Source organism: Pseudomonas guariconensis (assembly GCF_024127895.1).
GTDB lineage: Bacteria > Pseudomonadota > Gammaproteobacteria > Pseudomonadales > Pseudomonadaceae > Aquipseudomonas > Aquipseudomonas guariconensis_B.
Window position 1 is genome coordinate 280,584 of the sequence record NZ_JAMYBK010000002.1, and the last position, 57,671, is coordinate 338,254.

Below are 57,671 nucleotides of genomic sequence, written 5' to 3' on the forward strand. Positions count from 1 at the left end.
TGTTTTTTCATTGTGTTTCATACAGTTAGGCCTACGCCGTTCTGTAACAAAACCAACGTAAGTTAACCGCTCACGGCCCCAGGGAGTACGTGTGGAGATGAATGCAGCAAGTGAGTCGGTTTTGCCCCCCTCGGCAGTGAACCACCAATCGCTCAGGATCCTGACGCAGTGGTTGAAACAGCATGGAAGCCATCCGGTCAGGACGACCGACCCACGACGTCTGCTGGATGGGCGATACCCTCAAGGCCTGATCAGCGAAGCGGAGCTCGAGGCGCTGTTGGCTGACTGGCATTGACCCGGGCAGGAGCCCTGCAACGAAAAACGCCACCGCATGTCGCGGTGGCGTTTTTCGTTGCAGGGACTGCCACAGGGTCAGAAGCTGTAGGTCCCGGTGACCACCAGGCTGCGCGGCTCGCCCGGCTGGATCTGCGCCGCACTGGTCGCCGAGCTGTAGTAGGTCTTGTCGGTGATGTTGCTCAGCGCCGCACGCACATCCCAGTCATGGGTGCGGTAGCCGGCCAGGGCGTCCCAGCGTCCATAACCTGGCATCAGCGTGGTGTTCTGGTTGTCGGCATAGCGCTCGCCCACCAGGGTCAGGCCGGTCTCGGCGTACCAGCCCAGCTCCGGCTTCCAGGTGATGAACAGGCTGCCGTTACGCTTGGCCACGTTGTTGATGCGGTTGCCTTCCTGGCCGTTGTTGTCCTTGACGAGGGTCGCGTCCTGGATACCGATGCCGCCGCGTACGTACCAGTTGCCAACGATGTTGCCGGTGGCGGTCAGCTCGATGCCGCGCGAGCGCTGCAGGCCGCTGAGCAGGGTGATGGTGGGGTCGTTCGGGTCGCGGGTGCGGCGGTTGTACAGCTCCAGCTCGTAGAGGGCCAGGGTGGTGGTCAGGCGCTCGTCGAGCCAGTCGCTCTTGACGCCGATCTCTTTCTGCCGGGTGTGTTCCGGGCTGGTCTGGTTGGCATTGCCCGTCGCGCCCGGGGTGATGCCGATCAGCCCGCCACCGACCGGCGAGAAGGTCTTGCTCCAGGAGGCATAGAAGGAATGCTCGCGCCAGGGCGAATAGACCACGCCCAGGCGTGGGCTGGTGCTGGTGCTGTCCTGTTTCTCGGACAGGCCGTTCAGCCTGTTGGTGGTTTCCACCTCGAAGCGGTCGAAGCGCACGCCGGCGAGGATCTGCCACTGATCGTTCAGGCGGATCTGGTCCTGCAGGTACAGGCCACGGCTGTCGACCACGGTGTGGTTGTCGCTGGTCACCGTCATCGGCCCGTTGTGCTGCTGGCTGCGGTCGGGGTTGTCCAGGTCCACCCCTGGTACCGACGGGCCGGCGGAGCGCAGCAGCGGATCGCGGCGCTGGTTGCCGATCTCAACGCCGACCAGCAGCTTGTGTTCCAGGCCCCAGGTGGCGATGTCGCCTTCGGCTTCCAGGTTGTTGAACAGGTTGCGGGTGTTCAGGTCCTGCTGCCAGCGCTGGCGGGAGACCAGGTTGGTGCTGGGGGCGTAGCCGGTCAGGTAGGTATTGTCGAACTCACTGTCGAGCTTGAACAGGCCCAGGGTGTGGCGCAGTTGCCAGTTGTCGCTGAGCTGGTAGTTCAGCCGCGAACGCAGCGACTGGGCCTTGTCGTCGATGAAGTCGCGCTGGGTATCGCCGTAGGTGGTGTCGCGCCCGACATCCGCCGGGCGGCCGTCGACGCCAGGGATACCACGGTCCGGGGTACGGTTGTAGCGGCTGTACTCGTACTGCACCAGCCAGTTCAGCTCCGGGGTGAGTTGCCAGCTCATGGATGGGGCGAACAGCTGGCGGTTGCCGTCCACGCCGTCGCGGAAGCTGTTGCTGTCTTCGTTGCCCATGTTCAGGCGCAGGCTGAGGGTGTCGCTGGGGTCGGCGCTGAGGTCGGCATACAGGCTGCGCAGGTCTTCGCTGCCGCCACGGGCCTCGATGCTCGAGCGGCGGCCGTGCTCGGGTGCCTTGCTCACCCGGTTGACGATGCCGCCCTGGCTGCCACGGCCGTAGAGCACCGCTGCCGGGCCCTTGAGCACTTCGATCCGCTCGATGTTGTGCAGGTCGCGCACGTACTGGCTATCGTCGCGGATGCCGTCCAGGTAGAAGTCGTTGCTGGCATCGAAGCCGCGGATACGCACGCTGTCGAAGCGGGTGTCGGCCCCGCTGCTGACGTTGGGGATGCCTTCGAGGGCCTTGCCCAGGGTATTGCTGCCGTAGTCCAGGAGGTTGTCGGTCTTCACCGTGTCGATGGCCTGGGGTACGTAGCGCACCGGCGTGGAGGTACGGGTCGCGGTGCTGACTTCCTTGACCCTGGGGGTGTCGCGCTCACGGTCGCTGTCGGCGGTGACCGACAGCTCCGGCAGGGTAGTGGTGGCGGCATTGGCCAGCCCGGCGCTGAACAGCAGCGACAGGCCCAGCGTCAGGGGTGACAGGCGGCAGGGAACAAGCATGGACACATCCGAAAGGGCGGTAGGTGAAAAATGGATGCGGATGATAATGCTTGTTATTTGCTCTTGCTCGGGTATTTGTAAGCTCTTGTCTTTACATATGTATCACTTTGTTTCTACGACTTTAGTCGTAGATGTTTCGTACTTATGGCGACTCGAATACCGGCCCGTCAAACGGGCGTCTTGGGGCCGCTTCGCGCCCCCGGGTCCCGAGCCATGCGGGTAACCCGGGAGTCTCCTTCCACCCACTGGCCGGGGCAGTTGCCGACAAGAGGCAAATTGTCCAGAAGCTGGAGGGATATGGCCACGAACACACCTGCCAAACGCATGATCTTGGTTATAACCACCTGCATTTCACGATTTTTTGACATGCCGAAGCACAGGCGGCTAGGATTCGGCCAACGCCTGCTGGCCATGACTTGGCCATGCTGCTGCGAGGCCCGCTGCTGGCGGGCCTTTTCAGTTCGGATCCGCATAGCGTCGAACCTACGAAGGGGCGTTGGTTCCTGGCGTCATATTGCAGAGCGTTTTTGATTAAGAAATAAGGAAAACAACATGTTGAAAACCAGGATCAGCCTGGTCGCACTGGCGATGATCGCCGCGACTCAGGCCCAGGCCAACGAACAGGCCGAAAGCAAGGGCTTCATCGAAGACAGTAGCGCCAGCGTCCTGCTGCGCAACGCCTACATCAACCGCGACAAGAAGCACGGCACCAACGACCAGATCGAGTGGGGCCAAGGCTTCATCGGCACCTTCTCGTCGGGCTTCACCCAGGGCACCGTGGGCGTGGGCGTCGATGCCTTCGGCCTCTACGCCATCCGCCTAGACGGTGGCAAGGGCCACAACGGTGGCGCGGGCGTCGACTTCTTCAAGCCGAGCGACACCGAGCCATCCAACTCGCCGCACAACCTGGCCCGTGCTGGCGCCGCCATCAAGTTCCGTGTCTCCAACACCGTGCTCAAGTACGGTGACCAGATGCCAGCGCTGCCCGTGCTGCAGTACGACGACGCGCGCCTGCTGCCGGAAAGCTTCACCGGCACCATGATCACCTCCAAGGAGATCAAGGGCCTGGAGCTCAACGCCGGTCGCTTCACCCAGGAAGCGCGCAAGAGCGCCGAAGGTCGCGACAGTGGCGGCCTGAAGTCGATCAACGTGTTCGGCGGCAGCTATCAGTTCACCGACAACTTCACCGGCTCCCTGTACACCTCCGATGTCGAGGACGTGCTGAAGAAGCACTACCTGGGCCTGAACTACGTCCACGCGATCGCCGACGACCAGTCCCTGACCCTGGACTTCAACGGCTACAAGACCAGCATCGACAGCAAGTACGAGCGTGAAGCTGGCCTGACCGGCGACTCCAACACCATCTGGAGCCTGGCAGCCACCTACGCCTTCGGCCCTCACTCGGTGACCATCGCCCACCAGCGCAGCACCGGCGACACCGGCTACAACTACGGCTGGTACCAGAACCGTGGCGGCGTGGGTGACGGTGGTTCGACCATCTACCTGGCCAACTCCTACTGGTCCGACTTCAACGCCGAGGACGAGCGCTCCTGGCAGATCGGCTACGGTCTGGACTTCGGCGCCTTCGGCGTACCTGGCCTGACCTACAAGCTCGCCTACGTGCGTGGCGACAACATCAACACCCACGGTTTCGGCGAGGGCAAGGAGCGCGAACTGTTCAACCAGATCCGCTACGTCGTCCAGGAAGGCCCGGCCAAGGACCTGTCGGTCAAGGTGCGTAGCTCCATCGTGCGTACCAACACCGCAGTCCGCCAGAACGGCTACAACGACGACGGCAACGAAGTCCGCGTATTCGTCGAGTACCCAATCAGCATCTTCTGATCCTGATTCGGCGTTACCAGCAGCCCCGGCCTATGCCGGGGCTGTTTCTTTCCGGCGCACCGTGGCCATCGGTACGACCGCCTCGGTGTCACTGACCTGGGGTGCGAAGCTGTCGCTGCGGGCCATTCGCCACATCCGTGCATAGAACTCGCTGTCGATCGAGCCGCTGAGCAATTCGCCCGGTTTGAGGAAGTGGTGCAACTGGGAGAACAGGCTGATCTCGCTGGGGCTGATGCGCCGCGCCAGGTGCTTGGGCTTGAGCGCCGAAGGGTGTTCCAGGCCGGCGGCGGCGAGCATTTCTGCCAGGGCATGCAGCGTGTTGCGATGGAAGCTGGCAACCCGCTCGGCTTTTTCCGGCACCACCAGCGCGCGCTGGCGCAGCGGGTCCTGGGTGGCCACGCCGGTCGGGCACTTGTTGGTATGGCAGCTCTGGGACTGGATGCAGCCAATGGCGAACATGAAGCCACGGGCCGAGTTGACCCAGTCGGCGCCGAGGGCCAGCACGCTGGCGATATCGAAGGCGCTGACGAGCTTGCCCGCCGCCCCGATACGCACACGATCCCGCAGGTTCAGCCCCACCAGGGTGTTGTGCACGAACAGCAACCCCTCGCGCATGGGCACGCCCATGTTGTCGCTGAATTCGCGAGGCGCCGCGCCGGTACCGCCTTCCTTGCCGTCGACGACGATGAAGTCCGGGGTGATGCCCGTGGCCAGCATGGCCTTGGCGATCCCCATGAACTCCCACGGATGACCCAGGCAGAACTTGAAACCGACCGGTTTGCCGCCCGATAGCTCGCGCAGGCGGGCGATGAACTGCAACAGCTCCACCGGCGTGCGGAAGGCGCTGTGGGCTGCCGGCGAGATGCAGTCTTCACCGACCCGCACGCCACGGGTGGCGGCGATCTCCGGGCTGACCTTGTGCCCAGGCAGGATACCGCCATGGCCGGGCTTGGCGCCTTGGCTGAGCTTGATCTCGATCATCTTCACCTGCGCATCGCCAGCCTGTTCGGCGAAGCGCACCGGGTCGAAACGGCCATCTGCCGTCCGGCAGCCGAAGTAGCCGCTGCCGATCTCCCAGATCAGGTCGCCGCCATGCGCACGGTGGTAGGGGCTGATGCTGCCTTCGCCAGTGTCGTGGGCGAAATGGCCCAGGCGTGCGCCCTTGTTCAGCGCGGCGATGGCATTGGCGCTGAGGGCGCCGAAGCTCATGGCCGAGATGTTGAAGATCGAAGCGCAGTAGGGCTGTCGGCACTGCGGCCCGCCGATGTCGATGCGAAACGACGCCGGGTCGGGGGTCGCGGCTGGCAGCATCGAATGGCTGATGAACTCGAAGCCCGGCTTGTAGGCATCGTTGAGTGTACCGAAGGCTTTCTCGGCACTCTCGTTCTTGGCCCGGGCATACACCAGCGAACGCTGCGAACGGGAGAACGGCAGCTTGTCGTCGTCGCCCTCGATCAGGTACTGGCGGATCTCCGGGCGGATGGTCTCGATCAGGTAGCGGATGTTGCCCAGGATCGGATAGTTGCGCCGTACCGCATGATGGCGTTGGCGCAGGTCGTTGAGGCCGACCAGGCTGAGCAGGGCGGTGACCAGGGTGACGGGCCAGAGCCAGGCGTGCTGGGCAAGAAAGGGAAGGCTGGCGAAGGTGAACAGCAGGCAGGTGGCCAGGCAGGCGTAGCGGGTGGGAAGCGTGTGTTTCATGGGTCCATCGCAGGCAGGATGACCCGCACTAGGATAGGCAAAGGGCGCCCGCGGAAAACCAGGGGTTTTGGTAAAAGACTCTTACCCGAGGTGTGGATTGTGCCGATGTGCAGCGCTGCGCTGTGCCGAAGCCAACCCGGCGTGCTCCTGGCTGCCCAGCGGCTGCCCCTCGAACCAGCACCGGGCATGGCCCATGAGGGTTCCGGGTAAGCCACCTCATATTCGATGGCAATCGCTTCTTTAGTTTCCGAGCAGTTGGGTCACAGTGCACACCCTGTCATTTCCGAGTCACCTGACCGGCGCTGCCATCTCGCCAACGGGGTCAGGCAGGGATGGCCAGTGCCAGTGTCTTCCAGCTCGCCGTTCGCTTGCGTTCGACCAGCGTTGCCAGGGCCTTGGCGACGGGAGCGCCCTTGCTGGTGAACTTCACCGGCGCCAGCATCAACAGGGTGACACGCTCCTCCTTCGGTATGGCTTGCGCGGCAGGCTCCTCGTTCCAGAGCTTGTCCACCACCAGCATGGCATCCACGGCCTCTGGCCAGGGCAGGTCCGCATATCCCGGGTCGCTGCGCTGAATCAACATACCCTCGCAGAGCGGCCCGTGCTCCAAGGTCTGTCGGGCGAGGCGTGCCAGCAACTGCACCGGGAAGTTCCAGGCACCGTGCTGCGGCAGTCTGGCCTGGGGCAGGGCCCAGTCGCCCGGTAGGCAGATGAAGAGTTCGGTCATCGGTACGGCCTGGTACAGGCCGACAGTGAACAGCAGCTTGAAGTCGCTTTTGCCATCCAGCAGGCTGACATGCAGTGTGGTGCGAGGATCCTCGCTGGGCGGGCTGAAGACGTTCGGCAAGACCCACCCAGCGGTGTTGTGCACGAAGGTGACAATGGCCTGCTCCGCACCTTCGGCATCATCCGCTTCCACCTCAAGGGTGCTACGTGCCCCATGGGATAGCAGCAAGTCGGCGGTGTGTGGATGATCCCATGCCCGGGCGGCATCGAGCGCGCTGTCGTTGAAGCGCAGATGCAGGCGATTGACCTCGGCACCACGCGCCAGGAGCAGTGCGACCACCTCTCGGTGGCCTGACTGGGCGGCTGCATACAGGGGAGGGCAGACACTCAGTGGCAGACCATCGACCCAGGCACCGGCATCGAGCAGGCATGCGCAGGTCTCCAGGTGCCCTTCGCTTGCGGCCTGTGCGAGAGCAGTGCCATGCCCTTCGTCAACGAACGGCTGGTTCGGATCCAGGCCCAGCTCGAGCAGCAGGCCGCAGATCTTGGTTTGCCCAGCCCTGGCAGCCATATGCAGCAGGCCTTCTTCACCGGCCTCGCCATAGCGTGGCAGGGCCAGCAGGTCTGGGTACTTCTGGGCAAATGTGCGCACTCGCTCCAGCTTGCCCTCTTCGATGTCGTCGTAAAGGCGGTCCAGCTTGGTTTCGTGCTTTTCGTAGAGTCGTTGCCGGTCGGTCATCGGATGAAAGTACTTGGTTTGAAGGCCAGGTCCATCGCTGCCGTTATCTTTGTGGTGTGGTGCCGAATCACGGAATCGGCCGATCAGGAAAGTAATGCTCGATAGGCAGGCCGCTGTTTTCGAACTCGTACATCACTCGCCAGGTGAATGTGCTCATCCAGGCATTGATGATGCGCTGGGCGTGATGACGGTCCTCCGTCGATTGGGTCCGGGACAGCAGGGCCGTTCGTTTCTTGCCTTTGAGTATCGAGATGGAAACCTGATATTCGATGGGCGAGATCTCCTCGTCACCCAAGGGGCTGCACCAGACATCGAGGGTGGCAGTGACAGGCAAGCCGCTGTCGAATGTTCGCTCGCTGGAGGCCATGAAGATGTCGTCGGCGAAAAAGTTCTTTGCGGCGAGAAAGCGGGCATGCTCGTCGGTGATGCCGGTGAGCAGGACGGGTGAGGCATCGATGAAATTATTCTTCGATACCTGCCAGCCGGTAGGTACCAGCAGTTCTGCGAGAGGATGGGCCAAGGCGATTTCTTGAATGATGTTCATTTTTGCGACTTCAGGTAGGTCATATAGTCAGCCTGGGAAATGGGGTGTCCATGGAATTCAGGCATTGGTGTATCGGTTACTTCTACCCGGACATACTGGGTCGGTTTGCCGTTATTGAATCCGATGGGTTTCCCTGCATCGTGAATGTAGTAGGAGGAGCCCTTGTTGCCCAGATCGATTTCGGTACCGTGCCGCAGCGCGTCTTTCTCCACTTGGTTACGGAACGCTGTGACTTGTTTGGCTGTAGCGTTTTCCGGCAAATCCTTGCCCCAGTATTGAGCCGCTCCTCCACGCGACGACAAGCTTTGAGCCTGTGATTGCGTCTTGGCCTGGGTATGTTTCGTATAGGTGGCCGAACGTGAGTGATGGCGATTCCTGCGTGCCAGCTTCGGACAGCCGGCGGTGAGCCCGAGCGGGTCTATCCAGCCGAGCGGGTTTGGACTGTAGAGATAGAGATTCCAGCCCCCAGCCAGTCCGAGGGGGTCTGGTTGGGTGAAGCGTCCAATATCCGGGTCATAAAACCGGAATGTGTTGTAGTGCAGGCCCGTCTCGCGATCCAGGTACTGCCCCTGGAACCTGAGATTCTGTTCCTCATCATGACCTGGGGCACGCCATTCTCCGATACTGTTGCCCCATACCTCGTAACGGGTTTCCCACCTGGTATCGCCATCCTCTGACGTCAGTCGTAGTGGCAGCCCATTGAGGTGATTGTGGAAATGCAGCACTTGTTGATGGGCGCCTGCGCTGTCGATGCGTGCCAGTGGTTCATGACCGGCATCGGTATAAACGTACAGGCTGCTTCGTCCGTTGCGACGCTCCTCCAGCAAACGCAGGCCGTCCCAGGTGAACTCGGTCCTGCCGACAAGCAACCCTTGCGGGGTACGCTCCTCCTTGGCGATGCGTCGTCCCAAGGGGTCGTAGTGCATGGACACTACAGTTTCGCGCCCGGCGCACAGGTTACGGACCTCAATCAGCCGATGTTCGGCATCGTAGCGAAACCGTTGAATGCCTCGCCTGTTGCTGCGCTTTTCGACCAGTCGGCCGAAACCGTCGTAGCGGTAGTGCTTGTCCTGATAGCACAGCAGGCGGTTATGACGGATAGGTGGCTTCCCAGACCTGTCGAGCAGGTTGGCTGCTGCATCGTAGTGGAAGTGTTCGTACTGGCCTGCGAGTGGGTCGTGGCGCACGAGTATTCGGCCTGTCGCGTCATAGCCTAAAGACTCTAGGGTGTTGCCCTGGGTTTTCAGGGCCTGGACTTCGACCAGGTTGTTGCCGCCATCGTAGGCGAAGTGCTGTCGCGCCACCGACAAGGGGTTAATTGTCTGGTCGGCTGCATGGCTACCACGGCTGCGCAAACGCCCCACCGGATCGTACTCGCTGCGGCACAGCAGCCGCCCTTGAGTGCGCGTGACCTCACGGTGCAAGCGGTCGCGTTCGAAATCCGCAATGACATGTCCATTGAGGTTCAACTGATGCAGATGCCCGGAGCCATACATCAATCTATTCAACTGGCGACCGTCACCAAGACGTATCCCAGTCAGGTTACCCAGCTCGTCGTAGCTGTATGACAGGCTCCCCCGTGCTGTCCGTTCCTGCAGCAATTGACCGAGCCTGTCATAAGTGAAGTCCAATGTTTGCCGAATACCGTCAGGGCTTGTGGATTCCACTGAGGTCAACTGGTCCAGTGCGTCGTAGTGATAGTCGGTGCGACCATCGGACGTGATCTTGGCAACCAGCCTGCCTGCGGCATCGCGTTCGAGTGTATGGACGATGGGCACCTCGGGGCTGCCAGGTTCGGGGTGAAAGACCAATCGGACCAAATTACCCAGGCTGTCATAGGTGTATTGCTTGCAGGTGTCGTCGAGGTCTCGTTGCTCTACGAGGCGATCATCGGCATCCCAAGAGAATCGATAGCTTTCTCCATTCTCGTTTCTCAACCGCACAAGCCGGCCTTGGGCGTCATACTCGAAACCAACCTGGCGACCAGCGGCATCCACTTGGCGACTGACCTGTCCACGTCGGTTGTACTCGTAGCGGGTGACATGCCCGGCCGCATTGGCATGAGCGAGCAGCAATCCTTCCGTCGAGCGTTGGTATTGCTCGCGATTGCCATCTGGACGTTCCAGGCACAGTAGCCAGCCCCGCGCATCATGGGTGTATCGAGTAGTGCGACTCTCGGCATCGATCACCTGGCTCAGGTGGCCCCGATGGTCATAGGCGTAGCGGGTTGGAAAGCCCGAGCAATCAACCTCTTCGACGAGCAACCCCAGGCGGTTCCAGCGGCGGGTCGTCGATTGGCCGGCGGCGTTGGTAACCGCCACGACCTGCCCATGTACATCATAGCGATAGCGGGTAACGTTACCCTGCGGGTCACATTCCCGAACGCAGTTGCCGCGTTGGTCGTAGTGGTAGTGCCAGCGATTGCCCATTGGGTCCAGATGGGTCCGGGGCAATGCCCAGTGTTCGAGCCACTGTGTCGATTCGCTTCGCCCCAAGGGGTCGATGGTTTGTGAAAGATTGCCTGACTCGTCGTAGAAATATTGCCAGCGCCCACCTTGCGGGTCGGTGGCAGCCAGCAGTTGACGCTCATCGTTCCACTCGAAGCACCAGGCCTGCGCCATTGCGTCGATATACTCAGTGATCTGGTACTGGGCGTTCCACCGACGAATGCTGACACGCTGCAAATTATCGGTGATGCGGGTCAGGCCAGCGCTAATGTCGTAGTTGAAGCAATACTCGTCACCTGCGCAGGTCCAGTGTCGGGAAACCCGGCGTTCGCCTTCGATGTCCTGCCATTCGTAGTAACACCGAAGCCCGGACGCTGTCTGGTGCTCGATCATGTGCCGATGGTCGTCATAGGCGAAGCGGCGCCGTAGGCGACCTTTCTCGTCAAGCACCTCGCAGAGGTCGCCCTGTTCGTCGTAGCGATAACTGGCCAGTGTCTCCAGGCTCCCATCGTCATGAACGCGCTCGATGGTACTGACCCGAGAGGGCCACTGTGGGCTGTAGTGCAGCTGTATGCGTACCAGGTCGAACGTGTCGCGCAGGCCCGACAGACGTCCACGCTCGTCATAGTGCAGGTAGAGCCGATTGTCGTTGCGGTCTCCCAGTTGGCTCAAACGCAGGTGTGCGGGTTTTTCGGGGCTGGGCTCGAAGAGGCGGTAAAGGCCTTCGATGTCCTCGATGAGCAGTTCGCCATTCAAGGCCCGGCGTACGCTCAGGCCTTCGCCGGGGCTGAACACAGCATCGCCGGGCGGGATGTGACCCATGTCTATCACCCGTGCCTGCTCGTCCGTGTACAACAGGTGCTCACCGCCTTCTGGGTCGGCCTCGATGCGTACGAAGACTTCGTAGGACACGCTCCAGCCGGCACCAAACAAGCCGTCGCGCCGCTCGTCCCTACTACTGTAGAAGCGTTGCCACTCCAGTGGTATCAGGGCCGCGAGCCTGAAATCCTGCTCGTCCTCGCCACCCAGGACTTTCGCACCCGTGGCAGCGTGCACGGGGTTCGGTGAGCCAGTGATCGCACGAGTCAGCGCACCGGTCACCTGTCCGCTGACGAAACTGGTGGCGCCACCGACTAGCATGCAGCCGAGCTTGCTGTAGAACTTGCCCCCGCGTCCTCGCAACATCATCAGAGCCGTGACTGCCAGACCGACGCCGGGAGTCTTGCCGCTGCGGATTTCACGCACCACGATCGGTTCGCCACCAATGCGTACATCGCTGGAAATCAGCCCGGAATCGACGATTACACCCTCGCAGGTACTGCGGTCGCCGCTGCGAGCGGCGGGTTGGCCGTTGATGCTGACCTTACTCGAACCCTCGGCAATGTACTGTGGCGGCATAGCCGGGTGCTTGCTGCAGATGACCTTGTCGTCATCGGCCGGTGCAGTGTTGGGGGCCGGTGACGCGACCGTGGGACGCCACAGTTGCGAGAAGAAGCCCTGGGCCATGTCGAGGAAGGTTTCCTCCTCGGGTTCCTCCTCTGCAAGCGAGGCGTCCGCAGGAGGAGGCGGCAGGACCACGCCAGCGGCACGTGCGGCTGGCTTGCCGTTGGTATGGGTGTCGTGCGAGCCGGTGGCGATGTTGGCCTGGATGGACGGCGGGAACAGCGCATTGCCGATCCCTTCGCAGAATCGGCTGAGTGCCGTATCGGCGCCGGTACTGGCCATGGCCACGCCCACCACGACACCGACCACCGCGCCGAGCACGAAGCAGCCCAGGCCTCCGGTGGCGGCAGTGATGCCAAGCGCGGCGCCAACGGCAGCGGTGGCCAACGCACCGATGGCAACGGTCGCCGCCACTTCCAGCACGCCGCCGACGATGTCTGCCAGCATCGAGGTGTGCATCAGTGCGTCGCCTTCGCGCGCGGCCCAGAGTGCGTCGGACATCGCAGGTACCGTCAGGCCAGGCTGTCGAAAGCGAGCGATTGCTTGATCGCGCCCCAGTGGCCTGCCTCGGCCTCGCCCATGGGCTGCGCCTTCACGTAGCTGAGGGCGAACATCTTGCGGGTGCCAGGCAAGACCAGGGCGAGCTGGTACTGGAAGACCTTCTCTTGGCCTTTGCTGAACTGACTGCTCAACTCGATACCGTCGATATCCTGCGCCGCGCCAAGGCGCACGCTCTGCGGAGCCTGGAAGCGCAGGTCCTGGACCTGTTGCTGCAAGCGTTGCAGCTGGCTGTCGAAATTGCTCTGCAACGTTTCGCCATCGGCCAGCAGGCTGCGGCTGATCACCAATGAGGTACCCAATGCCTCGAATCGCAGGATGTTGATGCTGTTGTCACGCACGTCGGCGTCAGGCAGCGCGAGGTGGAACTCGTTGACGCGGTAGATCATGTATTCGTTGTCCTGTTACTGGCCGGCCTTGGGGAATTTCGCCTGGACCCTGCCATCGATGCTGCCCTTGCTGCCGTCCTGGCCGGAGGAGGTGCCTGGCGCCCCGCCGATGTTCAGGTCGAGCGTGCCTTCGGGGGTATTGATCTGGGCATGGTCCTTGGCGTTGATGTTCAGGCGCACACCGGTGAGGTTGATTTCACCGTTGGCGTTGAGTTCGAGCACGCTATCGCCACAGACCAGGCGCAGTTTCTCGCCAGCCTCCATGAGGTAGGTCGTGCTGATGCTGTCGGTCTTGCTGGCGCCTACCAGCAGGGTGTCGTGGTGGCGCACCGCGCGGATGCGATCCTGGCCGATGGTCACCATTTCGATCATGCCGACACTCTTGGTACGGCTGATACCCACCGACAACGTCTCGTTCTGCTCCACCACCGTGTCCATGTTGCGTTCGGCATGGATGTACAACTGTTCGGCACCCTTCTTGTCCTCCATACGGATCTCGTTGAAGTTCGCCGGGCTGCCGCCTTTGCTGGAGCGGCTCTTCATGCCGCTCTGGGTGGCGCCTGCGGGCAGGTCGTAGGGCACCGTCTGCTCGGCGTTGTAGACCCGTCCGGTGATGATCGGGCGGTCGGGGTCGCCCTCGAGGAAGCTGACGATCACTTCCTGGCCGATCCGCGGGACCTGCATCGAGCCCCAGTTCTTGCCGGCCCAGGCCTGGGATACGCGGATCCAGCAGGAGCTGTTCTCGTTGGACTGGTCGTGGCGGTCCCAGTGGAAGTGCACCTTGACCCGGCCGTACTGATCGGTCCAGATCTCCTCGCCGGCCGGGCCGACCACCACCGCGGTCTGCGGGCCCTTGACGATCGGCCGCAGGGTGCTGGCCACCGGGCGGTAGCTCTGCTGGGCGTCGATGCAACTGAGGTTGCTCTCGAACTGGGCCGATGCGCTGCCGCCACCGGTTTCCAGGCGCTCCTGGGCTACGTAGTAGCGGGCGGCGACGATCAGGTACTCGCGGTTCTGGTCCTGGCGGGTGAAGCCGGTGAGGTTGAACAGGTGGCCGCTGCCCAGGCCCCGGGCATTGCCGCGCAGTTCGACCCGCTCGTGCAGGCTTTGCAGCGCTTCCAGGCGGGTGCGGGCGTAGTGCTCGCCATCCTGGGTCTGCGCATAGGCGCCGGGGTAGTCGTACAGCGGATAGTCGCCGGCCTGGTGCGGGCGCGGCATGGCCGAGCGCACGTCGATGCGCGCGCTGGGGCGCTGGAAGTCGTAGTCGTTGAGTTCCAGCGAGCCGGGCTGGACTTCCTGGGCCAGGTACCAGTCGTTGATGTGGTCGCGCTCGCGATGCTGGCCATCCGGCGGGTAGAAGGGCACCGACTCGTAGCCGGGGGCCTGCTGGTGGGCGCCGTAGGCATCGGCCAGCACCAGCACATGGCGGTCCTGCTCATGGCGGAAGAAGTAGTAGATGCCTTCTTCCTCCATCAGCCGGCTGACGAAGTCGAAGCTGGTCTCGCGGTACTGCACGCAGTATTCGCGTTCCCGGTAGCTGCGGCTCAGGGCGTCCTCGAAGTCGGAGAAGCCCAGGTCGCGAAACACCTGCTTGATGATCTGCGGCGCGCTCTGGTGCTGGAAGATCCGGCAGTCGCTGGTGCGGGTCAGCAGCCACAGCCAAGGCCGCAGGGTCACCCGGTAGCTGGCGAACTGGCCCTTGTCGACCGCCTGGCTGCAGCGCGCGACGATGCCGTGGAAGTGGCGCCAACTGCCCAGGTTCAGTTGCAGCGACAGGCTCATGGGCTTGCCCAGCAGCTGGTTGAGGTCGATGGCCGGATCGTCGCTGGTCAGCTGCAGCTCGTAGTCGAACAGGCGGCCGAGCTCTTCGCTGCCGCCCATCTCGCTGAGGATCAGCACGTCCGGCCCCAGGGGGCTGTTGATCTGCGCCAGGCGCGTGAATTGCTTGAACAGCATGGGTCGTCCCGTACGGCGCGCCGTCAGCCGGCAGCGCCGAAGTCATAGTGCAGGTCGTTGTCGCGGCGGCTGATGGCGACGCTGGCCAACGGCTTGCCTTCGAGCAAGCGGGTGAGGAACTCGCGGCTCATGTCCGGCAGCAGGCCGTTGGTCAGGATGGCGTCGATCATGCGGCCGCCGCTCTCGGTCTCGGTGCAGCGCGAGACGATCAGGTCGAGCACCCCGTCGTCATAGGCGAAGCCCACCTTGTGCGTGCTCTCCACGCGCTTGCGGATGCGCTCCAGCTGCAGGCGGGCGATGGCCTTGAGCATGGCATCGCTGAGCGGGTAGTAGGGGATGGTCACCAGGCGGCCGAGCAGCGCTGGCGGGAAGATCTCCAGCAGCGGCTGGCGCAGCATCGTCGCCACCGACTCGGGCTCGGGCAGGGCCTGTGGATCCTTGCAGATGTCGGCGATCAGCTCGGTACCGGCGTTGGTGGTGAGCAGGATCAAGGTGTTGCGAAAGTCGATCTGGCGGCCTTCGCCGTCTTCCATCACGCCCTTGTCGAACACCTGGAAAAAGATCTCGTGCACGTCCGGGTGGGCCTTTTCCACCTCGTCGAGCAGCACCACGCTGTATGGCCGGCGCCGCACCGCCTCGGTGAGCACGCCGCCCTCGCCATAGCCGACGTAGCCGGGCGGGGCGCCCTTGAGGGTGGAGACGGTGTGGGCCTCCTGGAACTCGCTCATGTTGATGGTGATCAGGTTCTGCTCGCCACCGTACATGGCCTCGGCCAGGGCCAGGGCGGTCTCGGTCTTGCCCACGCCGGAGGTGCCGGCGAGCATGAACACGCCGATCGGCTTGTTGGGGTTGTCGAGGCCGGCGCGGGAGGTCTGGATGCGCTTGGCGATCATCTTCAGGGCATGGTCCTGGCCGATGATGCGCTTGGCCAGGTGCGTGTCGAGGTTGAGTACGGTCTCGATCTCGTTGCGCGCCATGCGCCCGACCGGGATGCCGGTCCAGTCGGCGACCACCGAGGCGACCGCCTGGTAGTCCACGGTCGGCAAGATCAGCGGGCTCTCGCCTTGCAGGGCGGTGAGGCGTTGTTGCAGGTCGACCAGCTTCTCGCGCAGCTCATGGCTGCCCTGGGCATCGACCTCGTGGTCGACCACGCCCACCTGCTCGCGCAGTTGCGCGCGGGTGGCCAGCAGTTCGTCGACCAGGGCCTTTTCCTCCGCCCAGCGCTCCTCCAACCCGGCCAGGCGTTGGTGCTCGGCCTCCAGCAATGCCTCGGCCTGGGCCTGGCGCTGGTCGGTGACGACGCCGATGGCCTGTTCGCGGGCGATGATCTGCAGCTCGACGTCCAGCGCCTCGATGCGTCGGCGGCTGTCGTCCACCTCGGCCGGTACCGCGTGCAGGCTGATGGCCACGCGGGCGCAGGCGGTGTCGAGCAGGCTCACCGACTTGTCCGGCAACTGGCGCGCCGGGATGTAGCGGTGCGACAGCTTGACCGCCGCCTCCAGGGCCTCGTCGAGGATCTGCACCTGGTGGTGCTGCTCCATGGTCGAGGCCACGCCGCGCATCATCAGCAGCGCCTTGTCCTCGCTCGGCTCGGCCACCTGCACCACCTGGAAGCGGCGGGTCAGGGCCGGGTCCTTCTCGATGTGCTTTTTGTACTCGGCCCAGGTGGTCGCCGCCACGGTGCGCAGGCTGCCCCGGGCCAGCGCCGGCTTGAGCAGGTTGGCGGCATCGCCGGTACCGGCCGCGCCACCCGCGCCGACCAGGGTATGGGCCTCGTCGATGAACAGGATGATCGGCTTGGGCGAGGCCTGTACGTCTTCGATCACCTGGCGCAGCCGCTGCTCGAACTCGCCCTTCATGCTGGCGCCGGCCTGCAGCAGGCCGACGTCCAGGCTGCGCAGCTCGACGTCCTTGAGCGCCGGTGGTACGTCGCCGGCGACGATACGCAGGGCGAAGCCCTCGACCACCGCGGTCTTGCCCACCCCGGCCTCGCCGGTGAGGATCGGGTTGTTCTGCCGACGGCGCATGAGGATGTCGACCAACTGGCGGATCTCCTCGTCGCGGCCGACGATCGGGTCGAGCTTGCCGTTGCGCGCCTGCTCTGTGAGGTCGACGGTAAAGCGCTTGAGCGCCTCCTGCTTGCCCATCGCCGCCGGCGCCACGGCGCCGCTGGCCTCGCCCGGCACGGCGGCGCTGAAGCCGTCGCTGGCGCCCAGGTTGTTCTCCGGCGAGTCGCCCACGTATTCGTCGAAGCGCTCGCTCAAGGCCTCGACCTTGAGCTTGGCGAACTCGCCCGAGAGGTTCAGCAGGGCATTGCGCAGGCTCGCTGTCTTGAGGATGCCCACCAGCAGGTAGCCGGTACGCACCTGGTTTTCGCCGAACATCAGGCTGCCGTAGACCCAGCCGCGCTCCACCGCTTCCTCGACCTGGGACGACAGGTCGGTGATCGAGGTCGAGCCGCGCGGCAGGCGGTCCAGGGCATCGGTCAGGTCGCGGGCCAGGCGGGCCGGCTCGACGTTGAACTGGCGCACGATGCGGTGCAGGTCGCTGTCCTGCAGTTGCAGCAACTGGTGCAGCCAATGCGCCAGCTCCACATAGGGGTTGCCACGCAGCTTGCAGAACACCGTGGCGGCCTCGATGGCCTTGTAGGCGATGCTGTTGAGTTTGCCGAACAGCGCGGCGCGGCTGATTTCACCCATGGTCCTGACTCCTTGTGGCAGGTGGTTCGACCGGCTGCTCGGCGTAGTACCGGGCCAGCGCAAGGTCGTTGGCATCGTGTGGCGGACGGCCGAGCCAGGTGTCGAAACCCAGGCGTCGGCCAGCGTCGAGTTGCAGGGCGGGTACTTCGTCCCGCCGCAGGATCAGGTTGAGGTCCCAGTCCAGCTCGTGGCCCAGGTACTCGGCGACCCAGGCTGCCAGCTCGACGAAGGCGCTGCCGCCGGGGAGCAGGGCGTGGTACTGCGCCAGGCTCAGCGGCCCGAGGCACAGGCGGAACTTGTGCTGGCGGTCCCAGGCATAGCGCCCCAGGCACAGGTCGACGCCCAGGCGGTTGGCACGGGCGCCCAGGCGGCTGCGCTCGGGCAACTCCAGCCACTGGCCGACGTATTCCTCGAGGGTCACCGGTACGCCGAAGTAGCCCGACAGGATGCTGCACAGGCCGTCCGGGTAGCGGGTCTGCGCCGCCAGGTGGCCCGACCAGTGCAGCTTGGCGGTATCCGCCAGCGGCCCCTGGCCACGCAGGGCCGGCAGGCCACGGCCGCTCAGGGCGGCCAGGCGTGCGGCCCAGTAGTCGTCGTCCGGGCGGTCGTGGCTGACGGTGGGCCGGGCCTCGGCCCAGGCACGGTAGAACAGGCTCAGCAGGCGGTGGTGGAAGATGTCGAGGAAGCGCTTGCTAGTAGGGTCGGCGTGGTTGCGCTGGCGCTCGCGCATGTACTCGGTCAAGTGCAACGGCAGCGGGCCGTTGGGGCCGCCGAGGCCGAAGAAGAACTGCTCCAGGCGCGCCGGGCCGCCGTCCTCGGCGGGCGTCACCGAGGCCAGGGTGGCTGGGGCGAAGGCGCAGTCCAGGCGCTGGCCGAGGCGCACCGGCTCGTCGGCCAGGCGCAGGGAATGGCCGAAGCGGGGCAGCTCGGGATGTTCCGCCTCGAGGCGACGCAGGGCCTGGAAGAAGTCGTACTCCCAGGGCTCGGCCTGCATGGCCTGGAGCGTGTTCACAGGGTCGGTCGGCATCCGGGCTTGGCTTTCCATCGCATGATCTCGCCGCGTTCGCTGGTGCGCAGCACGGTTTCGGTGAAGCTGTTGATGGACACGTAGCGGGTCAGGAAGCGTTCGAACACCGCACCGAGGAGAAACACCCCGGTGCCACGGAAGGCGTTCTCGTCGAACGCCAGGGTGATTTCCAGGCCCCGGCCGAAGACGATCGGCCCGGGCATCGGCAGGCGCCGGGTGCAAGGCTTGGCGCTGACCTCGCGCAGGCCGTCGATCTGCAACTGCAGGGCACCGTCCTGGCTGTCGCCGTAGAGGCGCAGCAGCTCGCGCAGGGCGGCGGCGCCCTGGCCTTGTTCGGTCAGCGACAGGTAGTTCAGCGACAGCTGGCTGATCAGGCGCCAGGCGCGGTTGTCGTGAGCATGGCTGGCCCTGGGGCGGCTGGGGCCGGCCAGGCAGCGCACGGCGGACACCGGCGCGCTGTCGGCCAGGTTGAAATCGCTGCGGCCGTCGCCGATGTTCATGAACAGCGGCAGGTCGCGGTTGCTGCACAGGGCGCTGATGCCCAACTGGCGCAGGTCGTGGCGGTAGGGGGCGTGCTGGCCGTCGACCAGGCTGACGAAGGTCTCGCTGCCCATGTAGCTCGAGCGTGTACCGTTGCGCCGCTGTTCGCTGGACAGCACCCGTGGCTCGCGACGCACGATGTAGTAGGCCTGGTCGCGGCCATAGCGCGACGGGTCGCGCACGGCGTAGAACGGCAAGAACGCTTGGTCCGCCCCGGTGCCGTGGCCGGTGACTTGTTGCAGCGAGTGGATCTCGAAGTCGGTCGGCCGGGTGCGGTCGGCGATCACATGGTGCTCGTTGACCTTGTCGGTGAGGTGGATGCGGTCCACCCGGCGCGGGAACAGGTTGATCGCCGGGGTGCAGAAGGGCACGAACTGGGCCTCGCCGACGCTGCTTTCCAGGCTCTGGTCGAAGCGCTCGAAGAGGATCACCAGCTCCAGCTCCTCGCCGGTGCAGCGCTGCACCGCCCGCTCCAGCCCGGCGAAGTCGACGAACAGAAAGCGCTGGGGCAGGGCGAAGTACTCCTGCAGCAGGCGATAGCCCTGGAAGGCCTGGGGCACCACTGGCAGCGCCGCCTCGCAGTCGTCGAAGCCACGGGGGCGCAGGGCCTGCTCCAGGGGAATGCGCTCGACCCACTCGCCGCCCGGCTGGCGGGCGAACACCGCGCAGGCGCTGCCGAGCAGCTGCTCGTACAGGCGGAACGGGGTTTCGTCGGCGCCGTTGAGGTACAGCGGCAGGTGGCTCAGCGGCAGGCTGGCGAAGGGGATCCCGGCGCCGCTGCGCAAGGTCAGGCGCAGCCCGGCGCGGGCCTGTGGCTCGCTGGCGGCGAGGCGGCCGAGCACGGCGCCGGGGTTGCCGAAGTATTCGGCGCGCGCCACCCGCAGCGGCCACAGGGTGACGTCCTGGGTGCTGCGAAATTCGCACGGCGTCTGCGAGTCGCGGCCCAGGTTGGCGCGCAGCACGCTGCCCCGGGGCAGTTGGAAGCCGGCGGCGAGCGAGCCTTCGTCGGGGTCGGTCTGCAACTGCACCACGGTCATCGAGGGAGTCGGCGCCAGGTAGTGCGGGTAGGCGATCTCCAGCAGGTTGTGGGTGAAGGTCGGGTACTCGGCGTCGAGCTTGAGCTGGACTCGCGCGGTGAGGTAGGCAAAACCTTCGAGCAGGCGCTCGACGTAGGGGTCAGCGCAATCGATGCCGGCCAGGGTCAGGCGGCCGGCGATCTTCGGGTACTCCCTGGCGAACTCCGCCGCGCTTTCGCGGATGTGTTGCAGCTCCTGGTTGTACAGCTCGAGCAGGCGCGGGTTCATGCACGTCTCCGGCGGTCGGCGGGGGCCACGCGCACATGCCCGGACTCCAGGTCCAGGTCGGTCTGCAGCAGCAGCGGCAGGGCCGCCGGCTGGGCCCAGAGGTCGCCCTCGATCTCGAAGCTCAAGGCGTTGGCGTTCATTTCGGCGGGCGCGACCTGGGCGCGCACGCGCAAGGTGTGGGCGAGGATGCGCGGTTCATAGGTGACGATGGCCTGGTGGATGATGCGCTCCAGGGCGAGGGCGTCGATGTTCGAGGCGCTGTTGCCGGCCAGGGCCGGCAGGCCGTAGTTGATCACCGAGGCACCGGCCGGGGTGTCCAGGGTCGCGGCGCTGTCGAGCAGCGAGGTGGTGTTGAGCAACCAGGTGAGGTCACGCAACACCGACGCCTTGAGCTGCTGCAGGGATAGCACGCGCTTGTCCGGCGCCTCCTGCGGGTTGCCGGGATCGTCGTCGGTCAGGCGATCCAGCAGCGAGGGCTGCAAGCGGTCGCGGGCGGCGATTTCGGCTACCACTTGAACAGGCCCACGAAGTTCTTCTGGTCGACAGCCCCGGTCGTGCAACTGGCACTGTGGGCGACGACCGAGGGTTCCAGCTGGTTATTGAACCAGCGGATGGCCTGGTATTGGCTTCGGCAACTGCCTGGTGTCGGGGTATCGAAATCAATGTGCCTGACAATAATGATCTGCGCGCCGTTGAAGTGTTCCACGCGCGGCTCCCCGGAACGCCTGTCGGGGCTGAACTGGCACGGCCAGGGTATTTCCAGTTGCAGGAGTGTCTGGTCTGTCTTGCTGCGCAGGGCGCAACGCCCCTGATGGTTTTCCAAGGTCAAGCGCCGCTCGGACAGTGTGACATGCGGTCCCTCGGGAAGCGGCTCGGTGGCGGCGGGACGTTCTTGCGCGCAGGCACTCATTGAGGTCGCCAACGAAAGAACGATCATCGGCAGTGTATGGCACCGTTTCATTTCAGCTCCCAGAACCAGACGGCCTTGGAGCGGTGGGCCTGGTCGGCGAACTCGCCGGTCACCAACCCACGGTCCCAGAGATCTATATGATCGCCACTGCGGTCCTCGAACGACTGTCCGGCGCGGGCGAAGCAATCCTTGAAGAAGATGATGCCACGCTTGGTCTTCAGCTTCTGGCGGTCCTCGGCGCTGCCGCTGAGTTGCACAGGGGCGCCCAGGTGGTGTTTCCACAGCCAGTTGGCCAAGGACTCCGCGCCCCGGGCATGGCCATGGGCACAGCGCGGTTCGCTGTAGCTGGAGGCGTTGACCTTGACGCTGCGTTCCCCATTGAGGGCGATGCTCATGCGAATGGCGCACTGGTTGTCCCACGGTCCGTCGCAGGGAAACTGGTCGGACGGGTAGGCATTCCACAGATTGATAAACGAGGGCTTGGCCATGGTCTTCACCGGGTGCGGCTGACGCGTCGAGGAAAACGCCTGCGGGCATGGGCCGCAGGCGTACTCGGTCAGATCTTGACGTTGGAGCGCACGTTCCAGCCGTACTTGATCGGGCCGCCATCCTTGCTGCCATCGGCTTTCTGCGGCTGGTAGTCGACGGTGACCTTGGCGAAGTTCAGGGTGATGTTCTCGGTCAGGCGGTCGTCGCTGCCCGAGCCACCGGTGCTCAGGGAGCTGATGAGGACCTCTTCGAGGTTGATGATCAGGTACTCGACCTGGTTCTCGCCCCCGGCCTTGCGCACGGTCAGCTTGACCTTGTCGATGTGCTTGCCGCTGGAGCAGTGAGCCATCAGGTTGGGGCTGGACTTGTCGACGTACTTGGTCACCGACAGGTCCTGGATATTGACCTTACCGGCGCCACCGCCGCCGCCCATGTGCATGTTGCCGGACTGGGACATGCCCCAGCTCCAGTTCAGCACGTCGATCTCGTCCTTGTGGGCCTTGTCCATGGACTCGCCCTTGATGTCGCCGATCTTGATGAAAATATCTACAGCCATGGTCTCTCCGGAAACGCTCGTCGTTTGGCAGTTTTGTCGGGGCGGCCTTGCCGCTCTTCGCGGGCAAGGCCGCCCCGACAGGGTTCAGCGCCGTGTCGGTCAGGCACCCTTGGCCGAAGGCAGCTTCGTCACCAGGCGCAGCGACACGGTCAGCCCTTCGAGCTGGTAGTGCGGGCGCAGGTAGAAGCGCGAGTTGTAGTACCCAGGGTTACCTTCGACCTCCTCGACCACCACTTCGGCGGCCGCCAGCGGGTGTTGGGCCTTGGTGGTCTCGGTGGAGTGCGCCGGGTCGCCGTCGACGTAGTTGAGGATCCAGTCCTGCAGCCAGCGCTGCATCTCGTCCTTCTCCTTGAACGAGCCGATCTTGTCGCGGACGATGCACTTGAGGTAGTGGGCGAAACGGCAGGTGGCGAACAGGTACGGCAGGCGCGCGGCCAGGTTGGCGTTGGCGCTGGCGTCCGGGTCGTCGTACTCGGCCGGTTTCTGCAGCGACTGGGCGCCGATGAACGCGGCGAAGTCGGTGTTCTTCTTGTGCAGCAGCGGCATGAAACCGTTCTTGGCCAGTTCCGCCTCGCGACGGTCGGAAATGGCGATCTCGGTCGGGCACTTCATGTCCACGCCACCGTCGTCGGTGGGGAAGGTGTGCGCCGGCAGGCCCTGCACCTCGCCGCCCGACTCCACGCCACGGATGCGCGAGCACCAGCCGTAGTGCTTGAACGAACGGTTGATGTTCACCGCCATGGCGTAGGCGGCGTTGGCCCAGGTGTACTTGCTGCTGTCGGCGCCGTCGGTGTCTTCCTCGAAGGCGAAGGCCTCCACCGGGTCGGTCTTGGCGCCATAGGGCAGGCGGGCGAGGAAGCGCGGCATGGTCAGGCCGATGTAGCGCGCGTCTTCCGATTCGCGCAGCGAACGCCAGCCGGCGTATTCCGGGGTGGTGAAGATCTTGGTCAGGTCGCGCGGGTTGGACAGCTCCTGCCACGAGCCCATGCCCATCACGGTCGGCGAGGCGGCGGAGATGAACGGCGCGTGCATGGCCGCGCAGATCTTCGACATCTCGCCGAGCAGCTCGACGTCGGGCGGCGACTGGTCGAAGTAGTAGTCGCCGACCAGGCAGCCGTACGGCTCGCCGCCGAACTGGCCGTACTCCTCTTCGTAGAGCTTCTTGAACACCGGGCTCTGGTCCCAGGCGGTGCCCTTGAACTTCTTCAGGGTCTTGTGCAGGTCGCTCTTGGACACGTTGAGCACGCGGATCTTCAGCTGCTCGTCGCTCTCGGTGTTGTTGACCAGGTAGTGCAGGCCGCGCCAGGCGCTTTCCAGTTGCTGGAAGTCCGGGTGATGGATGATCTGGTTGACCTGTGCGGTGAGCTTGGCGTCGATCGCCGCGATGATCGACTCGATCGAGCCGATGGCGTCATCGGACACCAGGTTGGTCTGCGCCAGGGCCTGCTCGGCGAGGGTGCGCACGGCGCTTTCGACCGCCTCTTTGGCGCGCTCGGTCTTGGGCTTGAATTCCTGCATGAGCAGGGCGGCGAACTCGCTGGTCTGCTCGGTGGCCGCCGGCTGGGCTTGGGTTTCGCGCAATGGATCGTTCATGGGCGGTCTCCTCAGGCGCTCGGCTCGTTGTCGGCCGGCTTCGGCGCGCTGGCCAAGGCCTGGAGCAGGGCGGGGTCCTTGATGGCTTTCAGGATGATGTCTTCGGCGCCAGTCTTGCCGTCCATGTAGGTCAGCAGGTTGGCCAATTGGGTGCGCGCCTCGAGCAACTGGTTGAGCGCATCGACCTTGCGCGCCACGGCGGCGGGGCTGAAGTCGTCCATGCTCTCGAAGGTGAGGTCCAGGCTCAGGTTGCCGTCGCCGGTCAGTTCGTTGGGTACGTTGAACGCCACCCGGGGCTGCATGGCCTTCAGGCGCGAGTCGAAGTTGTCGACGTCGATCTCCAGGAACTTGCGCTCGGCCACCGCCGGCAGCGGCTCGGCCGGCTTGCCGGCTAGGTCGGCCAGCACGCCCATGACGAAGGGCAACTGGACCTTCTTCTCGGCGCCATACAGCTCGACGTCGTACTCGATTTGCACCCGCGGCGCACGGTTGCGCGCGATGAATTTCTGGGAGCTGTCTTTCGCCACGTTGTTCCTCCTGGTCGCCGGTGCGGCGGCTTCGTTCGTTGCGGGCGTCGGTGATAAGCGGTCCGCGCGGCGTCAGTCGCCTTCGGGGCCGCGCAGGTTCTCGAATTGCGACAGGCCATCGGGGATCAGGTCGCGCACGATGGTCGCGAAATCGGCGTTGACCAGGTTCTTGGCCCGTCGCAGCAGCACCGGCAGCGGGCTCGAGGGCTCGTGGCGGGCGTAGTACTGGAGCAGGCGCTCGAGGCTCTGCACGACGTCCTCGCGGCTGTTCACTTCGCCGGGGCGGGCCGCAGGGCGTGTGGCCTGGGCCGTGGGTAGCGGCGATTCGCCTGGGCTGCCGACCGGCAGTCGTTCGGCGGCGTCGGTCGAGGTGTCGTCGGCCGAGGACGCCGGGCCGTAGTCGGCCAGCACCTGCTGGGCCTGGCGCAGCGGCTGCTTGAGCGCGTCGAGGTCGACGCCGCTGGCCGAGCCGACCTGGTCGCTCACCCGGCGTTCGATGGCCTCGCAGGCCGCGCGAGCCAGGGTCAGGGCCTGGCGGGCCTGTTCCAGCTGCTCGGCGTCGGCATCGCGCAGGGCGGCGGCCAGTTCCTCGACGCTCAGTTGCTCGCTGGCGAAGTGCTGCAGGCCTGCGGCATGCAGGGCGGCGCGCAGCGTCACCGGGCCGAAGGCGCGGGAGCGCACCAGCATGCTGTCACGCAGCAGGGCGAGGTTGGTGTCGCAGGTGAGCCCGGCCAGGGCGTTGATGCGCACGGTCGGGTCGTTGTCGTCGGCGGCGTCGAGCTGCGGATGCAGGTGCAGCCAGTACTCGTCGAGCAGGTCGCGGATCAGTTCGAGGCTGGCCGCCAGGCCAGGCAGACCATGCAGGGCCAGGTTGGCCTGGACCAGGAAGTGGGTGATGCGCAGGTCCTTGCTGCGTTGCAACAGGGCGGTGCAGGACTGTTCGATGTCGCGCCACTGGGGAGGTTCGGCAGGCTGCACGGCATCGCCCATGACCCGCTCCGGACGGCCCTGTGCATCGCGTTCCAGCTGCAGGAAGTCCGGGTCGTATTCCAGGTCGTCGCCGCAGGGAAAGTCTGCGGAAACAGCGGCAAGCAGCAGCGAGGAGTTCACCAGAAATCGATCTCCATATCGGCCCGTGGCATGGGCTTGTATCGGCGCTGGCAACTTTTGTGAACCAGCGCACAAACTTGTCAAAGAGCATTAAATTGATATCGGAGTGATATCATCTTGGCTCTATTAAAGTTGCGCATTTATGGTTTATTTCCAAAATGCTGTCAAGGTAAGCTACACCTCGGCAAAGAGGGCGGTGATCCGTTTGTCAGGCAGGTTTATCCATTTGTCAGGTGCCATCAATGTGCCTGTTCATTATGATTGAATATATCGACCCTGATTCTATTTAAGGCCTGAAAGCCACGTGATTCAAGGGTTGTGCGCATGATGTGGGGCGAGCTGGGCGGCCCATTCATTTGAGGGTGCGCGCGTTTCATATATATGCAAGGAGGCGTGATGGCACTTTGCCTGACCATAACCAGTTATCACAAGATAACACCGGGACAATGCCCGGAAATGTTGCTTGAAACGGGTGCCATCACCATTGGTCGCGGCGCGGACAATGATTGGGTATTGCCCGATCCGGAGCGACTGGTGTCTTCGTCTCATTGTGTGATCCAGTTCAAAGATGGGCGTTATTATCTGACCGATAACAGCACCAATGGCGTGGAGTTGGTGCATGCCGGTGTACGCCTGCGTCGTGGCAACAGCGAACCGCTGATGGACGGTGAAGTCATCCGCATTGGTGACTATGAAATCCAGGCGCGGATCGATTCGGGGTTTTCCGTCCCCGCCGCCGACCAGCCGAGTGCGCACGGGTTCGAGGCGTTGATGGCCAACCAGGTGGCCGCCTCGGCTCCCCCTGTCGTCCCTGCGCCGGTCGTGGTGCCGCCGGGTGCCTCCAGCCATGACACCCTGCCGGACCTGTTCGACTTCCTCGGCCCCTCCAGCGTGCCGCCCGCCAGCCAGCCGGACCATGTGCCGGCCCAGCAGCATGCCTTCCATCCACCGGAGCCGCTCGCCCCGGCGCCCGCCCCGGCAGCGCCTGCCAGCCCGGGCCTGATCCCTGAAGACTGGGACCTGTTCGGCGGCAGCACGCCGCCGCCTGCGCCCCAGGTCGAGATTGCCCCGGCAACACCCACCGAGCCGCTCGCGCCGCCACCACAATCGCAGCCGCAGCCGCCAGCGCCAGTGCCTACCGCCACGGCGCCCATGGCCGATGGAGCGCTGCTCCAGGCGTTCCTGCGCGGTGCGGGGGTCGAGCACTTGTGCATCGATGGCGGTGATGCCGCAGCGCAGATGGAGGCGATCGGCCGCAGCTACCGGCTGATGGTCGAGGGGCTGATCGACGTGCTGCGCGCGCGCAGCAGCCTCAAGGGTGAGTTCCGCATGCAGCAGACCACCATCGCCCCCGTGCAGAACAACCCACTGAAGTTCGCCCCCAACGCCGACGAAGCCCTGCTGTTGCTGCTGCGCCATGGCAGCCAGGCGTTCATGGCCCCCGACCAGGCGGTGCGTGACAGCTTCGATGACCTGCGTGCCCACCAGCTTGCGGTGATGGCTGGGGTCGAGGCGGCCATCAAGCACCTGCTGACGCGCTTCGAACCGGGCCAGCTGGAGGCTCGCCTGGCACCGCCCGCAGGCCTTGGCAAGTTGTTCGGCGGCTCGCGCCAGGCCCATTGCTGGCAGCAGTTCACCGCGTTGTACAAGCAGATTTCCCAGGAAGCCGAAGACGACTTCCAGGACCTGTTCGGCCGTGAGTTCAGCCGTGCCTACGAGGCCCATAGCGCTCGATTGCAACGCTCCTGAGCCAAGCGCCGGGAAGGAAGAAGACCGATACGTCATGAGGACGAGGATGAATGCAAGAAGACTGATCGCCGCCCTGGTTGCCCTGCTGCTCAGTGGCTGTGGCGGGCAGGGCGGGGTCGAACCCTCGGCCGGCCAAGCGCCAGGCGTCACCCTGTATTTCAGTGCCGCTGCCGGGCTCAACCCTGGCGCCAGCGGCAGCCCGGCACCCGTGCGGGTGCGCATCTACGAACTGAAGAACAGCGCCACCTTCGCCCGGGCCGACTACTTCGCCCTGGCCGAGCGCGCCCAGGCCACCCTTGGCGCCGACCTGCTCGACCAGGACGAAGTGCTGCTGCACCCCGGTGAGCAACTGCGCATCGAGCGCCCATTGGACCCGGCCACGCGCCAGGTCGGCCTGGTGGTCGGCTACCGCGAAATCGACCAGGCCCAATGGCGCAGCGTGCTGCCGGTGCCACCGCGCGACTACCAGATCAGCCTCGATGTGCGCGCCGTGCGCAGCGCCGTGGCCACCCCGCAACCTGAACCTGTGCGCTAGGCAATCGGAGAACCCATGTCCTGGAACAATCGAGTGGTCTGGTCGGAAGGCATGTTCATCACGACCCAGCACTTCCAGCAGCACGACCGTTACCTGGAGAACCTCATCGATGCCCGCAGCCGGCCGTTGTCTGCCGCTGCCTGGGGTTTCTCCGAGCTGCTGATCGACCAGGGCCTGCTGGCCCAGGGCAAGCTGGCGATCCTCAGCGCCCGTGGCCTGCTGCCCGATGGCACGCCGTTCGACATCCCCCGTGACGACCTGCCGCCACCGCCGCTGGAGATCCCCGACGACCTGCGCGACGGCGTGATCCACCTCGGCCTGCCGCTCAAGCGCGCCGGCGCGCGTGACACGGTCGACGACGGCCAGGCCCTGGACGGGGCGCGTTATGTCAGCCGGGTGAGCGAAGTGCGCGACGACAACGCGCCGTTCGAGAACCGTGCGCCGCTGGCCCTGGGCAGCCGCGCCCTGCGCCTGTTGCACAGCGAGGATGGCCTGGGCGAGTACGCCGCGCTGGGCGTGGTGCGCATCCGCGAGAAACGCGCCGACCGCGCCCTGGTGCTCGACGACAGCTACATCCCGCCGCTGCTCGACGTGAGCGCCAACGACCTGCTGTCGGGCTTTCGCAGCGAGCTGCTGGGCCTGCTGCACCAGCGCGGCGAGGCGCTGGCCGGGCGGGTGGTGGCCTCGGCCAACGGCGGAGCCTCGGAAATCGCCGACTTCATGCTGCTGCAACTGGTCAACCGCGCCCAGCCGCTGTTCGAGCACCTCAACCAGCTCAGCCCGTTGCACCCCGAGCGGCTGTACAGCGAACTGCTCGCCCTGGCCGGCGAGTTCTCCACGTTCTGCAGCGAAGGCCGCCGCCCGGCCAGCTACCCGGTATACCAGCACGACGACCTGGCGGCGACCTTCGCCCCGGTGATGGCGGCGCTGCGCGAAGCCCTGTCGATGCTGATCGACAGCAAGGCGGTGGCGATCCCGATCGTCGAGAAGGCCTATGGCATCCACGTGGCCATGCTCGCCGACCGCAGCCTGCTGGACAGCGCCAGCTTCGTCCTCGTGGTGCGCGCCGACGTGCCCAGCGAAACCCTGCGCAGCCGTTTCGGCCAGCAGAGCAAGATCGGCTCGGTGGAGCACATCCGTGACCTGGTCAACCTGCAGTTGCCGGGCATCGGCCTGTTGCCGCTGCCGGTGGCGCCACGGCAGATCCCGTTCCATGCCGGCTCGACCTACTTCGAGCTCGACCGTGGCAGCGAACACTGGAAGCAGTTGCAGCACTCCGGGGGCTTCGCCTTCTACGTCGCCGGCGAGTTCCCTGGCCTGAACCTGGCCTTCTGGGCCATTCGAGGATAAACCGCGATGCAGCCCGACGATCCGCAGGCCAACGACCGTACCCAGTTCATGCCGCGCCCAGGCGGGCGCGGCCCGCAGCCTGCCGCACCGGCCGCGGCGGCGCCGCTGAACGTGCCCGCCGAGCCACTGGCGCCGGGCCAGGCCGAGGGCCTCAATCCCCTGGAGCAGGCCGCTGGCCCGCTGCTGGCGCTGCTCACCCGTCTGCGCAACACCATCGCCCACCCCGCGCCGGCCAGCCTGCGCGCGCAACTGCTGGCCTACCTGCGCCAGTTCGAAGAGCGTGCCGAGGCCGCCGGGGTGCCGCGCAACGAGGTGCTGCTGGCGCGCTACGCCCTGTGCACGGCGCTCGACGAGGCGGTGCTCAGCACGCCCTGGGGCAGCGGTAGCGACTGGGGCAAGCAGAGCCTGCTGATCACCGTGCACAACGAGGCCTGGGGTGGCGAGAAGGTGTTCCAACTGCTCGAACACTGCCTGCAAAGCCCGCGCGAGCGGCTCAACCTGCTGGAGCTGCTGTACCTGTGCACGAGCCTGGGCTTCGAAGGCCGCTACCGGGTCATGAACGGTGGTCGCGCCCAGCTCGAGGCCCTGCGCGAGCGCACCGCGGCGGCCATTCGGGGGGCCCGTGGCGAGATCGAGCGCGAGCTGTCGCCGCACTGGCGTGGGGTCAGCGTGGCGCGTGACCGGTTGGCCCAGTTCGTGCCGCCCTGGGTCGGCCTGGCGGTGGCCCTGGCGCTGTTGCTGCTGGTGCTGTTCGGCCTGCGCCTGAAGCTGGCCGCTGACGCCGAACCGGTGTTCCGGGGTATCCACGCCCTGGGCGAGATCCCGGTGCAGGCCATGGACCGCCCGGTGGTGCAGCCCAAGCCGGTGGAACGCCCGCGCCTGGCCGGCCTGCTGGCCGAGGATATCCGGGCCGGGCGGGTCGCGGTGGAAGATGCGGTGGACCGTTCGGTGGTGACCATCCGGGGGGATGAATTGTTCGCCTCCGCCAGCGCCAGCATCAAGGGCGACTTCCAGCCGTTGATGCTGCGCATCGCCGAGGCCATCGCCAAGGTCAAGGGCAACGTGCGCGTGACCGGCCACAGCGACAACCGGCCGATCGCCACGATCCGCTTCCCATCCAACTGGGCGTTGTCCCAGGCCCGTGCCGAGGAGGTGCGCCAGCTCCTCGCCGCGCGCACCGGCCAACCCGGGCGCTTCAGCGCCCAGGGCCTGAGCGACACCGAGCCGCTGGCCTCCAACGGCACCGCGCAGGGCCGGGCGAAGAATCGCCGGGTAGAGATCACCGTTCTGGCGGAGGGCGTCGAGTGAAGGCGTTTTTCAGTTTTGTCATTCGCTGGGTGATCCCGGTACTGGGCCTGCTGGCCCTGAGCCTGATCATCTGGTTCGTCGGCCCGCTGCTCGACTGGCTGGTGCCGGCCGCACCGCGCTGGGTGCTGATCGTCCTGCTGTTCGCGGCGTGGATCGCCTACCGTGTCTGGCGCATCGTCCAGGCCCGTCGCCAGGCAGCCAAGGTGATGGAAAGCCTGGCCGCCGAGACCGCCCCAGACCCGGCCAGCGTAGCCACCGCCGAGGAGCTGGCGACCCTGCGCCAGCGCATGGACGAGGCCCTGGCCCTGCTGAAGAAAGCGCGCCTGGGCGGCGACGAGCGGCGCAACCTGTACGAGCTGCCGTGGTACGTGATCATCGGCCCGCCCGGCTCGGGCAAGACCACCGCGCTGGTCAACTCCGGCCTGCACTTCCCCCTGGCGGCGCAGATGGGCGCCGGGGCGATCCGGGGCGTAGGCGGCACGCGCAACTGCGACTGGTGGTTCACCGATCAGGCTGTGCTGCTCGACACCGCCGGGCGCTACACCACCCAGGACAGCCATGCCCAGGTGGACAAGGCGGCCTGGCTGGGCTTTCTCGACCTGCTCAAGAGCCAGCGCTCGCGTCGGCCGATCGATGGCGCGTTCATCGCCATCAGCCTGTCCGACCTGCTGCTGTGCAGCGATGCCGAGCGCGCCGCCCACGCCGTGGCGATCCGCACGCGTATCCAGGAGCTGTACACCCAGTTGGGCGTGCGCTTCCCGATCTACCTGATGCTGACCAAGCTCGACCTGCTGCCGGGCTTCATGGAGTTCTTCGACAACCTGGGCAAGGAAGAACGTGCTCAGGTCTGGGGCATGACCTTCCCCCTGGACGACGGCCAGCAAGGCGATGGCCCGCTGGCCCAGTTCAGCGGCGAGTTCGCCTTGCTCGAGCAGCGTCTCAACCAGCGCCTGGTCGAGCGCCTGCAACAGGAGCGCGATCCAGCCCGGCGTGACCTGGTGTACGGTTTCGTCCAGCAGTTCGCCGCCCTGCGCGGCAACCTGCAGGTGTTCCTCGACGGCGTCTTCAAGCCCAATGCCTTCGAAGAGCGCGCGCTGCTGCGCGGGGTGTACTTCACCAGCGGAACCCAGGAAGGCAGCCCGATCGACCGGCTGATCGGCAGCATGGCCCAGAGCATGGGCCTGGACCGTGCGCAGTTGGCGCGCCAGAGCGGCACCGGGCGCAGCTATTTCATCGAGCGGCTGTTCACCGCCGTGGCGTTCGCCGAGCGCGGCCTGGTCGGCTGCGACCCCAAGGTCGAGCGGCGGCGCAAGTGGATCGCCCGTGGCGCCCTGGCCCTGAGCGTGGCCCTGGTACTGGTGGTCGGCACCCTGTGGACCCTGAGCTACCGGGCCAACCAGGCCTACATCGCCGAGGTGGACAACCGCCTCAAGCCCCTGGGCCGCAGCGTCCAGGAACTGAGCCCGGCCCAGCGCGAGGTCATCGAGGTGCTGCCGCTGCTCAACGCCGTGCGCCGCCTGGCCGACGACCCGCCGGCCTGGGCCGAGGGCCTGGGGCTGTACCAGGGCGACATGCTCGAAGGCGAGTCGGCCAGCGTCTACCGCAAGCTGCTGATCGCCATCTTCGCCCCGCGCCTGGTCACCCGCATCGAGGAGCAGCTGTATGCCGGCGGCCCCTCCGACTACCTCTACGAGGGCCTGAAGGCCTACCTGATGCTGGCCGACGGCGAACACTACGACGCCGAGTTCATCAAGGCCTGGATCAGCCTCGACTGGGAGCGCAACCTGCCCCGCGACTTGGCGCCCGACCAGCGCCAGGCCCTCGACCAGCACCTGCAGGCGCTGTTCGAGCGGCGCCCGCCCAATGCCCGGCTGGACCAGCGCCTGATCGACGACATGCGCCGCCAGTTGCAACAGCTGCCGGTGGCCCAGCGCGTCTACGACCGGGTCAAGCGCCAGAAGCTACCGTCCGGGGTCGCCGATTTTCGCATCAGCGAGGCCGCCGGGCGCGACGCTGCGCTGGTGTTCCGGCGCAAGAGCGGCAAGCCGCTGGACGAACCGCTCCCAGGGCTGTTCACCGTCGAGGGTTACCGCAAGGCCTTCCTCGCCGCCAGCCTGGCCCACAGCACGACCCTGGCCGAGGAACGCTGGGTGCTTGGCCGTGAAGTGGGCGAGGCGGGCGATGCCAAGCGCCTGGCCGATGACGTGCGCCAGCTGTTCTACCAGGACTACATCCGCCACTGGGATGCCCTGCTGGCGGACCTGGACTTCGTGCCCATCACCAGCGTCGGCCAGGCTGCCGACGTGCTGCGCGTGCTGTCTGGCCCCACTTCGCCCTTGAAGAAACTGCTCCAGGCGGTGGCCAGGGAAACCGACCTGCAACAACCGACCACCCTCGACCAGGCCCAGGCCAAGGTCGAGCAGGCCGGGGTCGACCAGCTACGCCAGCGCCTCGGCGGCCTGCTCGGCGATACGCCGGTGCCCGGCGAGCGCCAGGCAACGCGCGAGGTCGACCCGGTGACCGCGCACTTCGCCGAACTGGCGGCCCTGGCCGACGGCGGCGAGGGCGAGCCCGCCGCGCTCGACGGCCTGCTCAGCGACCTCAACGCCTTGTACGTGCAGGTCAGCGCCATGGTCGGCGCCAGCGGCGAGGCCCTGCTGGGCGAGGCCAAGAACCAGGTCCAGGCTGCCTCCCAGCGTGTGTCCCTGGGCGCGGCGCGCCAGCCGAAGGTGGTCCAGGAACTGGTCGGCTCGGTGGTCGGCTCGACCAACGCGATCGTCATGGGCGGGGTGCGCAACCAGCTCAACGCGGCCTGGACCAGCGAGGTGGTGAGCGTCTATCGCCAGTCGTTGAGTGGCCGCTACCCGCTGTCAGCCGGCAGCCCACGCGACGCGACCCTGGAAGACTTCGGCCAGTTCTTCGGCGTCGGCGGGGTGATGGACAACTACTTCCAGAAGTACCTGCAACCCTACGTCAACACCGCCACCTCGCCGTGGAGCTGGCAGCCGGGCGCGGCGCAGAAGCTTGGCATCAGCTCGAACGTGCTGCACACCTTCCAGCGTGCCGCGGCGATCCGCGACGCCTTCTTCCGCAGCGGCGGCGGGCTGCGCCCTGGGGTGCGCTTCGAACTCAAACCGGTAGCCATGGATGCCTCGATCACCCAGTTCTTGCTCGACCTCGACGGCCAGCAGGTCAGCTACGACCACGGCCCGAGCCGCCCGGTGGCGCTGCAGTGGCCCAACCCCAACAGCATCGGCGTGGTGCGCCTGTCGATCTCGCCGCCATTGGCCAATGGCCGCTCCGGGATGACCCTGGAAGGGCCTTGGGCCTGGTTCCGCCTGCTCGACCAGTCCGACCTGGTGGCGGGCGGCTCGCCGGAGCGCTTCAACCTGCGCCTGCGCGTGGAAGGGGCCAGCGTGTCCTACGAGCTGCGTGCCAGCAGTGCCTTCAACCCGTTCCGCAGCCGTGTGCTCAGCGGTTTCAGCCTGCCGGAGCGCCTGTGAACGACGTGGGGTTCTACGGAAAGCTGGCCTGCCGTGGCGACTTCGTCAGCCGTGGCCTGCCGACGAGTTTCATCCAGCCTTGGGACCAGTGGCTGGCCGCCGGGATCCAGGCCAGCCAGCGCCAGCTCGGCGAGCAGTGGTTGCAGGCCTACCTGGTCAGCCCCCTGTGGCGCTTTGCGCTGGCGCCGGGGGTGTGCGGGCCCCAGGCCGTGGTCGGCGTGCTGATGCCGAGCATCGACCGGGTGGGCCGGTACTTCCCGCTGACCGTGGCGCAGGTGCTGGAGCCAGGGCAACGGCTCGCCGCGGCCGTGGGCGGGGGCGAGGCGTGGTTCGAGGAGGTCGAGGCCACGTTGCTGGCCACGCTCGAGCCCGATGCCGATTTCGACGCCTTCGCGGCGGCCTTGCAGCCCTTTCGCGACACCCGGCCGCTGCCCCAGGCGATGCCTGCGCGGCTGACGGTGGGGGGGCTGCAACGGCTGGACGCGACCACGCCCGAAGGCCGCGCCCTGGCCCTGGCCGAGTGCGCCTGCGAGGGCATGAGCCTGTGGTGGGGCAGGGGCTCGGAGCGTATCGCTCCTGGCTTGATGCGCTGTGCCGGCTTGCCGCGCAGCGAGGATTTCGCCGGGTTTCTCCTGGGTAGCGAGGCAGATTTCGGATGACCGCCATGCATTACACCGCGGCCAGTTACAGCCATACCGGCATGGTGCGCCGGATCAACGAAGACGCCTGCCTGGAGCTCACCGCCGATGGCCTGTGGGCGGTGGCCGACGGCATGGGCGGTCATGCCGCTGGCGACTACGTCAGCAGCCTGACCGTCGACAGCCTGCGCCGCCTGCCGCCGTGCCAGGGCCTGGAAGAGTGCGCCCAGGCGGTGCGTGACAGCCTCGCCTGGGTCAACCGTGCGGTGCGCGACGAAACCGTCCGCCGTGGAGTGGCGATGATGGGCAGCACCGTGGTGGTGCTGGCCGTGCGCGGCGACCAGGGCATCGGCCTGTGGGCCGGCGACAGCCGCCTGTACCGCCTGCGCGATGGCCGCATCGAGCGCCTGTCCCACGATCACAGCTACGTCCAGGAACTGCAGGACAGCGGCCTGCTCAACGAGGCCGAGGCCCGTGTGCACCCGCGCGGCAACATCGTCACCCGTGCCATCGGTGTCGAGGACCGGCTGGAGTTGCAGGCGGTCGCGCTGCAGGTGCTGCCCGGCGACACCTACCTGTTGTGCAGCGATGGCCTGACCAAGACCGCCGAGGACCACGAGATCGGCGACGTGCTCGGCCACGCCGACCCCTACCAGGTGGTGCGCGGCCTGGTGCACCTGGGGTTGACCCGTGGCGCTCCCGACAACATCACCGCCGTGGTCGTCAAGGCCGGCTGAAGAACCTCACCATGGACATGCAGATTCCCGGATTCGACATCGACAGCGAGATTGGCCAGGGCGCCATGGCCAGCGTGTACCTGGCCACCCAGCGCTCGCTGGAGCGCAAGGTGGCGCTCAAGATCATGGCGGCGAGCCTGGCCGCCGACCCGACCTTCTGCGAGCGCTTCCTGCGCGAAGGGCGGACCCTGGCACGGCTGTCGCACCCACACATCGCCACCATCCATGACATCGGCAATGTCGGCGAGCTGTACTACATGGCCATGGAGTACCTGCCCAATGGCACGCTCAAAGAGCGCATCGCCGCTGGGCTGGAGCCTCGCCAGGGGCTGCTGTACGTGCGCCAGATCGCCCAGGCGCTGGGCTATGCCCACGCCCAGGGGCTGGTGCACCGCGACGTCAAGCCCGCCAACATCCTGTTCCGCGCCGACGGTACCGCGGTGCTGTCGGACTTCGGCATCGCCAAGTCGCTGGACGACCGCACCCAGTTCACCCAGGCGGGCTTCGCCGTGGGTACGCCCAGCTACATGAGCCCGGAGCAGGCCCGTGGGCTGGAGATCGACGGCCGTGCCGACCTCTATGCCCTGGGCGTGGTGCTCTACGAGATCCTCGTCGGCAAGCTGCCGTACAGCGGCAACGATGCCCTGTCCACGGCCCTGGCCCACCTCACCGAGCCGTTGCCGGAGTTGCCCATCGAGCATGGCCGCTACCAGGACATCCTGCGCGGGCTGCTGGCCAAGGACCCCAACGAACGCTTCGCCGATGCCGCCGCGTTTCTCGCGGCCCTCGACCGCCTGCCGGCCGAGGACAGCGAAGCCACGCAGGTCCGGCCGCTGCCGGTGAGCACGCCGGTGGCCCCGACGCCATCGGACCTGGGCGGCCTGACGCCGGTTTCCATCGAGATCCCCCAGGTGCCACCGACCGCCGAACCGGCCAGGCGCCCGGCGGCCGAGGCACCGCCCGCGCCCGTACCTGCCAGGAAGAAGCCTGCCATGACGTTGCTGGCCGTGGCGGTCGCCGCCGCGCTCGGCCTTGCAGGCGTCGGCTACTGGTGGCTGGGCAGCGGCGATACGCCGGCACCCGACGCGCCGCTGGCACAGGCCACCACACCGCCCTTGCCGCAGGCGCCCGAGCAGGGTAGCGCCACGCCCGTCGCGGCTGTGGATGACCAGCGCCCGCTGCTGATGCCAGGCAAGAAGACGCTGTTCCAGCGGGTGCTGAGCCAGCCCGGCGCGCGCTTGGCCAGCGAGCCTGGGGCCGAGCCCGGCGACAGCCTGCCGGCGTTCAGCGTGCTCTACGTCTACCAGCGCAAGGACGTCGACGGCAAACCCTGGGTGCAGGTCGGCGCCTCCAGCGATGGCCAGCGCGACGGCTGGCTGCCCGCCGGGCAGACCAGCGACTGGAAGCAGAGCCTGGTGCTCAAGTTCACCGAACGCTCCGGCCGTTCGCCGGTGATGTTCCTGCGCCAGGCCGATGACGTGCAGCGCCTGCTCGACGATACCGGCATGGCCCGCGATACCCTGCTCAAGGCGCAGGGCCAGCCGGACCAGGTGCCCCAGGTGATGGCCCTGGAACCAACCGCCAGCGCGGTGCCCCAGGAGCAGTTCTACCTGATGCCGATCTTCGACTTCCGTGAAAGCTTCGATGCCGAAGGCCAGCCGGTGCAACTGCTCAACATCGCCTCCATCGACCCAGGAGCCAGTGCCCGCGACAGCGCGGCCACGGCCGCAGGCGTCGCGGCGGGCGACGACAAGGCGTTTCGCACGGCCATCGTCCTGGTGGTGGACACCTCGGTCTCCATGCAGCCCTACATCGACCGGGTCCGCCAGGTCGTCAGCGAACTGCAGCAGCAACTGGCGGCACGCGGCGAGCTGGACAACGTCAGCTTCGGCCTGGTGGGCTTTCGCAACAGCACCCAGCGCACGCCCGGCCTGGAGTACCTGAGCAAGACCCTGGTGAACCTCGACGAGGGCCGCGACCCGGCGCGCTTCCTGCGGGCGGCGTCGCAGGTCAAGGCCACCCAGGTTTCCAGCCATTCGTTCAACGAAGATGCCTTCGCCGGCATCCTGCAGGCGGTCGAGGGCCTGGACTGGTCCGGTTACGGCGGGCGCATCATCCTGCTGGTCAGCGACGCGGGCGCCTTGCGCAAGAACGACCCGTTCAGCAGCACCCAGATGAACGAGGCCGAGGTGCGCCAGGCCGCCCTGAGCAAGCAGATCAAGATCTACGCCCTGCACCTGCGCACCCCGGCCGGGCAAAAGAACCATGCCTCGGCCGAACAGCAGTACCGTGTGCTCAGCGCCGACAGCAACCCGCAGATCGGCGACCTCTACGTCTCGGTGCCGGGCGGCGAGGTGTCGGTGTTCGGCGAGCGGGTGCGGGAGATCGGCTCGACCTTCGCCGAGCTGGTCCACCAGGTGCGCAACAAGCAGCCACAACCGGTGCCGCTGCTGACCTCGGTGTCGAGCCTGGCGGCCAAGTCCCAGGCCATCGGCTACGCCATGCACATGGACTTCCTCGGCCGCCAGGGCGCCAGCCAGGCGCCGCGCCTGGTCAGCGCCTGGACCGCCGACCGCGACCTGACCAACCCGGCGCTGCCGACCCTGCAGGTGTGCGTGATGCTGACCAAGCTGCAGCTCAACGACCTGCAGCAGTCGCTCAAGCTGATCGTCGATGCCGCGCGCAAGACCCGCTCGTCCCCCGGCGACTTCTTCAACGAGATCGCCAGCGCCAGCGCCTACATGAGCCGCGACCCGGGCGAGCTGCGCAAGGGCGCCAACCTGGCCCAGAGCGGCGTGCTCGGCGAGTACCTGGAGGGCCTGCCGTACCGCAGCAAGTCGCTGAGCATGACCCAGGACCTGTGGTTGTCGCTCTCGGTGGCCGAGCAGGAGGACTTCATCGACGAGCTGGAGTCGAAGATCCGCCTGTACGAAACCTTCCACAACGACATGGCCAACTGGGTGCGCTTCGGCAATGCCGAGCCGGGTGATGCCTTGTACCGTGTCCCGCTGTCGACCCTGCCGTGATGATCCGCTTGCAGGGGGTGCGCAAGACGCGCGGGCAGGGTGCCCAGCGCTACAGCCTGGAGATCGACCGGCTGCGGCTGGCCGCGGGTGAGCGCGTGGCCCTGGTCGGCCCCAGCGGCTGCGGCAAGAGCACCTTGCTGGACCTGCTGGCATTGGTGCTGGCGCCCGATGCCGCCGAGGGCTTCAGCCTGGGGCTCGACGGCATCGAGCAGGACATCGCCGGGCTCTGGCGCCAGCGCCGGCTCGATCGCCTGGCCGCGCTGCGCAGCCGTCACCTGGGCTATGTGTTGCAGGCCGGTGGGCTGCTGGGCTTTCTCGACGTGCGCGGCAATATTCGCCTGCCGCGCCAGTTGCTCGGGTTGAGCGACGACGGCAGCGTCGAGCGCCTGGCCGAGGCGCTCGACGTGCACGACCAACTGGACAAGCGCCCGGCCGCGCTGTCCCTGGGCCAGCGCCAGCGGGTCAGTTGTGCCCGCGCCCTGGCGCACGGCCCGGCGCTGCTGTTGGCCGACGAGCCCACCGCGGCCCTCGACCCGGTCAATGCCGGGCGGGTCATGGACCTGCTGTTGCAGCAGGCCCAGGCACATCGGGTGACCTGCGTGGTCGCCACCCACGACGAGGCCCTGGCGCGCAGCGCGGGCCTGTCGGTGCTGCGCATGGCGTGCCGGCGCGATGCCGACGGCGGCGTCACCGCGACCCTGGAGAGGGCAGCCTGATGCGCCCGCTGCTGATCGCCGGCCTGGCCTGGCAGGACTACCGCAACGACGGGCGCTTGTCGGCCTGCAGCGTGCTGGCGCTGGTGGCGGTGATCGCGCCGTTGCTGGTGCTGTTCGGCCTCAAGTTCGGCCTGGTCGGCAGCCTCACCGAGCGCTTGCAGCGCGACCCGGGCGTGCGCGAAATCATCCCCCTGGGCGGCGGGCGCTTCGATGCCGCCTTCGTCGCTGCGCTGGGCGCCCGTCCGGACGTGGCCTTCGCTATCCCGCGTACCCGGCAGATCGCCGCCACCGCCGAGCTGCTGCTGCCGGCCAGTGGGCGCGGAGTGACGGTGGAGATGCTGCCCACCGCCGCTGGCGATCCGTTGCTGCACGGTGTGCCGCTGCCGGGCGACTTGCAGGAGGTGGTGCTCAGTTTCACCGCGGCGGAAAAGCTCGGCGCCAAGGCCGGCGATGAGCTGCAGGCCAGCATCGGCCGCCAGCAGGCTGGCCAGGTGCAATGGCGCCAGGCGCGCCTGCGGGTGCTCGCGGTGTTGCCGCTGGCGGCATTCGAGCGCGATGCCCTGTTCGCCCCCCTGGCGCTGCTGGAGGCCGCCGAAGACTATCGCGACGGGCGTGCCGTGCCGGCCCTCGGCTGGCCGGGCGAGGCCCAGGCCGACCCCACGCAGCGGGTCTACCCGGCGTTTCGCCTGTATGCCCGTGGGCTCGCCGACGTGGAGCCGCTGCGCCGTTATTTCGCCGAGCGCAAGGTGCTGGTCTCGACCCAGGCGGCTCGGATCGCCCAGGTGCAGTCGTTGAGCCGCAACCTCGACCTGGTGTTCTGGATCATCGCCGCCCTGGCCGTGAGCGGCGCGGCTGCCGCCATCGCCGCGGGCGCGGTGGCGGCGGTGGAGCGCAAGCAGCGCGAGCTGGCCGTGCTGCGCCTGCTGGGCTTGGGCACCGCCGCGTTGCTGTTGTTCGTGGTGCTCCAGGCACTCTACAGCGGCGTGCTGGCCGCGGCCCTGGCCGCCGTGCTGTACCTGTTGGCCGAACACGGCCTGAACCGGCTTTTCATGCAGGTGCCCGGCGAGTACGCCAGCCACCTGTTGCCCCTGCACTATCTCGTCGCGCTGCTCGCCGTCCTGCTGGCCAGTGCTGCCGCGGCCGCCCTGGGCGGCTGGCGGGTGGCGCGGATCGACACCTGCGAAGGAATCCGTGATGTCTGAACGTCGCCTGAAGGCCGCTGCCCTGGTCATCGCCGCCCTGAGCCTGGTCGCCTGCGTCCAGGCCGACGACGATGACAAGCCCAAGGCCCAACCTGGGAACGAGGCCCAGCCTGGAAACAAGGTCGAAGCCACTGCCAGCGCCAAGCTGGACAACCCCAAGCCGCTGGCCGATGACGTCAGCCTGCCCTTGCCCTGTGGCGGCGAGATGGTGTTCCGCCACGTCTATGTGCTGGCCCAGGGCAGCCTGGACGACCGTGAGGTGAGCCTCGGCTACCCCTTCAGCGAGGGCGAGGCGGGCTACAAGCAGTCGTTCATCTCCGGCTACCGCCGCGACTTCATCAACGGCCAGTTCAGCCTGCAGGACCTGGCGCCGCAGTGGCGCGAGCAGGTCGGCCCGAGCCTGCCCAAGGTCGAGGCCGGCAGCCCGCTCAAGCCCATGATGTACTTCATCGGCAAGTACGAAGTCACCGCCCGGCAGTATGCCCAGGTCATGTCCCAGGCCCAGTCCCTGGCCAGCGGCGAGGCGCCGCCGGCCTGCGAACCGGTCACCGAGGCGGCCGGGCGCTTGCCCAAGGTCAAGCTGTCGCGCTTCGAGGCCGAGCGCTTCGCGGCGGTGTACAGTGCCTGGCTGATGAAGCATCACCGCGACCTGCTGCCGATCAGCGGCCGTGGCAGCAAGCCCGAGGATGGCGGTATCGGCTTCGTGCGCCTGCCCACCGAAGTGGAGTGGGAGTTCGCCGCCCGTGGCGGTTCGGTGGTCAGCCGCCAGGCGCTGGAAGGTCGGCTGTTCCCGCGCAAGGTCGAGGGCAGCGACAGCGAAGGGCCGCTGGCCGACTGGGCGGTGTTCAACCAGGTGGCCGGTGGCACCGGCCAGGCTGCGCGGTTGATGCCGATCGGCACCCGGCAGCCGAACCCGCTGGGGCTGTTCGATGTGATCGGCAACGCCGCGGAGATGGTCCAGGAGTCGTTCCAGTTGGTGCATGCCGGCCGGCGCCAGGGGGCCTATGGCGGCTTCGTGGTCAAGGGCGGCAACTACCTGGAAGGCGAGGGCACGCTGTTCACCGGCATGCGCCGCGAATACCCGCTGTTCGGCGCCGACGGCACCGAGCAGCGTAACGAGACCACCGGTTTTCGGGTGGCCATCGGTGCCCTGTCGGCGCCGCGCTCACGCTACCAGGAGCTGTTCGAGCAATGGCAGAAGGAGGGCCGCCTGGCCAGCCTGACCGACGCCATCGACGATGCCCAGGACCCGACCAAGCGCCTGGACGGCATCATCGCCAGCACCGCCGACCCACGCCTGCAGGCCGAGCTTGGGCTGGTCAACGAGGAGCTCAAGCGCAACGTCTCGCTGATCGCCCAGCAACGCGAGGAAGCCGCCGGCAACCTGATCCAGTCCGCCGCCCTGGTGGCCGAGACCATCAACAACTACAACATCCGCCTGACCAACCTGCAGAACAGCCAGCGGCAGGCCGAGGCCTCGGGCGACCCGACCAGCGCCCGCATGTTCGCCGCCGCCATCGCCAATGGCCGCAACGCGCTGGACGGCGCCGTAGCGATCTACATCGACAACCTGGCCAGCGGCACGCGCTACACCGATGCGGTGATCCAGGCGCAGTTCCAGCGGGTCAAGGAAGAACTCAACCGCAAGCCGGTCCTGGGCAGGAGCCTGGTGACCCGTGCGACCCTGTTCGTCCGCCATGTCGGGGAGTACCGCCAGAACCGGCGGGCCGACCCGGCGACGATCCTCAAGGAGCTGCTCGCCTCGGCCACCCCGAGGCCCTGAACGACTCGACCGAGAAAGGAATCCCGGCCGGCATGACGCTGGTCGGCCCCGTACAACCCAAGAGAGAACCTGACCATGCTTTTCACACGCAAGCCCCTGATCAACGCTTCCCAGGCCCGTACCGCACTGCTGCTGGCGGCGGGTTTCAGCAGCGTACTGCTGACCGGTTGCGCCGGCTCGCCGGTGTCCAGGATCGGTGCGACCACCAAGGTCGAGTACTACCCCAACTGCTACGAGCCGGTGCAGCACCTGCGCTCCACCGACTCCGACATGACCCGTTCGGTGGCCACCGGTGCGCTGCTCGGCGCCGTGGGCGGTGCCCTGACCGGCGCTTTGGTGGACAACGACAACCGTGGCCGCAATGCTGCCATCGGCGCGGCCGGCGGTGCCCTGGTCGGCGGTGCGGCGGGCTACTACACCGAACGCCAGAAGCAGATCAGCGATGACAAGCAGCGCATCGCCTCCTATGCCACCGACATCGACAAGAGCGCGGCGGACATGGACCGCACCACCGCCTATGCCAAGGCTTCGCAGAGCTGCTACCAGCGCGAGTTCGCCAACCTGATGGACGGGCGCAAGGCCAAGCGCATCGACGACACCGAGGGCCGCAAGCGCCTGGCCGAGATCGTCTCTGGCCTGCAGGAGTCGAACAACCTGATCACGGCGGTCAGCGGCCGTCTCGGCGAGAACCTGGACAACTACACCCAGGCCTACGAGCAAGACCTCAAGCAGGTCGGCGTGCAGCGTTCGGACGTCACCGTGGTGGCCCAGGCCGAGACCGCGAAGAAGACCACGCCCAAGAAGCTGCCGGCGGTGCCGAAGGAGGCCGTGGCCACCGAGAAGACCTTGCAGAACGCCACCAGCAAGAAGACCGAGGCCCAGCAGGTGGCCAAGGCCGGCCAGGACCAGGTCAACCGTATGTGCAACAGCCCGGACATGGGCGACTGGGCACCGGTGCCTTGCCCGAACGTGTGAGCCTGAAACCAGGGGCGCGCTGCGCCCCTATCGCGGCACCGAGAGTTGAGGGAATCGACCTGTGACAGATCTTCTGGTCAACCAATTGGGCAACACCTCGCAGTTCATGGCGCGCCAGCGCATCCAGAGCCGCATCAACCTGCCGCAGATGTTCGCCGCCATCGATGCCGACCCGCGCATCGTTGGCGCCGGGGTGGTGTACATCGACGCCAACTACAACGTCATCACCCTGCGCGAATTCCAGCCGATCTGCAGCATCAAGCCCAAGCGCGTGATCCTGCGCGAGATCAACAAGTACCAGACACCGGCCCAGTACACCGAGCAGTTGCAGAACAACCCCCGCGAATCGCGGGTGATCAAGGAGGCGGTCAATACCACCTTGTCCTGCGCTGGTGCGGTGCTGGGGTGGTTCGTGGTGTTCAGCGGCACCATCGCCGCGCCGTTTTCCGGCGGTACCAGCCTGGTACTGACCTACATCGGCGGGGCTGCAGCCACCGCCAGCAGTATCCAGTGCGGCATCGGCGTGATGCGCACGGTGCGTGAAACCACCAATCCGGCGGCCAACGACGCCCTGGACGAGAACGAGTGGTACCAGGCCGCGTCCAGGGTGCTCGACGGTGTCTCGCTGCTGGGCGTTGGCGCCTCGGGCCTGACCACGCTCAAGTACCTGCAGGTGCACAAGGCCGCCACCGGGCGCAGTTGGCTGGAGCTGAGCAAGACCCTTTCCCGCCAGCAGCGCAAGGCACTGACCACCGAGCTCTTGTCGATCAAGCACCCGGCGTTGACCGCCAAGCAGCTCAAGCTCGAGCAGGCGGCCGGGACCCTGGCCAAGCGCTACACGCCGACCCAGATCAGCCATGCCACCCAGACGTTGCTGCGCGACTCCCTGGGCGCCACCTTTGGCCTGGCGGGCAGTGCCACGGTGCAGAGCATTGCCGTTGGGCTTTATGAGGAAATCGAGTGATGGCCGCTGGCAGTGATTTCGGTGCCTTCATGGCGCGCTACTTCCCCACGTTCCTGCTGGGGTTCTTCGCATCGCTGCTGTCGGTGGCGTTGGCGGTGACCTTGTGGGTGGACAGCCACTGGCGCGACCATCCGGACAATGCGTCGTACAGCGTATTGCTCAGCGGTGGCCTGGTGCTGGTGCTGTGCCTGGGGCACTTTCTGATGATCCGTGGGCAGGGTTGGGCGGTCAGGGTCGTGGTCGGCGTGCTGGTCATCAGCCTGCTGATGGCCCTGAGCCTGTTCGGCGGCGCGGTGCCCGCCTTGTTGCTGGCGATCAGTGCCGCGTTGCCGCTGCTGGCCTTGCTGGTGCTCAACGGCAAGCGGCATCGGGAGATGCGCGCGAAGCTGGTGGCGCTGCGCCAGGAGCGCCGACGCTGAGGCGGCTGGCTCGTCTATGGCGCCTGTGTGCCCCTTGTGTCGGGCACCGTCTCTTCGCTGGCCTGCTCGGCCCATTGCTCCTGCTGGTACCAGTCCTCGCCGAACAACTCCGCCGGATGCATGGTCCGGTCCGCGCCGTTGCCGCAGGCCAATGCCTTCGCCGGGCAGTACAGGTCGCAACCCCAGCAGATGCGCTCGGGATGGCTGGGGTTGTGGGGAAATTTCTTGGCCATGGTTTCCCTCCGACAGCGGTCGTCTGCCTCCAGACTATGCCTGGTACACCCGCCAGCGTTGATCGACATCAAGGTTTTTAGTCGCATACCCCGGTGGTACCTCCTTCGAGGGATGGGCGCAGGCTTCGGCCTGGCCCAGGCTGCGGGCTGTCATCCAGAGGAGGGCGCCAGCATGGCTCACCTTGCATCCCGCGAATTCCAGGCACTGCGCATCGCCGTGCTGACCATCAGCGACACCCGTACCCTGGCCAACGACGGCTCGGGCCAGGCACTGGTCGATGGCCTTGAGGAGGCCGGGCACATCCTTCACGAGCGGGCGTTGGTGCCCGACGATACCTGGCAGATCCGCGCCCGCCTGTGCGCCTGGATCGCCGACCCGCAGGTGCAGGTGGTGCTGCTCACCGGTGGCACGGGCTTCACGGCCCGCGACAACACGCCCCAGGCTGTCGAGCCCTTGCTGGAGAAGGTCGTGGAAGGTTTCGGCGAGTTGTTCCGGCAGGTCTCGCTGGAAGAGATCGGCACCTCGACGATCCAGTCGCGTGCCCTGGCGGGCCTGAGCAACGGCACCTTGGTGTGTTGCCTGCCGGGTTCTCCGGGCGCTTGCCGCACCGGTTGGGACGCGATCTTGCGCAAGCAGCTGGACTGGCGCACCGGACCATGCAATTTCGTCCCGCACCTTAAGTGCCTGCCCGAGCAGGCCGTGGAGGTGTGCGGGGGCCGTGGGTGAGCGGGGTACTGGGGCTGCTTTGCAGCCCATCGCCCGCCGGCAAGCCGGCTCCCACATTGTCCGTGCAAACCGCATCATATGTGGTCGCCGCGGTCCCTGTGGGAGCCGGCTTGCCGGCGATGGGGCGCGAAGCGGCCCCGGGAATGCAGGCCCTAGCGCAGGTTCTCCAGCGCCCAGACCGCCGCCTCCACCCGCGAGCGCAGCCCCAGCTTGTGCAGCAGGTTCTTCACATGCACCTTCACCGTCCCTTCGGTGATCCCCAGCTTGTTGCCGATCATCTTGTTGCTCAACCCGCCGGCGATCATCTTCAACACCTGCCGCTCCCGGTCCGTCAGGTCCTGCGAGCTGGCGCCGTGGGATGCCCGCAGCGCCTGGGCCAGCACCGTGGTCAGCGATGGGCTGACCACCAGGCCCCCCGCCAGCACCTCGTGCAACCTGTCGATCAGCAGCTCCGGCTCCATGTCCTTGAGCAGGTAGCCATTGGCACCGAAGCGCATGGCATCGCTCACATCCTGTTCGGCATCGGACACCGTGAACAGCAGGATCCGCCCCGCATAGCCCTGCTCGCGCAGGCGCTTGAGCGCTTCGACGCCGTTGAGCTCAGGCATGTTGTGGTCGAGCACCACCAGGTCCGGCTGCAGCCGCTCCACCAGGGCGCAGGCTTCCAGGCCGTTGTTGGCCTCGCCGACCACCACCAGGTCGTGCTCCAGCTCGATCAACTGGCGCAGCGCGCGGCGCATCATCGGGTGGTCGTCGGCCAGCAGCAGGGTGTGAGGGGCGGTAGCGTTCATGCGAGTACCTCGGGTTGACGCAAAAAGCTCGGCGCGAAACGTAGTCGCACCTGGGTGCCATGGGGTTCACGGGGGGCCAGGCTGAGCTGGCCGCCCAGGCTGCGGGCGCGCTCTTGCATGATGTTCAGGCCATGGTGCAGGCGGCCGTCGTAGCCGGGCTGGATGCCGATGCCATCGTCCTCCACCAGCAACTCGACCTCGCCGCCCAGCTGGCGCACGTGCACCCAGGTCTCGCTGGCCTGCGCGTGGCGGGCGCAGTTGGACAGCGCTTCGCGGGCGATCTGCAGCACGTGGATCTGTTCGTTGGCGCCGAGGCTGAAGGCCAGCGGCTGCTGTTGCAGGTGTACGCGCATCGCGCCCCGTTCGGCGAACTCGCGGGCGGTGTCCTCCAGCGCCTGCTCCAGGCCACCGTCCTGGATCTGCAGGCGGAAGGTGGTCAGCAGCTCGCGCAACTGGCGATAGCCATTGTTCAGCCCTTCGCGCAGTTCATCGCTCACCACCAGCAGGTGCTCGGCGTTCTCGCCACGGCGGATCAGGGTTTGCAGGCGGCTGACCTGCAGCTTCATGTACGACAGGGCCTGGGCCAGGGAGTCATGCAGCTCGCGGGCGATGGTGGTGCGCTCGTCGAGCAGCAGCAAGCGGTTGTCCTTCTCGCGCTGGCCTTCCAGCGACAGGCTGGTGCCGATCAGGTCGGCCAGGGCCTGGATCAGTTCGCGCTCCCATGGGTGGGCGGCATGGCCGTCGATGAAGTGGGCACGCAGGTCGCCGAGCACGGTGCCCTGGGAGCTGACCTGCAGGCTGAAGCGGTTGGCCAGGCGCTGGCGTTCGCAACCGGCGCAGTCCTGGGGGGCGCACACTTCACGGGTGTCGTTGTCGCCATGCAGGGCGATCAGTTGCCCCTGGCCGGCCTCGGCTCCGCCGCGCAGGCACAGCGACAGGCGCAGGCCGGGCAGGCGCTGCTGGAAGCTGACGATCAGTGCGTCCAGGTGCTCGGCGCTGATCGGCTGGGTGGCGATGCTGCGGCTGGCATGGCAGAGCAGGTCTAGGGCGGCGTTGCTCTGGGCCAGTTCCTGGGTTTTCTCCGCGACCCGCGAAGCCAGCGTGCGGTGGGACTGTTCGATGGCCTCGGCCATGGCGTTGAAGCTATCGGCCATCTGCCCCAGTTCGTCGCGCGAGCGATAGCGGATGCGCGCATCGAGCTTGCCGGCGCGAAAGCGCTCGGTGGCGCGGACCAGCTCCTGCAGCGGTGCGATCACACCGCTGTGCAGCTCGAACAGGCCGACCAGCAGGATGACCACGGTGATCAGCAGCGCCGCGCCCTGGATGTTCTGTTGCCAGCCCTGGCGCCGCTCGCTCTGTTTCTGCAGTTGCAGGACGAAGTCTTCGAGATGGTCGACGAACACCTGTGCCTCGCGCTGGAACAATTGCCGGTCATTGGCCTCCAGCGCCGGCAGCAAGTGACCTTGCCATTGTCCGAGGACCTTCGAGAAGGCCTTGCCGACCGGGCTGTCGTCGCCGTCTTGCAGCGTGTGCGCCAACGTTGGGCTCGCCAGGCGCTGCTGCATGTCCTGGCGCAGTTGCTCGAGGGGGGCGGCCGAGGCATCGGACGCCAGTTGCCAATTGAGGCGGAAGGTGGCCATGCGCAGGGAGCCGGCGGTGTTCATGGCCGCGGCGTCGTTCTCGCTGACCCGGGCGATCAGCACGGCACTGAAGGTGCTGGCCAGGCTGAGGGTGGCCAGCAGGACCACGGCCAGCCCTGCCCGCGCGGGCAGCGAGCTCTTCAGCCAGTTCAGCATCGCGCTACCTCCAAAGAATCCCAGGCCGTCCAGTGGCGTCGCGAAGCGTCCTGCAATATTGACTAACTTTTTGATTTAAAAGGATTAAACCGCCAAGTAAGGCTCTACCACTTTGGTGGTAGATGCCGCCATGGTAAGCCCGACCCGGCCCCTGCCGCCTTGATGCAGGTCAATCGTGGCCTGCCGGCATGCTCCTAGCCTGCGCTGGACAAGTCGCCCTGGAGAGCGTTCATGCAACGCAAGGTACAACAGGGGCTGGTGCTCGGGATGAGCACGACCGCGTTCACCGTCTGTTTCATGGTGTGGATGATGTTCGCGGTGCTGGGGGTGCCTATCAAGGATCTGCTCGACCTCAACGAAACCCAATTCGGCCTGCTGGCCGCCACGCCGGTGCTCAGTGGCTCGCTGGTGCGCCTGCCGCTGGGCATGCTGGGCGACCGCTTCGGCGGGCGCATCGTGTTCTTCGTGCTGATGCTGGCCTGCGTGTTGCCGATCTACCTGATCGGCCATGCGACCGCGTACTGGCAGTTCCTCGTCCTGGGCCTGTTCGTCGGCCTTGCCGGTGGTTCGTTCTCGGTAGGCATCGCCTACGTCGCCAAGTGGTTCGACGCGTCCAGGCAGGGGCTGGCCATGGGCATCTTCGGCGCCGGCAACGCCGGCTCGGCGCTGACCAAGTTCCTCGCCCCGGCGATCATCGTCGCTGCCGGCTGGCAGATGGTGCCGAAGGCATTCGCGGCGATCCTGCTGGTCACTGCGCTGCTGTTCTGGTGCTTCACCTTCGACGACAAGTCGCACCGGGTGGCGGCCAGCGTGTCCCTGCGCGAGCAACTCGCCACCCTCAAGGACCCCCGCGTCTGGCGTTACTGCCAGTACTACTCGATCGTCTTCGGCGGCTACGTTGCCCTGGCCCTGTGGATGACCCAGTACTACGTCGCCGAATACGGCTTCAGCCTGCAGGGCGCCGCGCTGCTGGCCGCCTGTTTCTCGCTGCCGGGCGGCGTGCTGCGTGCGCTGGGCGGCTGGATGTCGGACCGCTGGGGCGCGCACAGCGTGACCTGGTGGGTGCTGTGGGTGAGCTGGGTGTGCCTGTTCTTGCTGTCGTACCCGCAGACCGACCTCACCCTGCACACCGTCGACGGCCCGCGCACCTTCCACATCGGCCTCAACGCCTGGGTGTTCACCCTGTTGATGTTCGTCGTCGGTGTCGCCTGGGCCTTCGGCAAGGCCTCGGTGTTCAAGTACATCGCCGACGAGTTCCCGGAGCGCATGGGTGCGGTGTCCGGCATCGTCGGCCTGGCCGGCGGCCTGGGCGGCTTCGTCCTGCCGATCCTGTTCGGTGCGCTGGTCGACCTGACCGGCGTGCGCAGCTCCAACTTCATGCTGCTGTACGGCGTGGTCTGGGTCTCGCTGATCTGGATGTACCTCAGCGAAGTCCGTCGGACACCCGTCCTCGGCACCCCCCGTTCCGATTCCTGAAACCTCGAGGAGACTGATCATGTCGGCATCCAACAACCCCGCTGTGGGCGGTGCGCTCCAGCCGGGGCCAGTGATCGAAGACTGGCGTCCGGAAGACCCGCAGTTCTGGGGCGCCACCGGCAAGGCCATCGCCAGCCGCAACCTGTGGATCTCCATCGCCGCGCTGTTCCTGGCCTTCGCCATGTGGATGGTATGGAGCACGGTGATCGTGCGCATGAACGCCGCAGGCTTTGCCTTCACCACCGACCAGCTGTTCTGGCTGGCGGCGCTGCCGGGCCTGTCCGGTGCGGCCTTGCGGGTGTTCTATGCGTTCATCGTGCCGGTGTTCGGCGGCCGCCGCTGGACCGCGCTGAGCACCGCTTCGCTGCTGCTGCCGGCCGTGTGGATGGGCGTGGCGCTGCAGGACACCGCCACGCCCTACAGCGTGTTCGTGATCATCGCGCTGCTGTGCGGCTTCGGCGGCGGCAACTTCGCCTCGTCGATGTCCAACATCAGCTTCTTCTTCCCCAAGGCGCAGCAGGGTACGGCCCTGGGCCTGAATGCCGGGTTGGGCAATTTGGGGGTGTCCGGGATGCAGTTCCTGGTGCCGCTGGTCATCGGCGTGGGCCTGTTCGGCGCCGCCGGTGGCGAGCCGAGCGAACTGGCCGATGGCGGGGCGATGTGGCTGCAGAACGCCGGCCTGGTCTGGGTGCCGTTGATCATCCTGGTGACCCTCGCCGCCTGGTTCGGCATGAATGACCTCAAATGCGCCAGCGCCTCGTTCTCCGAGCAGGCGGTGATCTTCAAGCGCAAGCACAATTGGCTGATGTGCTGGCTGTACCTGGCCACCTTCGGCTCGTTCATCGGTTTTGCCGCCGCCTTCCCGCTGCTGATCAAGACTGCCTTCCCTGAGGTCAATGCGCTTCAGTTCGCTTTCCTCGGCCCCTTGGTCGGGGCCCTGGCGCGGCCACTGGGTGGCTGGATCTCGGACAAGCTTGGCGGGGCGCGGGTGACCCTGTGGAACTTCGTGCTGATGATCGCCGCCGTGCTTGGGGTCATCGCCTTCCTGCCCGGCGAAGGTGAGGCGGGGCACTTCTTCGGCTTTCTCAGCATGTTCATGGTGCTGTTCGTCACCACCGGCATCGGCAACGGCTCCACCTTCCGCATGATCCCGGTGATCTTCCGCACCCTGCACGAACGCGCCAGCGCCAAGGCCCAGCCGGCCGAACGCGAGCGGGCCCTGCGCGAGGCGGGCAAGGAGTCGGCCGCGGTGCTGGGCTTTAGCTCCGCCGTCGGCGCCTTCGGCGGCTTCTTCATCCCCAAGAGCTTCGGCAGCTCCCTGGCCCTGACCGGGGGGCCGGAAGCGGCCCTGTACGCGTTCATCGCCTACTACGTCAGCTGCATCCTGGTGACCTGGTGGTGGTACTCGCGCAAAGGCGCCGAGACCCCTTGCTGACCGAGCCCGACGACTTGACCACGAGCGCGGGCCACCGCGCTCAGCCTGAGAGGAACAGAACATGAGCCACCTACTCGACCAGATGCGCTTCTTCAAGCGCAAGCAGGGTGAGTTCGCCGATGGCCACGGCGAGACCCGCCAGGAGTCCCGCGACTGGGAGAACGTCTACCGTTCGCGTTGGCAGTACGACAAGATCGTGCGTTCCACCCATGGGGTGAACTGCACCGGGTCGTGCTCCTGGAAGATCTACGTGAAGAACGGCCTGATCACCTGGGAAACCCAGCAGACCGACTACCCGCGTACCCGCAGCGACCTGCCCAACCACGAGCCACGCGGCTGCCCGCGCGGTGCCAGCTACAGCTGGTACATCTACAGCGCCAACCGCCTGAAATACCCCAAGGTGCGCAAGCCGCTGCTCAAGCTGTGGCGTGAGGCGCGCCGCACGCTGGCGCCCGTGGACGCCTGGGCCAGCATCGTCGACGATCCGGCCAAGGCCGAGTCGTACAAGTGCCAGCGCGGCATGGGTGGCTTCGTGCGTTCGAGCTGGGACGAAGTCAACGAGATCATCGCCGCGGCCAACGTGCATACCGTCAAGCAGCATGGCCCGGACCGGGTGGTGGGTTTCTCGCCGATCCCGGCCATGTCGATGGTCAGCTACGCCGCCGGTGCCCGCTACCTGTCGCTGATCGGTGGCGTGTGCCTGTCGTTCTACGACTGGTACTGCGACCTGCCGCCGGCCTCGCCGCAGGTGTGGGGCGAGCAGACCGACGTGCCGGAGTCGGCCGACTGGTACAACGCCAACTACATCATCGCCTGGGGCTCCAACGTCCCGCAGACCCGCACCCCCGACGCGCACTTCTTCACCGAGGTGCGCTACAAGGGCACCAAGACCGTGGCCATCACCCCGGACTACGCCGAGGTGGCCAAGCTCACCGACCTTTGGCTCAACCCCAAGCAGGGTACCGACGCGGCGCTGGCCCAGGCCTTCGCCCACGTGATCTTCAAGGAGTTCCACCTCGACACGCCCAGCGACTACTTCCGCAGCTACGCCAAGCGCTACACCGACTTGCCCATGCTGGTGCTGCTCCAGGCGCGGGACGATGGCTACAGCGCCGACCGTTTCCTGCGGGCCTCGGACCTGGCTGGCAACCTGGGCCAGGACAACAACCCCGAGTGGAAGACCATTGCCATCGACGACAACAGCGCCGGGCTGGTCTCGCCACAGGGCGCCATCGGTTACCGCTGGGGCGAGAAAGGCAAATGGAACATCGAGGCCCGCGAGGGCGGTGAGGGGCGCAGCACCGACTTGCGCCTGAGCCTGATCGGCGACGGCGATGTCGCCGAAGTGGCCTTCCCTTACTTCGGTGGCCAGTACCACGAACACTTCGCCGCCGCCCCGGGCGACGAGGTCCAGCTGCGCCGTGTGCCGGTGCGCACCCTGACCCTGGCCGACGGCCGCCAGGCCAAGGTCGCCACGGTGTTCGACCTGATGGCCGCCAACCTCGGCATCGACCGTGGCCTGGGTGGCGCCAACGTGGCCAGCAGCTACGACGACGCCAGCGTGCCGGGCACCCCGGCCTGGCAGGAGCGCATCACCGGCGTGTCGCGCGAAAAGGCCATCCAGGTTGCCCGCGAGTTCGCCGACAACGCCGACAAGACCCATGGCCGCAGCATGATCATCGTCGGAGCAGCGATGAACCACTGGTACCACATGGACATGAACTACCGCGGGCTGATCAACATGCTCATGCTCTGCGGTTGCGTCGGCCAGACCGGTGGCGGCTGGGCCCACTATGTCGGCCAGGAGAAGCTGCGCCCGCAGTGCGGCTGGCTGCCGCTGGCCTTCGGCCTGGACTGGAGCCGTCCGCCCCGGCAGATGAACGGCACCAGCTTCTTCTACAACCACAGCTCGCAGTGGCGCCACGAGAAGATGAGCATCCACGAAGTGCTCTCGCCGTTGGCCGACAAGTCGCAGTTCCCCGAGCACATGCTCGACTACAACATCCGCGCCGAGCGTGCCGGCTGGCTGCCCAGCGCGCCGCAGCTCAACCGCAACCCGCTGCAGATCACCCGCGATGCCGCCGCGGCCGGCATGACGCCGCAGGACTACGTGCTCACGTCGCTGCAGGACGGCTCCCTGCGCTTTGCCTGCGAGCAGCCGGACAACCCGGCCAACTTCCCGCGCAACCTGTTCATCTGGCGCTCGAACCTGCTGGGCAGCTCCGGCAAGGGCCATGAGTACATGCTCAAGTACCTGCTCGGCACCCGCAACGGCGTGATGAACGAAGACCTGGGCAAGCGCGGTGGCGTCAAGCCGAGCGAAGCCGAGTGGGTGGAGGAAGGTGCCATCGGCAAGCTCGACCTGGTCACCACCCTGGACTTTCGCATGTCCTCGACCTGCATGTACTCCGACATCGTCCTGCCGACCGCGACCTGGTACGAGAAGGACGACATGAACACCTCGGACATGCACCCGTTCATCCATCCGCTGTCCGCCGCCATCGACCCGGCCTGGGAAGCGCGTTCGGACTGGGAGATCTACAAGGGCATCGCCAAGGCGTTCTCGGCCATGAGCGAAGGCCAGCTGGGTGTCGAGCAGGACCTGGTCACCGTGCCGCTGCTGCACGACACCCCCGGCGAGCTGGCCCAGCCGTTCGGCGGCAGCGACTGGAAGACCGAAGGCGTGGCGCCGGTGCCGGGCCTGAACTGCCCGAACATGACCGTGGTCGAGCGCGACTACCCGGCCACCTACAAGAAGTTCACCTCCCTCGGCCCGCTGCTCGACACGCTTGGCAACGGCGGCAAGGGCATCAACTGGAACACCGAGCACGAGGTGGAGTTCCTCGCCGAGCTCAACCATACCGTGCGTGACGAAGGCGTGAGCCAGGGCCGGCCGAAGATCGAGTCGGCCATCGACGCCGCCGAAGTGATCCTCAGCCTGGCGCCGGAAACCAACGGCCATGTGGCGGTGAAGGCCTGGGCCGCGCTGTCGGCGTTCACCGGCCGCGACCACAGCCACCTGGCCGTGCCCAAGGCGCATGAGGCGATCCGCTTCCGCGATATCCAGGCGCAGCCGCGCAAGATCATCTCCAGCCCCACCTGGTCGGGCCTGGAGGACGAGCACGTGAGCTACAACGCCGGCTACACCAACGTCCACGAGCTGATCCCCTGGCGCACCCTCACCGGCCGCCAGCAGTTCTACCAGGACCACCCGTGGATGCAGGCCTTCGGCGAGCAGTTGCAAAGCTATCGCCCACCGATCGACACCCGCACCGTGGACTACGTGAAGGGCAAGAAGCCCAACGGCAACCCGGAGATCGCGCTCAACTGGATCACCCCGCACCAGAAGTGGGGCATCCACAGCACCTACAGCGACAACCTGATCATGCTCACCTTGAGCCGTGGCGGGCCGATCGTGTGGCTCTCGGAGATCGACGCGAAGAAGGTCGGCATCGAGGACAACGACTGGATCGAGTGCTTCAACGCCAACGGTGCGCTCACTGCCCGTGCGGTGGTCAGCCAGCGGGTCAAGGAGGGCATGGCGATGATGTACCACGCCCAGGAGCGCATCGTGAACGTGCCTGGTGCCGAGAGCACCAAGACCCGCGGCGGCCACCACAACTCGGTGACCCGCGTGGTGCTCAAGCCCACCCACATGATCGGTGGCTATGCCCAGCAGGCCTACGGTTTCAACTACTACGGCACGGTCGGCTGCAACCGCGACGAGTTCGTCGTGGTGCGCAAGATGAGCAAGGTCGACTGGCTCGATGGCACCGATGTCGGTGGCTTGGGCGGCGATGCCCTGCCACAGCCACTGCCCAACGACCTCTGAGGAGATAGCCATGAAGATTCGATCGCAAGTCGGCATGGTCCTGAACCTGGACAAGTGCATCGGCTGCCACACCTGCTCGATCACCTGCAAGAACGTCTGGACCAGCCGCGAAGGCATGGAATACGCCTGGTTCAACAACGTCGAGAGCAAGCCCGGTATCGGCTACCCCAAGGAATGGGAGAACCAGGACAAGTGGAAAGGCGGTTGGGTGCGTAACCGCGATGGCTCGATCAACCCGCGCATCGGCGGCAAGTTCCGGGTGCTGGCGAATATCTTCGCCAACCCCGACCTGCCGGCCATCGACGACTACTACGAGCCGTTCGACTTCGACTACCAGCACCTGCACAGCGCGCCGCAGGCCAAGCACCAGCCGGTGGCGCGGCCGCGTTCGCTGGTGTCTGGCCAGCGCATGGAGAAGATCGAGTGGGGGCCGAACTGGGAGGAGATCCTCGGCACCGAGTTCGCCAAGCGGCGCAAGGACAAGAACTTCGACCAGGTCCAGGCCGACATCTACGGGGAGTACGAGAACACCTTCATGATGTACCTGCCGCGCCTGTGCGAGCACTGCCTGAACCCCGCCTGCGCGGCGTCTTGCCCCAGCGGGGCGATCTACAAGCGCGAGGAAGACGGCATCGTCCTGATCGACCAGGAGAAATGCCGTGGCTGGCGCATGTGCATCAGCGGCTGCCCGTACAAGAAGATCTATTTCAACTGGAAGAGCGGCAAGTCCGAGAAGTGCATCTTCTGCTACCCGCGCATCGAGGCGGGCATGCCCACGGTGTGTTCGGAAACCTGCGTCGGGCGTATTCGCTACCTCGGCGTGCTGCTGTACGACGCCGACCGCATCCACGAGGTGGCCAGCACCCCGGGCGAGCAGGACCTGTACCGCAAGCAACTGGAGATGTTCCTCGACCCTAACGATCCGCAGGTCATCGAGCAGGCCCTGAAGGATGGCGTGCCGATGTCGGTGATCGAGGCGGCGCAGCAGTCGCCGGTGTACAAGCTGGCGGTGGACTGGCAACTGGCCCTGCCGCTGCACCCGGAGTACCGCACCCTGCCGATGGTCTGGTACGTGCCGCCGCTGTCGCCGATCCAGAACGCCGCCGCTGCCGGCAGCGTGAGCCTGGATGGCGTGCTGCCCGATGTCGACAGCCTGCGCATCCCGGTGCGCTACCTGGCCAACCTGCTCACCGCCGGCGACGAAGCGCCGGTGCGCCTGGCCCTCAAGCGCCTGCTGGCGATGCGCGCCTACAAACGCGCCGAGCAGGTGGACGGCGTGCGCGACCTGGACGTGCTGGCCTCGGTCGGCCTGACCCAGGCCCAGTGCGAGGACATGTACCGCTACCTGGCCATCGCCAACTACGAAGACCGCTACGTCGTGCCCTCGGCGCACCGCGAGGAGGCCATGAGCGACGCCTTCGCCGAGCGTTCCGGCTGCGGCTTCAGCTTTGGCAGCGGGTGTGGCGGCAGCTCCGACATCAACCTGTTCGGGGCGAAGAAGGCCAACCGCCGCGATGTGCTCAAGACCGTCCAGCTGTGGGAGAAATGAACATGCGCATTCTCAAGGTGATTTCCCTGCTGCTCGACTACCCCGAGGCGCCGCTGTGGCAGGCCCGTGCCGAGCTGGCCCAGGCGATCGACGCCGCCCGCCAGATCAGCCCCGCCCAGCGCGCGGCGTTGCGCTGCCTGCTCGACGAACTGACCGGCGCCGAGCCAATGGATGTCCAGGAGCGCTACGACGCGCTGTTCGAACGGGGCCGGGCGTTGTCCCTGCTGCTGTTCGAGCACGTGCATGGCGAGTCCCGCGACCGTGGCCAGGCCATGGTCGACCTGATGGCCCAGTACGAAGCCGCCGGCTTTGCCATCGGCGTGCGCGAGCTGCCGGACTACATCCCGCTGTACCTGGAGTACCTCGCGACCTGCGACGACCTGGGCGCCCGCGAGGGCCTGGCCGATGTAGCGCACCTGCTGGCACTGCTGGCTGCGCGCCTGGAGGAGCGGGGCAGCCGCTACGCGGCGTGTTTCCGGGCCCTGTTGCAGATCGCCGGGGTGCAACCGGGCCAGGTCATGGAGGCTGCCCGCGAACGGGTGGCCGACGAGCCACGCGACGACTCGTTGGAAGCGATGGACAAGGTCTGGGAGGAAGAGGCCGTGGACTTTCTCAAGGCCGAGCAGCAGGAGCGCTGCGCCAGCCAGCCACGTGCGCCTGGCAAGGCGCGCGAGGAGGTGCCGGTGCCGTTGCACTGGGTGGATTTCAAGCATGAGGGGGCGGATGCCCAGGCTCGGGAGGTGCGCAATGTCTAACGTCGATCTGCTGGTGTTCGGGGTCTACCCGTACATCGCCCTGGCCATCTGCCTGGTCGGCAGTTGGGCGCGCTTCGACCTGTCGCAGTACAGCTGGAAGGCCGGCTCCAACCAGATCTTCAGCCAGACCCCGGCCGACCGGCGCTACATGCGCATCGCCAGCAACCTGTTCCACGTCGGCGTGCTGTTCATCCTCGCCGGCCACTTCGTCGGCCTGCTGACGCCCGAGGCGGTGTACCACCATGTCATCGGCACTGCCGAGAAGCAGTTGCTGGCCATGGTGTCGGGTGGTTTCTTCGGCGTGCTGTGCTTCATCGGCCTGGTGATGTTGCTGCATCGGCGCCTGTTCAACCCACGGGTACGTGCCAGCTCGAGCGTCTCCGACATCCTGATCCTGGTGGTGTTGCTGACCCAGCTGTCGCTCGGCCTGCTGACCATCGTCGCGTCCACCCAGCACCTGGACGGCTCGGTGATGGTGATGCTGGCCGACTGGGCGCAGTACACCGTGACCTTGCAACCGCAACGGGCGGCCGCGGCGATCGCCCAGGTGGGCCTGGTGTACAAGCTGCACGTGTTCCTCGGCCTGACCCTGTTCGTGCTGTTCCCCTTCACCCG

The 57,671-nt window shown here is 66.4% G+C and carries 43 protein-coding genes (1 of these 43 only partly in view); 23 read left to right on the forward strand and 20 right to left on the reverse strand.

Annotated elements, in window-relative coordinates; all coding sequences use genetic code 11:
* Positions 1-97 precede the first annotated feature (97 nt).
* Positions 98-295: a hypothetical protein gene (locus NJF35_RS03850; protein WP_225786862.1), complete on the forward strand. Its 198-nt coding sequence runs from the start codon at positions 98-100 to the stop codon at positions 293-295.
* A 77-nt stretch (positions 296-372) separates the two neighbouring features.
* Here the strand turns inward: NJF35_RS03850 and NJF35_RS03855 are convergent, their stop codons facing one another.
* Positions 373-2,457 (reverse strand): TonB-dependent receptor, encoded by a 2,085-nt coding sequence (locus NJF35_RS03855; RefSeq protein ID WP_225786617.1) that lies wholly within the window; start codon positions 2,455-2,457, stop codon positions 373-375.
* 552 nt (positions 2,458-3,009) lie between these two features.
* Between NJF35_RS03855 and NJF35_RS03860 the strand changes: the two genes are divergently transcribed.
* Positions 3,010-4,299 carry an OprD family porin gene (locus tag NJF35_RS03860; RefSeq protein WP_225786616.1) on the forward strand — a complete coding sequence of 430 codons (1,290 nt, stop codon included), beginning with the start codon at positions 3,010-3,012 and terminating at the stop codon, positions 4,297-4,299.
* A 30-nt stretch (positions 4,300-4,329) separates the two neighbouring features.
* Here NJF35_RS03860 and NJF35_RS03865 read toward each other — a convergent pair whose 3' ends face one another.
* From NJF35_RS03865 to tssA, 16 genes are all read right to left on the reverse strand, one after another.
* A complete protein-coding gene (locus NJF35_RS03865; RefSeq protein ID WP_225786615.1) occupies positions 4,330-6,000 on the reverse strand; it encodes an FMN-binding glutamate synthase family protein in 1,671 nt (556 codons plus the stop codon).
* Between the two features lie 322 nt (positions 6,001-6,322).
* Positions 6,323-7,465, reverse strand: coding sequence for an ankyrin repeat domain-containing protein (locus tag NJF35_RS03870; protein ID WP_253090684.1), 1,143 nt, complete (start codon positions 7,463-7,465; stop codon positions 6,323-6,325).
* Positions 7,466-7,532: 67 nt separating this feature from the next.
* Positions 7,533-8,009, reverse strand: a complete 477-nt coding sequence (locus NJF35_RS03875) for a hypothetical protein (protein ID WP_225786613.1) — start codon at positions 8,007-8,009, stop codon at positions 7,533-7,535.
* On the reverse strand, positions 8,006-12,400 hold the full coding sequence (locus NJF35_RS03880) for an RHS repeat-associated core domain-containing protein (RefSeq protein WP_253090685.1): 4,395 nt from the start codon (positions 12,398-12,400) through the stop codon (positions 8,006-8,008). Before NJF35_RS03880 ends, NJF35_RS03875 begins: the two co-directional genes overlap by 4 nt.
* An 11-nt stretch (positions 12,401-12,411) precedes the next feature.
* Entirely contained in the window at positions 12,412-12,846 is a 435-nt protein-coding gene (locus NJF35_RS03885) for a DcrB-related protein (protein ID WP_253080277.1), read from the reverse strand.
* 15 nt (positions 12,847-12,861) lie between these two features.
* Positions 12,862-14,802: a type VI secretion system tip protein VgrG gene (locus tag NJF35_RS03890; protein ID WP_253080276.1), complete on the reverse strand. Its 1,941-nt coding sequence runs from the start codon at positions 14,800-14,802 to the stop codon at positions 12,862-12,864.
* 23 nt (positions 14,803-14,825) lie between these two features.
* Positions 14,826-17,501, reverse strand: a complete 2,676-nt coding sequence (tssH, locus tag NJF35_RS03895; RefSeq protein WP_225786609.1) for a type VI secretion system ATPase TssH — start codon at positions 17,499-17,501, stop codon at positions 14,826-14,828.
* Entirely contained in the window at positions 17,494-18,546 is a 1,053-nt protein-coding gene (gene tssG / locus NJF35_RS03900; RefSeq protein ID WP_225786608.1) for a type VI secretion system baseplate subunit TssG, read from the reverse strand. The genes tssH and tssG overlap by 8 nt, the downstream gene beginning before the upstream one ends.
* Positions 18,510-20,372 (reverse strand): type VI secretion system baseplate subunit TssF, encoded by a 1,863-nt coding sequence (gene tssF / locus NJF35_RS03905; RefSeq protein WP_253080275.1) that lies wholly within the window; start codon positions 20,370-20,372, stop codon positions 18,510-18,512. Before tssF ends, tssG begins: the two co-directional genes overlap by 37 nt.
* Positions 20,369-20,884: a type VI secretion system baseplate subunit TssE gene (gene tssE / locus NJF35_RS03910; RefSeq protein ID WP_225786606.1), complete on the reverse strand. Its 516-nt coding sequence runs from the start codon at positions 20,882-20,884 to the stop codon at positions 20,369-20,371. Before tssE ends, tssF begins: the two co-directional genes overlap by 4 nt.
* On the reverse strand, positions 20,878-21,333 hold the full coding sequence (locus tag NJF35_RS03915; RefSeq protein WP_225786605.1) for a hypothetical protein: 456 nt from the start codon (positions 21,331-21,333) through the stop codon (positions 20,878-20,880). Before NJF35_RS03915 ends, tssE begins: the two co-directional genes overlap by 7 nt.
* A complete protein-coding gene (locus NJF35_RS03920; protein ID WP_225786604.1) occupies positions 21,330-21,770 on the reverse strand; it encodes a type VI secretion system amidase effector protein Tae4 in 441 nt (146 codons plus the stop codon). The genes NJF35_RS03915 and NJF35_RS03920 overlap by 4 nt, the downstream gene beginning before the upstream one ends.
* Positions 21,771-21,838: 68 nt before the next feature.
* Positions 21,839-22,327 carry an Hcp family type VI secretion system effector gene (locus tag NJF35_RS03925; RefSeq protein WP_225786603.1) on the reverse strand — a complete coding sequence of 163 codons (489 nt, stop codon included), beginning with the start codon at positions 22,325-22,327 and terminating at the stop codon, positions 21,839-21,841.
* A 99-nt stretch (positions 22,328-22,426) separates the two neighbouring features.
* Entirely contained in the window at positions 22,427-23,920 is a 1,494-nt protein-coding gene (tssC, locus tag NJF35_RS03930; RefSeq protein WP_225786602.1) for a type VI secretion system contractile sheath large subunit, read from the reverse strand.
* A gap of 11 nt (positions 23,921-23,931) precedes the next feature.
* Positions 23,932-24,447 (reverse strand): type VI secretion system contractile sheath small subunit, encoded by a 516-nt coding sequence (tssB, locus tag NJF35_RS03935; protein ID WP_225786601.1) that lies wholly within the window; start codon positions 24,445-24,447, stop codon positions 23,932-23,934.
* 72 nt (positions 24,448-24,519) lie between these two features.
* Entirely contained in the window at positions 24,520-25,557 is a 1,038-nt protein-coding gene (gene tssA / locus NJF35_RS03940) for a type VI secretion system protein TssA (protein ID WP_253080272.1), read from the reverse strand.
* Positions 25,558-25,953: 396 nt separating this feature from the next.
* Here tssA and tagH point away from each other — a divergent pair, with 396 nt between their 5' ends.
* From tagH to NJF35_RS04010, 14 genes are all read left to right on the forward strand, one after another.
* The gene (gene tagH / locus NJF35_RS03945; RefSeq protein WP_253090686.1) at positions 25,954-27,306 is read left to right on the forward strand and encodes a type VI secretion system-associated FHA domain protein TagH; all 1,353 of its coding nucleotides are present in this window, start codon (positions 25,954-25,956) and stop codon (positions 27,304-27,306) included.
* Positions 27,307-27,352: 46 nt separating this feature from the next.
* Positions 27,353-27,841, forward strand: a complete 489-nt coding sequence (tssJ, locus tag NJF35_RS03950; protein ID WP_225786598.1) for a type VI secretion system lipoprotein TssJ — start codon at positions 27,353-27,355, stop codon at positions 27,839-27,841.
* Positions 27,842-27,856: 15 nt separating this feature from the next.
* Positions 27,857-29,191: a type VI secretion system baseplate subunit TssK gene (gene tssK, locus NJF35_RS03955; RefSeq protein ID WP_225786597.1), complete on the forward strand. Its 1,335-nt coding sequence runs from the start codon at positions 27,857-27,859 to the stop codon at positions 29,189-29,191.
* A gap of 6 nt (positions 29,192-29,197) precedes the next feature.
* Complete coding sequence (locus NJF35_RS03960) at positions 29,198-30,499, forward strand: DotU family type VI secretion system protein (protein ID WP_253090687.1); 1,302 nt, start codon at positions 29,198-29,200, stop codon at positions 30,497-30,499.
* Positions 30,496-34,002, forward strand: a complete 3,507-nt coding sequence (gene tssM / locus NJF35_RS03965; RefSeq protein WP_253090688.1) for a type VI secretion system membrane subunit TssM — start codon at positions 30,496-30,498, stop codon at positions 34,000-34,002. Before NJF35_RS03960 ends, tssM begins: the two co-directional genes overlap by 4 nt.
* Entirely contained in the window at positions 33,999-34,661 is a 663-nt protein-coding gene (tagF, locus tag NJF35_RS03970) for a type VI secretion system-associated protein TagF (RefSeq protein WP_225786594.1), read from the forward strand. The genes tssM and tagF overlap by 4 nt, the downstream gene beginning before the upstream one ends.
* A complete protein-coding gene (locus NJF35_RS03975) occupies positions 34,658-35,377 on the forward strand; it encodes a PP2C family protein-serine/threonine phosphatase (RefSeq protein WP_253090689.1) in 720 nt (239 codons plus the stop codon). Before tagF ends, NJF35_RS03975 begins: the two co-directional genes overlap by 4 nt.
* A gap of 11 nt (positions 35,378-35,388) precedes the next feature.
* Positions 35,389-38,403: a serine/threonine-protein kinase gene (locus NJF35_RS03980; protein ID WP_253090690.1), complete on the forward strand. Its 3,015-nt coding sequence runs from the start codon at positions 35,389-35,391 to the stop codon at positions 38,401-38,403.
* Positions 38,403-39,119 (forward strand): ABC transporter ATP-binding protein, encoded by a 717-nt coding sequence (locus NJF35_RS03985; protein WP_225786861.1) that lies wholly within the window; start codon positions 38,403-38,405, stop codon positions 39,117-39,119. Before NJF35_RS03980 ends, NJF35_RS03985 begins: the two co-directional genes overlap by 1 nt.
* Positions 39,119-40,321 (forward strand): FtsX-like permease family protein, encoded by a 1,203-nt coding sequence (locus tag NJF35_RS03990; protein ID WP_225786591.1) that lies wholly within the window; start codon positions 39,119-39,121, stop codon positions 40,319-40,321. The genes NJF35_RS03985 and NJF35_RS03990 overlap by 1 nt, the downstream gene beginning before the upstream one ends.
* Positions 40,314-42,104 (forward strand): formylglycine-generating enzyme family protein, encoded by a 1,791-nt coding sequence (locus tag NJF35_RS03995; RefSeq protein ID WP_253080266.1) that lies wholly within the window; start codon positions 40,314-40,316, stop codon positions 42,102-42,104. Before NJF35_RS03990 ends, NJF35_RS03995 begins: the two co-directional genes overlap by 8 nt.
* A 75-nt stretch (positions 42,105-42,179) precedes the next feature.
* Entirely contained in the window at positions 42,180-43,079 is a 900-nt protein-coding gene (gene tagQ, locus NJF35_RS04000; RefSeq protein WP_225786589.1) for a type VI secretion system-associated lipoprotein TagQ, read from the forward strand.
* 106 nt (positions 43,080-43,185) lie between these two features.
* The gene (locus NJF35_RS04005) at positions 43,186-44,043 is read left to right on the forward strand and encodes an NAD synthetase (RefSeq protein WP_262923596.1); all 858 of its coding nucleotides are present in this window, start codon (positions 43,186-43,188) and stop codon (positions 44,041-44,043) included.
* On the forward strand, positions 44,043-44,462 hold the full coding sequence (locus NJF35_RS04010; RefSeq protein WP_253080265.1) for a hypothetical protein: 420 nt from the start codon (positions 44,043-44,045) through the stop codon (positions 44,460-44,462). The genes NJF35_RS04005 and NJF35_RS04010 overlap by 1 nt, the downstream gene beginning before the upstream one ends.
* 14 nt (positions 44,463-44,476) lie before the next feature.
* Here the strand turns inward: NJF35_RS04010 and NJF35_RS04015 are convergent, their stop codons facing one another.
* Positions 44,477-44,695 (reverse strand): DUF3079 domain-containing protein, encoded by a 219-nt coding sequence (locus NJF35_RS04015; RefSeq protein WP_225786586.1) that lies wholly within the window; start codon positions 44,693-44,695, stop codon positions 44,477-44,479.
* 172 nt (positions 44,696-44,867) lie between these two features.
* Here NJF35_RS04015 and moaB point away from each other — a divergent pair, with 172 nt between their 5' ends.
* Positions 44,868-45,422, forward strand: coding sequence for a molybdenum cofactor biosynthesis protein B (gene moaB / locus NJF35_RS04020; RefSeq protein WP_253080264.1), 555 nt, complete (start codon positions 44,868-44,870; stop codon positions 45,420-45,422).
* Between the two features lie 152 nt (positions 45,423-45,574).
* On the opposite strand, the gene narL is transcribed toward moaB, so the two are convergent.
* Complete coding sequence (gene narL / locus NJF35_RS04025) at positions 45,575-46,213, reverse strand: two-component system response regulator NarL (RefSeq protein ID WP_253080263.1); 639 nt, start codon at positions 46,211-46,213, stop codon at positions 45,575-45,577.
* The gene (locus tag NJF35_RS04030) at positions 46,210-48,009 is read right to left on the reverse strand and encodes a HAMP domain-containing protein (protein WP_225786583.1); all 1,800 of its coding nucleotides are present in this window, start codon (positions 48,007-48,009) and stop codon (positions 46,210-46,212) included. The genes narL and NJF35_RS04030 overlap by 4 nt, the downstream gene beginning before the upstream one ends.
* A 231-nt stretch (positions 48,010-48,240) precedes the next feature.
* Here NJF35_RS04030 and NJF35_RS04035 point away from each other — a divergent pair, with 231 nt between their 5' ends.
* The 6 genes from NJF35_RS04035 to narI all read left to right on the forward strand — a co-directional run.
* A complete protein-coding gene (locus NJF35_RS04035) occupies positions 48,241-49,485 on the forward strand; it encodes an MFS transporter (RefSeq protein WP_225786582.1) in 1,245 nt (414 codons plus the stop codon).
* 19 nt (positions 49,486-49,504) lie between these two features.
* Positions 49,505-50,920: a NarK family nitrate/nitrite MFS transporter gene (locus NJF35_RS04040; protein WP_225786581.1), complete on the forward strand. Its 1,416-nt coding sequence runs from the start codon at positions 49,505-49,507 to the stop codon at positions 50,918-50,920.
* 61 nt (positions 50,921-50,981) lie between these two features.
* A complete protein-coding gene (locus tag NJF35_RS04045; RefSeq protein ID WP_253090691.1) occupies positions 50,982-54,752 on the forward strand; it encodes a nitrate reductase subunit alpha in 3,771 nt (1,256 codons plus the stop codon).
* A gap of 10 nt (positions 54,753-54,762) precedes the next feature.
* Complete coding sequence (gene narH / locus NJF35_RS04050; protein ID WP_225786579.1) at positions 54,763-56,301, forward strand: nitrate reductase subunit beta; 1,539 nt, start codon at positions 54,763-54,765, stop codon at positions 56,299-56,301.
* 2 nt (positions 56,302-56,303) lie between these two features.
* Entirely contained in the window at positions 56,304-57,056 is a 753-nt protein-coding gene (gene narJ, locus NJF35_RS04055) for a nitrate reductase molybdenum cofactor assembly chaperone (protein WP_225786578.1), read from the forward strand.
* On the forward strand, positions 57,049-57,671 hold the 5' portion of the coding sequence (gene narI / locus NJF35_RS04060) for a respiratory nitrate reductase subunit gamma (protein ID WP_253090692.1). The gene runs 73 nt beyond the window's last position; only the first 623 of its 696 coding nucleotides appear in the window; its start codon is at positions 57,049-57,051; its stop codon lies off the right edge, out of view. Before narJ ends, narI begins: the two co-directional genes overlap by 8 nt.

What these genes read in the sequence shown, in the direction of transcription:
- NJF35_RS03850 (WP_225786862.1), top strand. Translation starts at nt 98, where the DNA reads ATGAATGCAGCAAGTGAGTCGGTTTTGCCCCCCTCGGCAGTGAACCAC.
- NJF35_RS03855 (WP_225786617.1), bottom strand. Translation starts at nt 2,457, where the DNA reads ATGCTTGTTCCCTGCCGCCTGTCACCCCTGACGCTGGGCCTGTCGCTG.
- NJF35_RS03860 (WP_225786616.1), top strand. Translation starts at nt 3,010, where the DNA reads ATGTTGAAAACCAGGATCAGCCTGGTCGCACTGGCGATGATCGCCGCG.
- NJF35_RS03865 (WP_225786615.1), bottom strand. Translation starts at nt 6,000, where the DNA reads ATGAAACACACGCTTCCCACCCGCTACGCCTGCCTGGCCACCTGCCTG.
- NJF35_RS03870 (WP_253090684.1), bottom strand. Translation starts at nt 7,465, where the DNA reads ATGACCGACCGGCAACGACTCTACGAAAAGCACGAAACCAAGCTGGAC.
- NJF35_RS03875 (WP_225786613.1), bottom strand. Translation starts at nt 8,009, where the DNA reads ATGAACATCATTCAAGAAATCGCCTTGGCCCATCCTCTCGCAGAACTG.
- NJF35_RS03880 (WP_253090685.1), bottom strand. Translation starts at nt 12,400, where the DNA reads ATGTCCGACGCACTCTGGGCCGCGCGCGAAGGCGACGCACTGATGCAC.
- NJF35_RS03885 (WP_253080277.1), bottom strand. Translation starts at nt 12,846, where the DNA reads ATGATCTACCGCGTCAACGAGTTCCACCTCGCGCTGCCTGACGCCGAC.
- NJF35_RS03890 (WP_253080276.1), bottom strand. Translation starts at nt 14,802, where the DNA reads ATGCTGTTCAAGCAATTCACGCGCCTGGCGCAGATCAACAGCCCCCTG.
- tssH (WP_225786609.1), bottom strand. Translation starts at nt 17,501, where the DNA reads ATGGGTGAAATCAGCCGCGCCGCGCTGTTCGGCAAACTCAACAGCATC.
- tssG (WP_225786608.1), bottom strand. Translation starts at nt 18,546, where the DNA reads ATGGAAAGCCAAGCCCGGATGCCGACCGACCCTGTGAACACGCTCCAG.
- tssF (WP_253080275.1), bottom strand. Translation starts at nt 20,372, where the DNA reads ATGAACCCGCGCCTGCTCGAGCTGTACAACCAGGAGCTGCAACACATC.
- NJF35_RS03915 (WP_225786605.1), bottom strand. Translation starts at nt 21,333, where the DNA reads ATGAAACGGTGCCATACACTGCCGATGATCGTTCTTTCGTTGGCGACC.
- NJF35_RS03920 (WP_225786604.1), bottom strand. Translation starts at nt 21,770, where the DNA reads ATGGCCAAGCCCTCGTTTATCAATCTGTGGAATGCCTACCCGTCCGAC.
- NJF35_RS03925 (WP_225786603.1), bottom strand. Translation starts at nt 22,327, where the DNA reads ATGGCTGTAGATATTTTCATCAAGATCGGCGACATCAAGGGCGAGTCC.
- tssC (WP_225786602.1), bottom strand. Translation starts at nt 23,920, where the DNA reads ATGAACGATCCATTGCGCGAAACCCAAGCCCAGCCGGCGGCCACCGAG.
- tagH (WP_253090686.1), top strand. Translation starts at nt 25,954, where the DNA reads ATGGCACTTTGCCTGACCATAACCAGTTATCACAAGATAACACCGGGA.
- tssJ (WP_225786598.1), top strand. Translation starts at nt 27,353, where the DNA reads ATGAATGCAAGAAGACTGATCGCCGCCCTGGTTGCCCTGCTGCTCAGT.
- tssK (WP_225786597.1), top strand. Translation starts at nt 27,857, where the DNA reads ATGTCCTGGAACAATCGAGTGGTCTGGTCGGAAGGCATGTTCATCACG.
- NJF35_RS03960 (WP_253090687.1), top strand. Translation starts at nt 29,198, where the DNA reads ATGCAGCCCGACGATCCGCAGGCCAACGACCGTACCCAGTTCATGCCG.
- NJF35_RS03975 (WP_253090689.1), top strand. Translation starts at nt 34,658, where the DNA reads ATGACCGCCATGCATTACACCGCGGCCAGTTACAGCCATACCGGCATG.
- NJF35_RS03980 (WP_253090690.1), top strand. Translation starts at nt 35,389, where the DNA reads ATGGACATGCAGATTCCCGGATTCGACATCGACAGCGAGATTGGCCAG.
- NJF35_RS03985 (WP_225786861.1), top strand. Translation starts at nt 38,403, where the DNA reads ATGATCCGCTTGCAGGGGGTGCGCAAGACGCGCGGGCAGGGTGCCCAG.
- NJF35_RS03990 (WP_225786591.1), top strand. Translation starts at nt 39,119, where the DNA reads ATGCGCCCGCTGCTGATCGCCGGCCTGGCCTGGCAGGACTACCGCAAC.
- NJF35_RS03995 (WP_253080266.1), top strand. Translation starts at nt 40,314, where the DNA reads ATGTCTGAACGTCGCCTGAAGGCCGCTGCCCTGGTCATCGCCGCCCTG.
- tagQ (WP_225786589.1), top strand. Translation starts at nt 42,180, where the DNA reads ATGCTTTTCACACGCAAGCCCCTGATCAACGCTTCCCAGGCCCGTACC.
- NJF35_RS04005 (WP_262923596.1), top strand. Translation starts at nt 43,186, where the DNA reads ATGGCGCGCCAGCGCATCCAGAGCCGCATCAACCTGCCGCAGATGTTC.
- NJF35_RS04010 (WP_253080265.1), top strand. Translation starts at nt 44,043, where the DNA reads ATGGCCGCTGGCAGTGATTTCGGTGCCTTCATGGCGCGCTACTTCCCC.
- NJF35_RS04015 (WP_225786586.1), bottom strand. Translation starts at nt 44,695, where the DNA reads ATGGCCAAGAAATTTCCCCACAACCCCAGCCATCCCGAGCGCATCTGC.
- moaB (WP_253080264.1), top strand. Translation starts at nt 44,868, where the DNA reads ATGGCTCACCTTGCATCCCGCGAATTCCAGGCACTGCGCATCGCCGTG.
- narL (WP_253080263.1), bottom strand. Translation starts at nt 46,213, where the DNA reads ATGAACGCTACCGCCCCTCACACCCTGCTGCTGGCCGACGACCACCCG.
- NJF35_RS04030 (WP_225786583.1), bottom strand. Translation starts at nt 48,009, where the DNA reads ATGCTGAACTGGCTGAAGAGCTCGCTGCCCGCGCGGGCAGGGCTGGCC.
- NJF35_RS04035 (WP_225786582.1), top strand. Translation starts at nt 48,241, where the DNA reads ATGCAACGCAAGGTACAACAGGGGCTGGTGCTCGGGATGAGCACGACC.
- NJF35_RS04040 (WP_225786581.1), top strand. Translation starts at nt 49,505, where the DNA reads ATGTCGGCATCCAACAACCCCGCTGTGGGCGGTGCGCTCCAGCCGGGG.
- NJF35_RS04045 (WP_253090691.1), top strand. Translation starts at nt 50,982, where the DNA reads ATGAGCCACCTACTCGACCAGATGCGCTTCTTCAAGCGCAAGCAGGGT.
- narH (WP_225786579.1), top strand. Translation starts at nt 54,763, where the DNA reads ATGAAGATTCGATCGCAAGTCGGCATGGTCCTGAACCTGGACAAGTGC.
- narJ (WP_225786578.1), top strand. Translation starts at nt 56,304, where the DNA reads ATGCGCATTCTCAAGGTGATTTCCCTGCTGCTCGACTACCCCGAGGCG.